The 57671-nt window shown below is 58.0% G+C and carries 49 protein-coding genes, 1 other RNA gene and 1 pseudogene (1 of these 51 running past the window's edge); 27 read left to right on the top strand and 24 right to left on the bottom strand.

The window, feature by feature from the left end; all coding sequences use genetic code 11:
* Positions 1 to 142: 142 nt before the first annotated feature.
* The 4 genes from ssrA to INF37_RS14365 form a co-directional block, all read right to left on the bottom strand.
* Positions 143 to 490, bottom strand: a transfer-messenger RNA (tmRNA) gene (gene ssrA, locus INF37_RS14350).
* Positions 491 to 654: 164 nt separating this feature from the next.
* Positions 655 to 1179, bottom strand: a complete 525-nt coding sequence (locus INF37_RS14355) for a peptidylprolyl isomerase (RefSeq protein WP_193539072.1) — start codon at positions 1177 to 1179, stop codon at positions 655 to 657.
* 45 nt (positions 1180 to 1224) lie between these two features.
* The gene (smpB, locus tag INF37_RS14360; protein WP_101692238.1) at positions 1225 to 1695 is read right to left on the bottom strand and encodes an SsrA-binding protein SmpB; all 471 of its coding nucleotides are present in this window, start codon (positions 1693 to 1695) and stop codon (positions 1225 to 1227) included.
* A 101-nt stretch (positions 1696 to 1796) separates the two neighbouring features.
* On the bottom strand, positions 1797 to 2288 hold the full coding sequence (locus INF37_RS14365; protein ID WP_193539074.1) for an adaptor protein MecA: 492 nt from the start codon (positions 2286 to 2288) through the stop codon (positions 1797 to 1799).
* Between the two features lie 251 nt (positions 2289 to 2539).
* Here INF37_RS14365 and INF37_RS14370 point away from each other — a divergent pair, with 251 nt between their 5' ends.
* The 5 genes from INF37_RS14370 (at position 2540) to INF37_RS14390 (ending at position 8070) form a co-directional block, all read left to right on the top strand.
* Complete coding sequence (locus INF37_RS14370) at positions 2540 to 3076, top strand: NUDIX domain-containing protein (RefSeq protein WP_101692236.1); 537 nt, start codon at positions 2540 to 2542, stop codon at positions 3074 to 3076.
* 42 nt (positions 3077 to 3118) lie between these two features.
* Positions 3119 to 3844: a response regulator gene (locus INF37_RS14375; protein WP_193539076.1), complete on the top strand. Its 726-nt coding sequence runs from the start codon at positions 3119 to 3121 to the stop codon at positions 3842 to 3844.
* 226 nt (positions 3845 to 4070) lie between these two features.
* Entirely contained in the window at positions 4071 to 5882 is a 1812-nt protein-coding gene (locus tag INF37_RS14380; protein ID WP_101692234.1) for an ATP-binding protein, read from the top strand.
* Positions 5869 to 7242 carry a hypothetical protein gene (locus INF37_RS14385; protein ID WP_193539078.1) on the top strand — a complete coding sequence of 458 codons (1374 nt, stop codon included), beginning with the start codon at positions 5869 to 5871 and terminating at the stop codon, positions 7240 to 7242. The genes INF37_RS14380 and INF37_RS14385 overlap by 14 nt, the downstream gene beginning before the upstream one ends.
* A gap of 12 nt (positions 7243 to 7254) precedes the next feature.
* Positions 7255 to 8070, top strand: coding sequence for a hypothetical protein (locus INF37_RS14390; RefSeq protein WP_193539081.1), 816 nt, complete (start codon positions 7255 to 7257; stop codon positions 8068 to 8070).
* 80 nt (positions 8071 to 8150) lie between these two features.
* Here the strand turns inward: INF37_RS14390 and INF37_RS14395 are convergent, their stop codons facing one another.
* From INF37_RS14395 to INF37_RS14410, 4 genes are read right to left on the bottom strand one after another with little or no spacing between them, the layout of a single operon-like run.
* Positions 8151 to 10568, bottom strand: coding sequence for an S-layer homology domain-containing protein (locus INF37_RS14395; protein ID WP_193539083.1), 2418 nt, complete (start codon positions 10566 to 10568; stop codon positions 8151 to 8153).
* A gap of 25 nt (positions 10569 to 10593) precedes the next feature.
* A complete protein-coding gene (locus INF37_RS14400; RefSeq protein WP_193539085.1) occupies positions 10594 to 11838 on the bottom strand; it encodes an ABC transporter permease in 1245 nt (414 codons plus the stop codon).
* On the bottom strand, positions 11835 to 12530 hold the full coding sequence (locus tag INF37_RS14405) for an ABC transporter ATP-binding protein (RefSeq protein ID WP_101692229.1): 696 nt from the start codon (positions 12528 to 12530) through the stop codon (positions 11835 to 11837). The genes INF37_RS14400 and INF37_RS14405 overlap by 4 nt, the downstream gene beginning before the upstream one ends.
* Positions 12531 to 12543: 13 nt before the next feature.
* A complete protein-coding gene (locus tag INF37_RS14410; RefSeq protein ID WP_193539087.1) occupies positions 12544 to 14247 on the bottom strand; it encodes an efflux RND transporter periplasmic adaptor subunit in 1704 nt (567 codons plus the stop codon).
* Positions 14248 to 14484: 237 nt separating this feature from the next.
* Between INF37_RS14410 and INF37_RS14415 the strand changes: the two genes are divergently transcribed.
* On the top strand, positions 14485 to 14751 hold the full coding sequence (locus INF37_RS14415) for a hypothetical protein (protein ID WP_193539089.1): 267 nt from the start codon (positions 14485 to 14487) through the stop codon (positions 14749 to 14751).
* Between the two features lie 23 nt (positions 14752 to 14774).
* On the opposite strand, the gene INF37_RS14420 is transcribed toward INF37_RS14415, so the two are convergent.
* Complete coding sequence (locus INF37_RS14420; protein WP_101692226.1) at positions 14775 to 15488, bottom strand: FadR/GntR family transcriptional regulator; 714 nt, start codon at positions 15486 to 15488, stop codon at positions 14775 to 14777.
* Positions 15489 to 15778: 290 nt separating this feature from the next.
* Here INF37_RS14420 and INF37_RS14425 point away from each other — a divergent pair, with 290 nt between their 5' ends.
* The 14 genes from INF37_RS14425 to INF37_RS14490 all read left to right on the top strand — a co-directional run bounded on the left by INF37_RS14425 (position 15779) and on the right by INF37_RS14490 (position 31648).
* Positions 15779 to 16483, top strand: coding sequence for an RraA family protein (locus INF37_RS14425; RefSeq protein WP_101692225.1), 705 nt, complete (start codon positions 15779 to 15781; stop codon positions 16481 to 16483).
* Between the two features lie 66 nt (positions 16484 to 16549).
* Positions 16550 to 17950, top strand: a complete 1401-nt coding sequence (locus INF37_RS14430) for a GntP family permease (RefSeq protein ID WP_193539091.1) — start codon at positions 16550 to 16552, stop codon at positions 17948 to 17950.
* A 51-nt stretch (positions 17951 to 18001) separates the two neighbouring features.
* Positions 18002 to 19765 (top strand): dihydroxy-acid dehydratase, encoded by a 1764-nt coding sequence (ilvD, locus tag INF37_RS14435; RefSeq protein ID WP_193539093.1) that lies wholly within the window; start codon positions 18002 to 18004, stop codon positions 19763 to 19765.
* Positions 19766 to 20138: 373 nt separating this feature from the next.
* Positions 20139 to 20453 (top strand): TIGR04076 family protein, encoded by a 315-nt coding sequence (locus tag INF37_RS14440; protein ID WP_193539096.1) that lies wholly within the window; start codon positions 20139 to 20141, stop codon positions 20451 to 20453.
* 112 nt (positions 20454 to 20565) lie between these two features.
* Positions 20566 to 21609 carry a BMP family protein gene (locus tag INF37_RS14445; protein WP_193539098.1) on the top strand — a complete coding sequence of 348 codons (1044 nt, stop codon included), beginning with the start codon at positions 20566 to 20568 and terminating at the stop codon, positions 21607 to 21609.
* Positions 21610 to 21768: 159 nt separating this feature from the next.
* Complete coding sequence (locus tag INF37_RS14450; RefSeq protein ID WP_101692221.1) at positions 21769 to 23304, top strand: ABC transporter ATP-binding protein; 1536 nt, start codon at positions 21769 to 21771, stop codon at positions 23302 to 23304.
* Entirely contained in the window at positions 23301 to 24422 is a 1122-nt protein-coding gene (locus INF37_RS14455; RefSeq protein WP_101692220.1) for an ABC transporter permease, read from the top strand. Before INF37_RS14450 ends, INF37_RS14455 begins: the two co-directional genes overlap by 4 nt.
* Entirely contained in the window at positions 24415 to 25335 is a 921-nt protein-coding gene (locus INF37_RS14460) for an ABC transporter permease (RefSeq protein ID WP_180956793.1), read from the top strand. The genes INF37_RS14455 and INF37_RS14460 overlap by 8 nt, the downstream gene beginning before the upstream one ends.
* Entirely contained in the window at positions 25336 to 26241 is a 906-nt protein-coding gene (locus tag INF37_RS14465) for a dihydrofolate reductase family protein (protein WP_193539100.1), read from the top strand.
* A 47-nt stretch (positions 26242 to 26288) separates the two neighbouring features.
* A complete protein-coding gene (locus INF37_RS14470; RefSeq protein ID WP_193539102.1) occupies positions 26289 to 26924 on the top strand; it encodes a flavodoxin family protein in 636 nt (211 codons plus the stop codon).
* Complete coding sequence (locus INF37_RS14475; protein ID WP_193539104.1) at positions 26921 to 28267, top strand: amidohydrolase family protein; 1347 nt, start codon at positions 26921 to 26923, stop codon at positions 28265 to 28267. The genes INF37_RS14470 and INF37_RS14475 overlap by 4 nt, the downstream gene beginning before the upstream one ends.
* A gap of 38 nt (positions 28268 to 28305) precedes the next feature.
* Positions 28306 to 29637, top strand: coding sequence for a UbiD family decarboxylase (locus tag INF37_RS14480; protein ID WP_193539105.1), 1332 nt, complete (start codon positions 28306 to 28308; stop codon positions 29635 to 29637).
* A gap of 43 nt (positions 29638 to 29680) precedes the next feature.
* Positions 29681 to 30292: a UbiX family flavin prenyltransferase gene (locus INF37_RS14485; protein ID WP_193539107.1), complete on the top strand. Its 612-nt coding sequence runs from the start codon at positions 29681 to 29683 to the stop codon at positions 30290 to 30292.
* An 18-nt stretch (positions 30293 to 30310) separates the two neighbouring features.
* Positions 30311 to 31648, top strand: a complete 1338-nt coding sequence (locus tag INF37_RS14490) for a winged helix-turn-helix transcriptional regulator (RefSeq protein ID WP_193539109.1) — start codon at positions 30311 to 30313, stop codon at positions 31646 to 31648.
* Positions 31649 to 31711: 63 nt separating this feature from the next.
* On the opposite strand, the gene INF37_RS14495 is transcribed toward INF37_RS14490, so the two are convergent.
* The 8 genes from INF37_RS14495 to INF37_RS14530 all read right to left on the bottom strand — a co-directional run bounded on the left by INF37_RS14495 (position 31712) and on the right by INF37_RS14530 (position 41415).
* The gene (locus INF37_RS14495) at positions 31712 to 32752 is read right to left on the bottom strand and encodes a M42 family metallopeptidase (protein WP_193539111.1); all 1041 of its coding nucleotides are present in this window, start codon (positions 32750 to 32752) and stop codon (positions 31712 to 31714) included.
* 25 nt (positions 32753 to 32777) lie between these two features.
* On the bottom strand, positions 32778 to 33767 hold the full coding sequence (locus tag INF37_RS14500) for an ABC transporter ATP-binding protein (RefSeq protein ID WP_101692211.1): 990 nt from the start codon (positions 33765 to 33767) through the stop codon (positions 32778 to 32780).
* The gene (locus INF37_RS14505) at positions 33760 to 34767 is read right to left on the bottom strand and encodes an ABC transporter ATP-binding protein (RefSeq protein ID WP_193539113.1); all 1008 of its coding nucleotides are present in this window, start codon (positions 34765 to 34767) and stop codon (positions 33760 to 33762) included. Before INF37_RS14505 ends, INF37_RS14500 begins: the two co-directional genes overlap by 8 nt.
* 16 nt (positions 34768 to 34783) lie before the next feature.
* Positions 34784 to 35689, bottom strand: a complete 906-nt coding sequence (locus tag INF37_RS14510) for an ABC transporter permease subunit (protein WP_193539115.1) — start codon at positions 35687 to 35689, stop codon at positions 34784 to 34786.
* 14 nt (positions 35690 to 35703) lie between these two features.
* The gene (gene nikB, locus INF37_RS14515; RefSeq protein WP_186962981.1) at positions 35704 to 36630 is read right to left on the bottom strand and encodes a nickel ABC transporter permease; all 927 of its coding nucleotides are present in this window, start codon (positions 36628 to 36630) and stop codon (positions 35704 to 35706) included.
* 72 nt (positions 36631 to 36702) lie between these two features.
* Positions 36703 to 38247, bottom strand: a complete 1545-nt coding sequence (locus tag INF37_RS14520) for an ABC transporter substrate-binding protein (protein WP_193539117.1) — start codon at positions 38245 to 38247, stop codon at positions 36703 to 36705.
* Positions 38248 to 38628: 381 nt separating this feature from the next.
* On the bottom strand, positions 38629 to 39969 hold the full coding sequence (locus INF37_RS14525) for a uracil-xanthine permease family protein (RefSeq protein WP_193539119.1): 1341 nt from the start codon (positions 39967 to 39969) through the stop codon (positions 38629 to 38631).
* A 45-nt stretch (positions 39970 to 40014) separates the two neighbouring features.
* Positions 40015 to 41415, bottom strand: coding sequence for an amidohydrolase family protein (locus INF37_RS14530; protein ID WP_193539121.1), 1401 nt, complete (start codon positions 41413 to 41415; stop codon positions 40015 to 40017).
* 224 nt (positions 41416 to 41639) lie between these two features.
* On the opposite strand from INF37_RS14530, the gene INF37_RS14535 reads away from it, so the two are divergent.
* The gene (locus INF37_RS14535; RefSeq protein WP_193539123.1) at positions 41640 to 42239 is read left to right on the top strand and encodes a TetR/AcrR family transcriptional regulator; all 600 of its coding nucleotides are present in this window, start codon (positions 41640 to 41642) and stop codon (positions 42237 to 42239) included.
* Between the two features lie 89 nt (positions 42240 to 42328).
* Here the strand turns inward: INF37_RS14535 and INF37_RS14540 are convergent, their stop codons facing one another.
* A complete protein-coding gene (locus INF37_RS14540; RefSeq protein WP_193539125.1) occupies positions 42329 to 44482 on the bottom strand; it encodes a 5'-nucleotidase C-terminal domain-containing protein in 2154 nt (717 codons plus the stop codon).
* 559 nt (positions 44483 to 45041) lie between these two features.
* On the opposite strand from INF37_RS14540, the gene trpB reads away from it, so the two are divergent.
* Positions 45042 to 46244 carry a tryptophan synthase subunit beta gene (trpB, locus tag INF37_RS14545; RefSeq protein WP_101692650.1) on the top strand — a complete coding sequence of 401 codons (1203 nt, stop codon included), beginning with the start codon at positions 45042 to 45044 and terminating at the stop codon, positions 46242 to 46244.
* Positions 46245 to 46315: 71 nt separating this feature from the next.
* Here trpB and INF37_RS14550 read toward each other — a convergent pair whose 3' ends face one another.
* From INF37_RS14550 to INF37_RS14570, 5 genes are all read right to left on the bottom strand, one after another.
* On the bottom strand, positions 46316 to 47863 hold the full coding sequence (locus tag INF37_RS14550; protein ID WP_193539127.1) for a recombinase family protein: 1548 nt from the start codon (positions 47861 to 47863) through the stop codon (positions 46316 to 46318).
* Between the two features lie 303 nt (positions 47864 to 48166).
* Positions 48167 to 49357 (bottom strand): molybdopterin molybdotransferase MoeA, encoded by a 1191-nt coding sequence (locus tag INF37_RS14555; protein WP_193539129.1) that lies wholly within the window; start codon positions 49355 to 49357, stop codon positions 48167 to 48169.
* 2 nt (positions 49358 to 49359) lie between these two features.
* Positions 49360 to 50283: a class I SAM-dependent methyltransferase gene (locus tag INF37_RS14560; protein ID WP_235964366.1), complete on the bottom strand. Its 924-nt coding sequence runs from the start codon at positions 50281 to 50283 to the stop codon at positions 49360 to 49362.
* Between the two features lie 17 nt (positions 50284 to 50300).
* Positions 50301 to 51098, bottom strand: a complete 798-nt coding sequence (locus INF37_RS14565) for an ABC transporter ATP-binding protein (RefSeq protein ID WP_193539131.1) — start codon at positions 51096 to 51098, stop codon at positions 50301 to 50303.
* 1 nt (position 51099) lies between these two features.
* On the bottom strand, positions 51100 to 52137 hold the full coding sequence (locus INF37_RS14570; protein ID WP_193539133.1) for a FecCD family ABC transporter permease: 1038 nt from the start codon (positions 52135 to 52137) through the stop codon (positions 51100 to 51102).
* Between the two features lie 207 nt (positions 52138 to 52344).
* On the opposite strand from INF37_RS14570, the gene INF37_RS14575 reads away from it, so the two are divergent.
* On the top strand, positions 52345 to 53460 hold the full coding sequence (locus INF37_RS14575; RefSeq protein WP_235964367.1) for an ABC transporter substrate-binding protein: 1116 nt from the start codon (positions 52345 to 52347) through the stop codon (positions 53458 to 53460).
* 141 nt (positions 53461 to 53601) lie between these two features.
* Complete coding sequence (locus INF37_RS14580; RefSeq protein ID WP_186962973.1) at positions 53602 to 54504, top strand: NTP transferase domain-containing protein; 903 nt, start codon at positions 53602 to 53604, stop codon at positions 54502 to 54504.
* A 73-nt stretch (positions 54505 to 54577) separates the two neighbouring features.
* Here INF37_RS14580 and INF37_RS14585 read toward each other — a convergent pair whose 3' ends face one another.
* The gene (locus INF37_RS14585) at positions 54578 to 55045 is read right to left on the bottom strand and encodes an HAD family hydrolase (protein WP_193539137.1); all 468 of its coding nucleotides are present in this window, start codon (positions 55043 to 55045) and stop codon (positions 54578 to 54580) included.
* Between the two features lie 265 nt (positions 55046 to 55310).
* Here INF37_RS14585 and INF37_RS14590 point away from each other — a divergent pair, with 265 nt between their 5' ends.
* The 3 genes and pseudogenes from INF37_RS14590 to rfbA form a co-directional block, all read left to right on the top strand.
* Positions 55311 to 56426 carry an MBL fold metallo-hydrolase gene (locus tag INF37_RS14590; RefSeq protein WP_193539139.1) on the top strand — a complete coding sequence of 372 codons (1116 nt, stop codon included), beginning with the start codon at positions 55311 to 55313 and terminating at the stop codon, positions 56424 to 56426.
* 178 nt (positions 56427 to 56604) lie between these two features.
* Positions 56605 to 56937: pseudogene (locus INF37_RS14595) on the top strand (polysaccharide deacetylase family protein); the annotation flags it as partial.
* 263 nt (positions 56938 to 57200) lie between these two features.
* Positions 57201 to 57671: the 5' portion of a glucose-1-phosphate thymidylyltransferase RfbA gene (rfbA, locus tag INF37_RS14600; protein ID WP_101692188.1), read on the top strand. Its footprint extends 408 nt past the window's final position; only the first 471 of its 879 coding nucleotides appear in the window; it begins with the start codon at positions 57201 to 57203; its stop codon lies off the right edge, out of view.

Consider the following 57671-nt stretch of genomic DNA (forward strand, 5'->3'; position numbering starts at 1 on the left):
GTAATCCGTGTGCAATTTCGACTTGTATTGTGTTAAAAAATATGGTACGTAGTACAATATAATTGTACTGAGTACAAACCTCTAAACCATTGCGGCACAAAGAAATCCCCTGCAACCATTGCGGTTACAGGGGATTTTGTTTTGGTGGAGGCGGGGGGAGTCGAACCCCCGTCCGAAAACGCTTCAGCAGGAACTTCTCCGGGCGCAGACGGTTCTTTCCATTCCCGCACCCTGACGTGAGCCGTCACACTTCAGGGATTGGTAGCTTCATGATTCATGGTGCGCTCAAAGCTTTGCGCACACACGTGCACCACTAAACGACGCCCCATCCCGGCTCGTGGTCCTTCCGGGTGGGACGGCCGCTAATTAAGCAGCGGCGAGAACGACGTTATCGTTGTTCTTTAATTTATAAGTTGCCCATTTTAGAGATGTTAGGCGCATCTGCCCGCTATTCCGGCCTCTACGTCCCCGTCGAAACCAGTACGCCCCCATGTCGTCGCAAAGTCTGCTCCACTCGGGATACCCAGGCACAGACATCCCTTGCTTCGCTCCCTTGCGCCTCCTCTTCCCGCCGAACCCATGTTATTGGGTTTCGGCGGGATGGGAGGTTGCAGTTCCCTGGTGGGAACAACGATCACAGGAAAAACTTGAAACTCAGCACTTTTCCGGCGCGGGGTAGTCCACACCGAAGGTCTCCACGGTCACGCTCTTCATCCGCTGCTCCTCAAAGGGGCGGTCCATAGCGTCGGTCTTGACGCCCACGATGGCGTCGGCCACGTCCATACCCTCGATGACCTTGCCGAAAGCGGCATACTGGCCATCCAGGTGGGGCGCCTTCTCTACCATGATGAAGAACTGGCTGCCAGCGGAGTTGGGGTGCATGGCGCGGGCCATGGAGAGCACGCCGCGGTCATGCTTCAGAGTGTTCTGCTTGAAGCCGTTGCCGGAGAACTCACCCTTGATGGAGTAGCCGGGGCCGCCCATGCCGGTGCCTTGGGGGCAGCCGCCCTGGATCATGAATCCGGGGATAACACGGTGGAAGATCAGGCCATTATAAAAGCCGCTCTTCACCAGGCTGATGAAGTTGTTGACGGAGTTGGGAGCGATCTCGGGATAGAGCTCGGCAACCATCTTGCCGCCGTTTTCCATCTCAAAGGTCACGATGGGATTCTGAGCCATAGGAAACACGTCCTTTCGTATACATCACGCGTAAAAGCGGCCGGATCAGCCGTAATTGCGTCGGGTCTTCATGGTGCGGTCCATCTCCCGCTTGGCGTCCTTGGCGGCCGCGGCGTCCCGCTTGTCATAGAGCTTCTTGCCCTTGGCAAGACCGACCTCCAGCTTGACGCGGGAATCCTTGAAATAGAGGGAGAGAGGGATCAGAGAGTACCCGTCCTGCTTCACCTTCATGAACAGGCGGAGGATCTCCCGCTTGTGCATCAGCAGGGAGCGGGGCCGGAGGGGATCTTTGTTGAAGATGTTCCCCTTCTCGTAGGGGCTGATGTGCATGCCGATGACCTGCATCTGCCCGTCTTTGATGAGACAGAAGGAGTCCTTCAAATTCACATTGCCCTGACGGATGGATTTGACCTCGGTGCCGGAAAGGGCAATGCCGGCCTCATAGCGGTCCTCAATAAAGTAGTCATGAAAGGCCTTGCTGTTTTTCGCGATCAGTTTTGTGCCCTTGCGCTCCACGGTCTCACCTCCGCTCCGGATCTCTGGTGTCTATCGTACCAATATTATAGCATGTCTGTCAAGCAGTTCGACGAAAGGCGTGGGAATCTTCCCGTATTGGCTCAGGGATCATAGAGGAGCAGCTGCTCCAGGGCCTGCCGGTCAAAGACGGGGCGGCCGTATTCGGCCAGTTGTCCCTCCCGGAAGGGGGTGGAGGGCAGAGAGGTGCCGTACTCGCTGAGGATATGGATGGCGCAGCGCTCCGTGCCGGGCAGAGAGAGCCACCAGGCGTCCTTCCACCAGAAGAGCGCGGCCGACGGGGGGAGGGCGGGCAGGCTCCGGGCGGCGGCACACAGCGTTGGAAGGGAATCAAAGATGAACCAGATCTGACGAGGCGGACGGACATAGGCAAAGACCAGAAGCCCGTCGCCCCCGGGGTAGGCGTCCACTTCCAGGGTGCCCTCCAGACAGATGCCGGCCTCCCGGCACAGGGCACGGGTAAGGGTCAGGGCGGCCTCGTCGGAAAAGGTGTCGCCAGTAACTCCCCGTTCCTCCAGATCGGAGGGGGAGAGATAGAGGGCAATGCTGGATGTACCGATGGGGTGAATGGTCATGAAATGCCTCCTCTTTCCATAGTGTTCCCCTGGGTCCGGAAGAGGGAATAGGGGATGGATTGCTTCCATTATACCGGGGCGGCGGGGGCTTTTACAGCGGTAATGTTTCCCCCGGACGGCAGTGGGAAAAATTGGCCGCCGACAGGGGTCCGGACTGGCGGGCGGCCGCCATTTGTGGTACACTAATACAATACGGAACCAAGCCGGAAGAACGCAGACGGGCGAATGCCCGGAGACAAGGAGTGTTACGCGTGGAGTTGTTGGAAAAGACGCTGTCCTCTGAGATCAAATTCAAAGGTCGTATTGTTACCCTGCGCCTGGATGAGGCTGAGCTCCCCAACGGGCGGAAGGCCTCCCGGGAGGTGGTAGAACATCCCGGCGGCGTGGTGATCCTGCCCCTCTATGAGGATGGCACCGTCACACTGGTGCGCCAGTTCCGCTATCCCTTCCAAAAGGTCATTGCTGAGCTGCCCGCCGGTAAGCTGGAGTACGGGGAGGATCACCGCCTGGCGGCTCTGCGCGAGCTGAGCGAAGAGGTGGGCGCGGTGCCCGATGAGCTGACCTATCTGGGCTGTATCTATACCTCTCCGGGCTTTTCCAGCGAAGTGCTGCACATGTATCTGGCCCGGGGGCTCCACCAGGGGGCGTGCCACCCCGATGAGGATGAGTTCCTGGAGCGGGAGCGGATTCCCTTCCAGACGCTGGTGGAGCGGGTCATGTCCGGCGAGATCGCGGACGGAAAGACGGTAGCCGCCGCGCTGAAGGTCAAGGTGCTGCTGGGCCTTTGATTCCTGGAGCATACAGAGCGCGAGACAAGAAGGAGGAGACCCATGAAAAAGCGGGTTCTGATTGTAGAGGATGAAAAGAATATCGTGGATATCCTCAGCTTCAATCTGGTGCGGGAGGGCTATGAGACGTTGGAGGCCTATGACGGAGAGGCTGGACTCCAGCTGGCGCTGGAGCAGAATCCGGACCTCATTCTGCTGGACCTGATGCTGCCCAAGCGCAGCGGGTTTGATGTCTGCAAAGCCTTCCGGGAAAAGAACCGGAGCACGCCGGTGCTCATGCTCACCGCACGGGAAGAGGAGACTGACAAGGTGCTGGGGCTGGAGCTGGGGGCCGACGACTATATCACCAAGCCCTTTTCCATGCGGGAGCTGTTGGCCCGGGTGAAGGCCAATATCCGCCGTACCGAGGTGCTGCTGCACGAGGCGGCCAAGGAGCCCCGCACAGATAGCGGGGCCAATCAGATCGTACAGGGCCGCATCCGCATCGACACAGACGAGATGGTGGGCTATAAGGATAACGCTCCGCTGGACCTCACGCAGCGGGAGTATGAGCTGCTGAAGTTTCTGGCGTCTCAGCCGGGGAAGGTATTTTCCCGGGAGGCGCTGATGGAACATGTCTGGAACTACGAGGGATATGTGGGCGATGTGCGGGCGGTGGACGTGGCCGTCCGGCGCCTGCGCGAGAAGGTGGAGGACGACCCCGCTTCGCCCCAGTTCATCCTGACCCGGCGGGGACTGGGGTATCTGTTCCACGGGGAAGAGCAGTAAGGAAAGAAAGCGGGGGCGTCCTCGGGGCCCCACAAAGTGGGGCGGCGCGTACGCGCCGGAGGGAGGATGGATTCATTTCATCCTCCCGCATATAGGAAGAACGGGGACCCAGTGGGCTTGCCCACTGGGCGGGACCCCGCTTTGCCCCAGTTCATCCTGACCCGTCGGGGATTGGGGTACCTGTTCCACGGGGAAGAGCAGTAAGGAAAGGAGAGGAGGCGCGCGCATGTTTCGCAGCCTGCATATGAAACTGGTGCTCATCATGACGCTGCTCATCGTGTCACTGATGACGGTGGTGGGCGCCTTCCTCATCAATTCCGTGGTGAGCTACTATATTCACGACTTCTACACCAGAATGGAAGAGGTGTTCGGACAGGACGCCGACCTGATGGCGGCCCTGCGTACTCCGGTAGAGGGAGAGGAAAACGGGGCCAAGCAGATCGCCATGATCCTGGAATCCTATAACGGCTCCCTCGGCGTAGATGGACGCAACCGGAACTATTATGTTCTGGACGGACAGACCGGGCGGTGTCTGGAGACCTCGGATACCCAGAGTGATCCCATTCTGGATTTCAGCTCTTTGAATCTGAGTCTCGCCCTCAACGGCAAGGACGGCGGATATGAGAGCGACGTATCCTCCCGCTATATGGATGTGGCCTTTCCCATTGAACGGGGAGAGAGCGACTATATCATCTATATCTATGATAACCGCGCCAGCATCTCAGACCTGAATGGGGCCCTCATCGATCTGATCGTCAAATCGCTCTTTTTCGGACTGATGATCTCGGTGCTTCTCTCCTTCCTGATGTCCAAGACCATGGTCATTCCCATTGAACGCCTGACTGAGGGGGCCGAGCGGGTGGCCGAGGGGGACTTCTCCTACAAGCTGGAGGTGGCCTCCCGGGATGAGATCGGCATTCTGACCGGAACCTTCAACGCCATGGCGCAGCAGCTCCAGGAGACGCTGACCGAGGTGGAGAATGAGCGCAATAAGCTGGATACCCTCTTCCTCTATATGACCGATGGCGTGGTGGCCTTTTCCGCCTCCGGCGCGGTGATCCATGCCAATCCCGCTGCGGAGGAAATGCTGGGGCGGCCCATTCCTGTGAGCAATGAGGAACAGGGAGAAGAGCCGAGCTATAACTATGAGTTCCTCTTTGGGGATATTGCCCCCCTTCACGATGTGCTTGCGGTGGAGGCCAACGGCTGCCTCAACGGTACCCGGGAGGTCAACGGCCGCAGCCTGGAGCTCCTCCTGGCCCCCTTCTACCGGGAGCGCCAGGGCGGCGTGCTGGTGGTCATCCACGATGTCACCCAGCAGCGCAAGACCGAGGAGATGCGGCGGGAGTTTGTAGCCAATGTGTCCCATGAGCTGCGCACGCCCCTGACCAATATCCGCAGCTATGCGGAGACTCTGGTGGACAGCGCAGGGGAGATCCCGCCGGAGATGGAGAAAAATTTCCTGAGTGTGATTCTGGCCGAGAGCGACCGGATGACCCATATTGTGCAGGATCTGCTGACCCTTTCCCGCTTTGATTCGGGACACAGCGAGCTGAAAATGGCTCCCTTCTCGTTTGGGCAGGCGGTAGAGGATGTATACCAGGCCAACCGCATGGAGGCCCAGCGCCACGGCCATGATATGCGTCTGCTGCTGGAGGAAGAGCTTCCGCAGGTGATCGGCGACCGGGAGCGGATCGTTCAGGTCATGATGAATGTGATTTCCAATTCCATCAAATACACTCCGGACAATGGAAAGATCCTCATTCGGGCCGGACGGGATGGGAACTGGGTGTGGATGGAGGTGTCGGATAACGGCATCGGCATCCCCGTAGAGGACCGGCCCAGGATCTTTGAGCGCTTTTACCGGGTAGATAAGGCCCGCTCCCGGGAGTCGGGCGGCACAGGCTTGGGTCTGTCCATTGCAAAAGAGATCATTGACCGGCACGAGGGTGTGCTCCGTCTGGTAGACCGTCCGGGCCCCGGCCTGACCGTGCGTATGGAGCTGAAAATGGAGGGGCCCGGCTATGAAACTGCGTAATACGGTCCGCAAGCCCCGCCTCAGCAAACGGCGCAGGGCAGTGGAACTGGGGAAGGATGTACTCATCCTGCTGCTGATCTGCTCTGCGGTGTCCCTGGTGGGGCGCAGCCAGATCTATACCGTAGCGGGAGATAAGGTGTGGTTTTCCTCTCTGAGCAGCTTCTTTGCAGGGCAGGAATCGGAGGTATCGCCCTCCCTCGATCCAGGCCGTCCGGCATCTCTCCCCCATCCTGTGCGCATCGCGGTGTGCGGACAGGGGGGAGAAAGTGTCAGCCGCTATGGGATCCAGTACGATACCGTGCAGGTGGAACAGGTCTTTGGGGCGCTCAGCGGATTTCTCAGTGAGGGCCTGGCCAGCGCACGGGACGCTCAGACGGTCTCTGCCCTGGACTGGCAGCAGGCGCTGAAGACACCGGGACTCTATTTTGATTTTCTGGGCAGCGTACCCATGGAATTGATGGTACGCTGGGCATCGGAGGGCGGAGACGTGGAGATCCTGCCCGGCTCTGCCCGGCGCTTGGTCCTGACCGCGGAAGAGGGCGCGGAAACGGCGACCCTCTACTATATGGATGATCAGCAGGGCCTGTATTATGCCTGTAATACGTCGGTGGTATGTGAGGGATATCTGAACAATACGCTGCTGGAGTATGGGGATAATGGCGCCCGGTTTGCCTTTGAGCGGGAGGAGGAATCCTACCGCGCACTGGCCCCGGAAGTCCTGCTCCTGCCCGACGCACCGGCAGCACAGCGCTATCAGGTGACGCAGACCTTGGAGCTGAGCGACGAGGCGGTCCGCGCAGAACTGGAACGCACGTTAGGGTTCCGGGGCAGCGATTATTCCATCGGGGGCGCATGGGTCCTCCGGGACGGAGACGGGCTGCGGCTGAGCGAAAACGGAGATATCTTTTACGAAGATGGGGAGGCCCTCTCCACAGCACGGTATCCAGTGGGGCAGGGCAGCGTCTCCCTGTCCGAGGCAGTAGAGGCAGGGCGCAATCTCTTCTACAAAGCATTGGAGGCCTGGTGCGGTACGACAGCCAATGAGGCACAGATCTATCTGAAAGAGACACTGGAGCAGCCGGAAGGCGGATGGGAGATCCGCTTTGGTTATACGCTGGGGGGAGCAGATGTAAGTCTCGAGGACGGAGAGGCCGCCTCGTTTACGGTGCGTGAGGACCGGATCACATCCTATGAGATGCACCTGCGCTGCTATACGACAACCGGAGAAGAGACCCTGGTGCTGCCGGAGACACAGGCGATCGCGGCCCTGTCGGCTCTGAATCTGGAGGCCGGCGCAGATTTGAGCCTGTGCTATCGGGATGACGGAAACAGCGCCCAGGCGTCCTGGATGGCCGGATGAGGAGGTGTGCCGTTGGAATGGTCTAAAATAAAAAATATTATTCTCCTCATTTTGCTTCTGCTCAATGGAATTTTACTGGTCATGGCACTGCAGCAGGAGTTGGAGCAGAGACAGGACGCCAGCGCATCTCTGACACAGGTGCTGCAGGCGCTGGAGAAAAATGGAATTACTGTCTCCCGCAGTATTTTGCCGGAAGAAAAAGAGCTTCCCACTCTGTTGGTGGAACAGGAGAATCTTCAGACCCCTCCCAAGCAGGCGCAGGCCCTCTTGGGGCATTGCAGCTGGGAGGATGAGGGGGGAAGTGTCCGCCTGGTCTATACCGGGGCAGCCGGACGGCTGGAGACCTTCAGTAATGGCCGCTTCTCCGCGGAGTTTAACCCGGGAGAGATGATGCTCAATGGACAGGAACCCCTGGTCCACGGGCTGGCAAAGCTCTCCTGTCTGGAATTCAGCGGAGAACTGACCGACCGCCGCAGCAGCGGAGAGGAGGAGATCCTCACCTTCCGGCAGAATCTGGACGGTGTGCCGGTCTTTAATGCCGTGGCGGAGCTCCACTATCAGAATGGCGGGCTGCACACCATGGAAGGCCAGCGAATTTTTGGGGAAGTGAGCGTTTTAAAAGAGTCTGATATGCTCAACGTCCCCACCATGCTGATGCGCTTTCTGGGACAGCGCAATGAGAGCGGGCGGATGTTCAGCCAGATCTACTCCATTACGGCGGGGTATCACCTCTCCAACAGCCGGCCATATACCCTGACACCGGTCTGGTATGTGGAGACCGACAGCGGCTCCTATATGCTGAACGGAAGCGACGGGAAAATGCTGTAAACAACACCGATAAAAATACCCGGCGGCGGATTCTATGATCCGCCGCCGGGTATTTTTTCATAACTGGGAGAAGAACGGAATTACTCCACCACGACCAGGCGGATCTTGCCGCCCTGCTCGGGGGATTTGTCGTAGTAGACGGTCAGGTCATCGGAGTAGGCCCGGGCCAGCTCAAAGCGCTCGTACCCGGTATCGGCCTCAAACCAGTGGCCGGTAGTCTTGTTGTAGCACCAGACCTTCTGAGAGACAGGATAGAGGGAGTCGCCCACCTTCAGCATATGGCTGTCCGGATCGTAGGCCGCCCGGCGGATGCCGGAGGCGGACTGGAGGGAGATCGATGCGGCCAGTTTCTGCTGTCCACCCTGGGTCTCCAGCGAGGCGGCGATACCCACCGCATCATCCGTGCGGAGATCAGCGGAACCGGTGATCAGTTCGGTGCCGCCCTGAGGCTGAGCGCCGTTTTTCACGGTGATGGACGCGTTGCTGAAATCCCAGGGGTCGTCGGGATTGTGACGGCCGGGCGTATATTTGGCAAAGCCGTAGTCATACTGGTCGCCGGTCACATCGTCAAAGACCAGGATGTTGTACTTTCCGGCATAATCCTTGCCGGCGTAGAGGATCTTGGAGGAGGGGACGCTGGTCCGGGTGAGCTGGTCAAAGGTGATCTCATGAGGCTCACTGTTGCCCACCCGTTCAAACATGCGGACATTCTCCGAGAGGGGAACGTCGTTGAGGGTGCGGGAGGCCACGTTGAGGGTACCGCTGACGCTGCCGCCGCCCAGACGGGTGAGGGAGAGTTTCCCTTGCTTTCCGGAGGAGATCGTGACCAGCTGGCCCACCATCTTGTCGGCAGAGGCCTCGTTGAGACCGGGATCGCCGGTAAAGACCACCTTTTCGCCCTTGGCGTTGAAGAGGTCCAGGAGGGGCTTGACCTCCGCACTGCTGGCGGAGCATTTCTCCACGACGCCCACCGTGGTGGAGCGGGCCAGGGAGGGATCCAGGGCGCCGGCCACCCGGCCGTCAGAGGTAAAGAGGAGCGTCACCTGATCGCCGGGACGGAAGGGGGCCAGATCGGCCACAGCCCCGGGGAGAACGGTAAACTCCTGTCCCAGCATGGTCAGCTTGGAGGGTGCAGTGGGGTTGGGATAGGCGTTTTCATACAGGCCGGTGAGGCGCAGGTCGGTGACCCGGATGATATTGGCGCCGCTGTCATAGGTGGCCACATCGTACTGGCGCAGGTCAGCGACCGTGGCAGGGACACCGTTCTTGTAGAGCTGATAGTCGGTGCGTCCGCCCGCCAGGGAGGAGAAGGGATTGGTGGTGCCGTTCGGCTTGGTCCGTGCCACCATGACGCTGTCACTGGACTGGGAGGCGGAGGAGAGATAGACATAGTCCAGCTTGCCCGAGGGGCCATAGCAGAGGGTCGTGGGGGTGCCGTTGTAGAGATAGGACCATACCTTTTCAAAGGTCGTGGCTTCGCCGTTTTTCCAGACCGGAGTTTCCGGGAGAATGGTGATCTTTTCTCCGCCGGCTGTGATATAGTTGGCGTCCACCGTGCCGGAGACCGTGACGCGCCGGACAGAGTCGTCCTCATTGGGACGCAGAGTGAGGAAATTGCCGTTTTTGTCCTGGGCCATCTCACCCCGGACGCCCAGCAGCGAGGAAGAGAGCTCAGTGCGCTGGGTCTTGGGGGAGCGGGTATCCAGGCCGTTGGCCACGGTAACGGTGGTGGAGCCGCTGCTCTGGTTTTTATCCAGCGAGAGGAGAACGGTGTCCTCCGTGAGGGTGCCGCCCAGCTTTTGGACCAGATAGCACTCCTCCGAGCCCTTCACATCGGTAAAGAGGAGGTTGCGGAAGAGCTCCGCCGCCTCGCCGCGGGTCAGCGTGGAATTGCCCTTCAGGCCCAGGCCCTGGGTGAGCCCGTTTTCTCCGGCCACCGAGAGATATCCGTCATACCAGGTGGAGCCAGTGGCGATATCCGAGGTGGTGTAGCCCAGCACGCGGGTGAGAATGGCCACGGCCTCTCCATAAGTAATGGCGCGGTCAGGCTCAAAGGTGCCGTTGCCCACGCCCAGAATCAGGCGGTCAGCGGCAGGGGCGCTCTCGCCCTTGTCCGAGGAGGTGCTGGAGGTATCCGCCAGCTCGCCGCTGGTGGTCAGGGAGGAGGCGAGATTCACATAGCCCCGGGCCCAGTGCTTGGGACCGACGTCCAGGAAAATGGTACGGTTGCGCTGGGCGGGCTCCAGATCGCCCTTGCCCATCACATCCACCGCCATTTTGCAGAATTCCGCCCGGCTGAGGGTGGCCGAGGGGCGGAAGGAACCGCCGCCGGTGCCGTCCACTACGCCGAGCAGGCGGAGGATCTCCGCCGCTTCGGCAGTGTCGGCATCGCTGATGTCGTGGAACGCGGAGCCGTCGGCCGCGCCCACGGGCAGGACCAGCAGTCCTGCAAGAGTTGCCGCGGCAATGGCCCCGGCCAGAATACGTTTACAATTCATGCACTTCTCTCCTTTGCACTTGGGATCAATCCGCACGCAGTGCTTCCACCGGCTGGAGGCCGCTGGCCTTGATGGCGGGATACATACCAAAGAGGACGCCCAGCACCACAGAAAACAGGAAGGCGCCCAGAGCAATGGGGGTACTGGGCAGCAGCAGCGTCCCGTCCAGCAGGAAGCGGCCTGCGATCAGTGTGCCGATATAGCCCAGACCAATGCCCAGCAGGCCGCCGATTCCGCAGATGACAGCGGCCTCGATCAGAAACTGGGTAATGATGCTCCGCCGTTCGGCGCCGATGGCCTTGCGGATGCCGATCTCCCGGGTGCGTTCGGTCACGGTGACCAACATGATGTTCATAATACCGATACCGCCCACCAACAGGGAGATGGCGGCAATTCCGCCCAGAACCATGGCCTGCATGTTGCTCTGCTGCTGGATGGAATCGGCCGAGGCATTGTCGCTGCGGATGTTGTAGTCTCCCCGCGTAGGCATGCCGGTGGCATCCTTGGGGAACATGGAGCTGAGGAAGGCATCCAGGCGGGTCATGGCCTCCACCGTGGCGGAGGCGCTTCTGGCCTTGACCACGAAGGAGTTGATGGCGCTGTTTTGGTTGAGGGTACGGTTGAAGGTATAGGGCAGAAGGAGCATATTGTCCAGCTCCGGCCAGTTTTCCAGGTCCTTGCGCTCATACCAGCCCACCACCAGGAAGGGCTGACCGTTGATAGTGATGGTCTTGCCCACCGGGTCCACAAAGTTGAAGAGGGTCTCCTTGAGGCGGCCGCCCAGGACACAGACGTTGTTGGTGTTCTGAATGTCCAGATAGGACAGCTCCCGGCCGCTGGCCAGCGTATAGTTGTTGCAGGCACCGTATTGGTCCGAGCCGAGGACCACCTGGATCATATCCTCCCAGTTTTCATAGTTCTGGGTGGACAGGGTCTTGGCGCCGTACTTGATGATCATCTCATTGTAAAGATTGATGGTGGGCGTCACGCCGACCACCAGGTCCTGCATGCCCAGGCAGTAGTCATACAGGTCCTGAAAGACGGTGTTTCCGTTGTCGCCGCCGTAGAAATAGTAGGCGTCCACATTGATCTTGTTGTTGCCCATCTTCTCAAAGTATTCCAGATTTTTCTGGTTTTGTCCCTGAACGACCGAGACCATGATGACCACCGAGGCGACACCGATGATGATGCCCAGCATGGTGAGGAAGGAACGGGTCTTTTTGCAGGCGATGGACTTGAAGGCCATCTTGAAGGCTTGCAGCAGGTTCATGTCCAATCCACCTCCTGGGGGGCGTCGGAGATAATGACGCCGTCGGAAAGGCGCACCACCCGGCGGGCGGTGGCGGCGATGTGGTCGTCGTGGGTGATGAGCAGGATGGTGGTTCCCTCCCGGTAGAGGTCCCGGAGGATCTCCAGCACATGTTTGCCGGTCTTAGAGTCCAGAGCGCCGGTGGGCTCGTCGGCCATGATGATGGGGGGGCGAGTAGCAATGGCGCGGGCAATGGCCACACGCTGCTGTTGTCCGCCGGACATCTCACTGGGGCGGTGATGGGCACGTTCGGCCATGCCCACCTTCTCCAGGGCCTCCATGGCCAGGTCCTCCCGGTCCCAGGCAGGCACGCCCCGGTAGATCAGGGGAAGGGTCACATTTTCCAGGGCATCCAGCTCCTGAATGAGGTTGTAGCCCTGAAAAATGAAGCCGATCTCCCGGTTGCGGATGCGGGCCAGCTGACGGTCGCTCAGAGAGGTGATATCGGTGCCGTCCAGATAGTAGTCCCCGTATGTGGGGATGTCCAGACAGCCCAGTACATTCATCAGCGTGGATTTGCCGGAACCGGACTGTCCAACGATGGCGACGAACTCTCCCCGGTCGATGGACAGGGAGACGCCGTCCAGAGCCCGCACCTCGCTCTCTTTGCCCTCGTTGTAGATCTTATAGAGGTTCTTGATGTCAATGAGCATAAAGACACCCCATTTACCAGCTGGAGCTGGATTCGGTCACGGTATAGTTGACAAAGACCTCCATGCCTTCCTCCACGCCCGATTTGATCTCTACGTTCTGTGTATCCGAGATACCGGTCTCCACCGCGACGGGATAGTAGCCGTCCTCCTCGGTGGGAAGGGTGCGTTTCTGGCCAGGCTCCACCTCGGGCAGATCCAGTTCCAGGGTGTTTTCCGGCTTGCTGTCGGCCTTGATGAACACGACGGTCTGCGGGTTGCCGTCCTTGTCCAGCACGCTCTTGACGGCGCTGCCGGGGATCAGCACACAGTCGTCCGACTGGCTGGTCACGAAGGAGTAGTTGACCCAGGCGCCATCCACCAGGCTGCCGTCCATATTGTCCACCGTGAGGGTCACGGGGTAGTTGGTCATACCGTTGCTGCTCTCCGCCTTGCTCATATCAATAGAGGTGACGGTACCGATGTAAGTAGAGCCGTTCCAGTCCAGATCCACGGTGTTGCCCGGCTTGATAAAGGAGATGTTCCGGTCGTCCACAGTAATGGTGACCAGCATCGTGGTGGAGTTGGAGATGATGATGACGGTATCGCCGCTCTTGACCTCGGAGCCGACGGTCAGGGTACAGGCGGTCACGGTGCCGTCGATGGGGGCCACGGCGTTGAAGTTGGCAAGAGCCTTCTGTGCGTCCTCCAATGCCTTCTGTGCGGTGGCGATCTCATCCTGCTTGGCGGTGATCTGGTCATTCAGGGTGTCGGAGCCCAGGGTGAGCAGTGTCTGTCCGGCCGTCACATTGGCGTAGTTGAGGAGGTTGGAAGAGACCACGGGGCCGCTGGCCTTGGTGGTGATAGTACGGGTCTCATAGTACTCGGTCTTACCGGAGGCGTAGGGGTAGGCGGAAGTGCCGTCGGCCAGAGTGATGGCCACCGAGGCATCCATTCCGGCGGTCAGGGTGCCGGGGTTATCGAAGACCACGACCACTTCAAAGTGGACGGCGCCCTCGGGGGAGATGTAGCTGACCTTGTTGATCTTTTCCACTTTACCGGAAAAGTCCTTCATGACAGCGGGGATATTGACCGACACGCTCTGCCCCACCGCGATGCTGTTTTCATAGGCATAGCTGAAATAGAGGGAGAGCTTGAGCTTCTTATCGTTGACCAGTGTGGTGACCTCTGCTCCGCTGGAGACATCCTGGTCCGGGGTAAAGGTCTGCACATTCATCAGTTTTCCGGCGAAGGGAGCCTTGACCACCAGATCGGAGACCTGCTCCTGCAATTTGGAGAGCTCCCGGTTCAGGTTAGACACCTTTTCCTGGGCGTCCGAGACGGCCTTCTCGGCGGCCTCACTGTAAATGGTGTACAGCGGCTGTCCGGCCGTGACGACATCGCCGGGATTGACAAAAACCTCCCGTACGGTACCGCCCTCGGTCAGTGTGATAGCGGCCGATTCCTTGGCTTTGGCATTGCCGCTGCCCTGTACCACGCTCTGGATGGTGCCGATGGAGGCGGGGACAGCATAGATCTCGCCCTGCTCCACTGGAGGGGGCTGAAGGACAAAGCGCCAGAGCAGATAACCTCCGCCGGCCAGAATGGCCAGCAGAATAACAAGGGTAATGATTCCCTTAAGGTGTTTCTTTTTCCGTTTTTTCTTGGGCGGGGCAGTGGGAGACGGGGCGGATGTAGGGGACGTCTCAGGTGTGAGAACGGGGGTCTGTTGTTCCGTCATATTCATTTCCTCCTATGCCTGGATAATAGTTCACCCTATTGTATCACACCATTTATAAAAAGGTATTTTCAAAAGGATGACAAGTTCTTAATAAAACCTTAAAATTTCCGGCTTTCCTTTTGACGCACAGGGAAGTCAAAAAGTTCCTGAGGAGGGGGACAAAAGAAGGCGAGCACATGGGAGCGTGTTTTACTGCATATGGATAGGACGACAATGGTTATGAGGGAGGGTTTTATAATGAAATGTATTATTTTAAAGCGAAAGATCCTGGCGGCAGCAGGTTGTTTGGCGGTGGCGGTGGCCATGTTCGTAACGGTCAACCATCCGGCGGTCGTAGGCGTGGCGGCCTCAGAGCGGGAGCTGCCCATTTACTGTGTGGAGCGGGACCAGAAGATGCTCTCCATTTCCTTCGACGCAGCCTGGGGTGATGGAAAAGAGCGGCGCCTGGAACACAAGGGAGTTCCAGGCGCCGCTCTTTTTACCCAAAAATCGCGCACCGGCTGAGGGAAGCCCAACGGAAAGGCCCGTCAGCTCACGGTATCATCCATGTGAATAAAGTAATCTCTGGAAGCATTCAAATGAGCCAACATCGCATTTTGCGCGCCGAGAAAATCTTTGCGGCAAATGGCTTCTGTAATCATCTGATGGTAGCGGATTGAGGTTTGGCGAAAATCCATGTCGGAGATGGTAGTGGAAACATACACGGAAGATGAAATGATCGGAATCAGATTGACGAGGACTGCATTTCCGGAACATTTTGCAATTTGTTCGTGGAATTTTGTGTCAGCATCCTGATAATCCTCACCAGCACAGATCAGAGAAGCGTGAAGCGAGCTGAGACGGAGCAGTTCCTGGCACTCCTCTTCTGTGGCGTGAATTGCGGCGGCTGCTGCAATGTGCGGTTCCAGCATAATGCGCACATCGATCAGATCCATAGCCAATTTCTTATTGTGTGCAAGAAACGTCAGGCCCAGCGGGTCGACCGGTATTCCGCGCTTACTGGAAATGTAAGTACCCGATCCCTGCTTCACATCCAAAATATTGCGGCCGACCAATTGCTTGATCGCCTCACGAAGCGTACTGCGGCTTACCTTCAGCATGGAGGAGAGCTCAGCCTCATTTGGAAGCCGATCCCCCTCTTTCATGTTGAGAGACAAAATAAAAGAAATCAGTTTTTCGGCGGTCTCATTGGTGCGAGAGGGCTTGGAATTCATATCGATAGGTGTTTTTTGGGAATCCATATGCACCCAACCTTTATGTTTTTGTTTTATTTTAGACTATAAGTGTTTAAAAAGCAACTGCGTATAAAAGATCGGATCATTTTCCTTGAATACATAATATGAATTAAACGTGGAATAAGTACAATATGCACAAAAATAAAGAATAATAATGTACAAACAGATAAAATATTTTGCAAATATTACAAAAAGATTGTTTTTTCAAAAAATAATGGTATGATGAATTTAAAGAAAGCAAAAGTAAAAATAAATTTAATTTACTCGCCATAAAAGAGAAAAGGAGAGGAATTATCATGGAATTATGGTCAAATGAAGAAGAGATGTTTGAATTGATGAAGGAAAAGCTGTATACGCCCGTTGTCGGCGATATCCTGGACAAGGCGGGATACTGTCATCAATTTTTGCCTGCAAACATCAGACCACTTGAAACGATGGCGCCCAGTTCCTTTATTGATGCAACCGTCCCGGACAAGAGAATGAAGATTGCCGGATATGCCTGCACCGTCCTGGAATGCGATGTCTATGGAGAGCAGAAAAAACCTTTTGGATATATGACGGAAGCACTGGATCAGCTGAAGCCGAATGAAGTCTATATCGCAACCGGGGCACATAACAGTGCCCTCTGGGGGGAGTTACTGACGGCCACAGCGCGGACCCGTGGCGCCGCTGGTGCAGTTTTAGATGGGTACAGCCGAGATACGCCGCAGGTTCTGGAGCAGAATTTCCCTGTTTTTTGCACCGGATGCTGGGCACAGGATTCTTCCATTCGCTCCTACGTGAGAGAGGTGCGCTGCCCCATTGAAATTGGACAGGTTGTCATCCAGAATGGCGACGTGGTATTTGGAGACATTGACGGAGTGCTGATCATTCCGCGCAGCATCGCGCCTGAGATTTTAAAGGAAGCGCTGATCAAGGCCGCCGGAGAGAAGCATGTGAGAAAAGAAATTGAGAATGGAATGTCTGCAACAGAGGCATTTGAGAAATACGGGATCTTATAACGTCAGGAGGTAATACAAGAGGCATCCGAGAGAACAGAACACAAAAGTTAAAAGGGAGGAGTAAATATGGCATCACCAATTGGATTCCTGATTATGCTCATTTTGACCATTATTGTCCTGGTTTTCTTGATCATGAAGATCAATCTGCACCCCACCTTTGCACTCTTTTTGGTCGGTCTGGGATTTTCCTTTGTAGAGAGTCTGACGACATTGACCGGCGGCTTTGGCAGTACCATGACAAGCCTTGGCGTTCCCATCATGCTGGGGGCCATCCTGGCCATGGGCGTTCAGGATACAGGCGCGGCAAAATCAATCGCCAATTTCTTCATTCGTCTCTTCCATGGAAAAAATTTAGAGCTGGCTCCCGCGTTGACGGCCTACATCGTGTCCATTCCTGTATTTGGAGACATTACCACGATCCTTACTTCCAATATTGCGAACGTGCTGAGCAAGAGAAAGCACATTTCCATGAGTAAGATGGCGGCCTTTACGCAGGCGGGCCTGAACCTGACCCATGCGGTGGTGCCCCCTACGCCTGGCATTTTGGCCGTCAGCATTATGCTGGGGGCGGATCTGGGTATGACGATCAGCTGGGGAATTGTCATTTCCTTGGCTGCGCTGATGCTAACGTGGGTGGCCCTGAGAAAGTGGACCGAAAAAGAGTGGATTGAGCTGGTCCCTGAGGTTGTAGCTGAGATTCAGGAGACGGAGTCGGACCGCGTGGAGGACATCTTGATCCGTGGAGAGGATCTGCCTGGAACATTGCCGGCCTTTCTGACCATTCTGATCCCGGTGGTTCTGATTGCAGGAAGCTCTTTTATCAATATGTGCGTGGCGGAAGATGCGGCAATCCGCAACTGGACTGCAATTTTTGGAGATAAAATTGTAGCCTTGGGGCTGGGTGTCATTTATACGATGCTTTTGGGATGCTTCCACCAGAAAGCCGTTCGCAAGAGCGACCGTGATTCTACCCACAAAGAGCAGGAAAAGTTCCATGACATCCTTTTGAACAGCTGGATCGCAAGAGGCTGTGAAGTGGCTCTGCCGGCCCTGCTGATCACCAGCATGGGCGGCGCCTTCTCTGCTGTCATCAAATCTGCCCCCGCGATTGACGGACTGGCATCTATGATTGTGGAGTCCGGTATCCCCGGGCTGCTGGTTCCGTTCCTGATCAGTGCGATCATGATGGCGGCGGTAGGATCGGCTACTACCGCTGGTATTACAGCGGCCGGAGTCGTCTTGCCCATGATGGGGACACTGGGGATCACTCCCGTTGCCACCACGCTGGCGATTGGAGCCGGTTCGATCCTGTTTAACTATATGAACAATTCCGGATTCTGGGTCATCAGCCGTTTCTTCAACTTGAATTTGAAGCAGGGCATCAAGTACATCACGGTGCCCTGTGGAGTGAGCAGTCTGATGTGCTTTATCCTGATTGCCATTTTTACTAGCATTGGAATCATGTAAGGATCACATACTGGATAGCAGAAAGCTGGCTACACTTTGGGAGGTAATCATATGGGTGACTATAAGTGCAATGGGAGCTGTACAACGGCCTGCAATTGCAGTCAAAATGAGCGCTTTTTGTGGCCGCAGTTCGACGCCCTTCAACTGGCGATCGGGTGGACCGAGAGCGACATTCAGAAGAAACAGGTTCTGGTAGAGGACGTCCTGGGAGACAGCCATCCCGGAAGTGCGCATCTGGGCCGTCTCTCAGAACAGGTACAGATCGGCGTCTATGAGAGCGGCGGAAAACCGGGCCGGTTCCATACCACGGATATCTGTGATGGATGTGCCCAAGGGCATGATGGAATGAACTATATTCTGGCCTCCAGAGAGAGCATAGCCGATATGGTGGAGCTTCATGGCCGGTTTGTGCCGTGGGACGGACTGGTCTTGCTCTCCTCCTGTGATAAAAGCATTCCCGGTCATCTCAAAGCGGCGGCACGCCTAAATCTTCCCACGGTTTTTGTGCCGGGCGGAAGTATGCGTCCATCCCGCAACATGACATCTGACATTGATGAGATTGGCGACCTGACGCTGCGCCAGGAGCGGGACCGGGACAATCCGGCCGTAAAGCGAGATGTGCGCAATTATAAGCTGACGGCCTGTCCATCGGTAGGAGCCTGCCAGATGTATGGAACAGCCAGTACCATGCAGAGCTTAGCAGAGGCCATGGGAGTTGCCCTTCCGGGCTCTGCCCTGGCGCCTGCGACCATGCGGGATATTGATACTTACGCAAGAAATGCCGGCAAGGCCGTTATGAATCTAATCCAAAAGGGGATCACCTTTGATCAAATTGTGACAAAAGAGGCACTGATCAATACGATCATCATTCATTGCGCGGTAGGTGGCTCTACCAATGCGATGATCCATATTCCGGATCTGGCCCGTGAACTGGGGATTGATCTGCCGGTGGAGCTGTTTGACGAGATCAATCACAAGATTCCGCATATTGCCAATATTCTTCCCAGCGGAAAATATCCCACCGAGTGTATGTGGTTTGCGGGAGGAATTCCTGCGGTGCAGTGGCGGATGCGGAAGCATCTGAATTTGGATGTGATGACCTGTACGGGCATGACCCTGGGAGAAAATCTGGAATGTCTGGCAAAAGACGATTTCTTTGAACGGAATGTCGGATATCTGGCCAACTACAAACTGAACGTGGATGATGTCCTTCTCCCGGAGGAGAAGATAAAAGAAAATGGATCGGTGGCCGTCCTGAAGGGCAATATTGCCACAGAGGGCGCGGTGGTAAAATATGCAGCCATTGCGGAAAACATGCGGGTACATGAGGAACCTGCCCGTGTCTTTGACAGCGAAGAAGACTGTTATTATGCGGTCATTGATAAAAAAGTAAAGCCTGGAGATGTGCTGATCATCCGGTATGAGGGACCGAGGGGTTCCGGAATGCCTGAAATGCTGATGACAACAGAGGCAATTGTTTCCGACAAGGATTTGAGTGGAACGGTGTCTCTGGTAACCGATGGACGCTTCTCCGGTGCTACAAGAGGACCCGCCATCGGACATGTATCTCCGGAGGCAGCAGCCGGCGGAGAGATCGCGTATATCAAAGATGGGGATATCATCTGCTTTGATATTCCCAAACGTACGCTGAATGTAGTCGGATGTGAGGGTGAGAAAATGAGCCCAGAGCAGGTGGCTGCAGTGTTTGAGCAGCGGAAGAAAGTCATGCAGCTCAAATCGCTTGGTGTACGAAAGGGCGTATTTAAAAAGTATACGGAGCATGCCAGATCTGCAATGCAGGGAGCTGGAATGTAAAAAAGTAGAGAGGCCGGGGACCGTTGTATGAGTACAATGGTCCCCGGCTTTTTGCGGACAAAAAAGCATGGTTCTTGTTGCCCTAACCTGTGGTAAAGGGGTTGCGGAAGTAAAATGGGAAAATAAAGAAAAGTACTTCTTTAATTCTTCCTTATTTCCGTATAGCAAGGGGTAATTGAGGTTAAAAAAAGATGGAAATTGTACATATATACAAAATTATAGATATAATAAAAAGAATAATTGACGTATTAGACAATTGAGTACTATACTTCAGGTATCTAATTCGGAAGTGTATGACACAGATTCCTGCAATAAAAGAAATTTTGGAACAAACGACCCGTGAGCACGATATTCAGAGGGAGGCCGTAATGCGATGGATATGACAAGAAAGCGGTATAACAATCCAAAGAAAGCACGGATTGTGGTAGAGAAATGTCCCATTGATTCGACTGGGAAGCCCTGCCACTGCCACCGGGAAGGACAGGTATTTGAATTTGATTTTGAGCGATGTCCTTCCGATTTCTGTGCGGCGGCGTTCCACAATCTCTGGCCGCAGCTTCGGGTTCTGGAACTGGGGGGAAGACACCCCTGGGATGAAACCCCAAATATGACCCGGGTGGCTTGTCCGGACCCGGACAAGCCCACGATTTTCCGTATCGAGGTCTTTGAAGAGCCCGAACAGAAGTAATGGGGAAACACTCCTTCGATCACAGAAGGCTATGTGATAGCGTAACAGATCGCACAGAGTGGTAAAGGTGCGGTCAGAAAATAATGAATGATGGATCAGGAGGAATTGAATTATGAAATGCAAAAAGATGCTGGCTCTTGCGTGCAGCGGCGTTCTTTCCATCTCTTTGCTGGCCGGATGCGGCGGCGATCCTGCCCCGTCGGGCGATCCTGGTACTGCCAGCGGTGGAGGGGAAGATACCACGAAAGTGGCGATGATTCTGACCGGATACATCAATGATGCCGGGTGGAACCAGTCCGCATACGAAGGCCTCCAGATGGCAGAAGAGGAGTATGGTGTGGAAGGCGCCTATACAGAGGCGGTTCCGCAGCCGGACTATGAGACCGTGATGCGTGACTATGCAGATCAGGGGTATGATTTGATCATCTGCGTTGGAAATGAGCTCTCGGACGCGGCTTTGGCTGTGGCGGGATCTTTCCCGGACGTAACCTTTGCGGTAATGAACGGAAACTATGCGCAGGAACCGAATGTAGGCGCCTATCGTTTTAATACGCCTCAGAGCGGATTCCTGGCAGGCGCGGTTGCAGCCATGTATTCTGAAAACGGTGTGGTCGGCATGATCGGCGGCAGCACAGCTCCTCACATCAAAGACTCGGTGGAGGCCTTTGCTGAAGGTGCCAAGTACATCAATCCCGATGCCGAGGTGTTGACCGGCTATACCGAGTCTATGACCGACATCGCCAAGGGAAAAGAAATGGGTATGGCGTTTATTGAGCAGGGCGCGGATGTCCTGTGTGCCAATGCAAACTCCTGTTCTCTGGGCGTAATCGATGCGGCCAAGGAAAAAGGAATCCGCCATATTGGATACATCAGCGATCAGTATGAGGTGGCGCCGGATACGGTCATGGTTTCCATGATCCAGAGCAACCAGTTTATGATCAAGGCCATCATTGAGTCGGTCATCAATGGGGAATTCACTCCGGAGCTTCACCTGTTTGGTATGCCGGAAGGCGCGCTCTACCTCAGCGACTTCAACGGGCATGACGAGATTTTGACAGAAGGGGAGCAGGCAAAGATCGAAGAGATCATTGCAGGGATCAACGACGGCTCCCTGGCCGAGGCCGGCATTCTGCCCAAGTCTACCTTTGATCAGTAACATTATCAAAGTAAAGGGTTAGACATGATCACCGCCGGGGGAAGGGAACTTCTCCCGGCGGAATTTCCAATCATAGAGTATGTGCTGAGCACAGATGCGGCAGCTGAGCGGAAAAAGAATTGCAGCCGTATGATCTGAATAGAGTGGGGGAAAACGCGAATGGCAGAAAAAATTCTGGAAATGCGCAATGTCACCAAGCGTTTTGGAAAATTGGTAGCAAACCGGAGTGTCAATTTTGATTTGGAGCGGGGCGAAGTACATGCCCTGCTGGGAGAAAACGGCGCAGGTAAAACGACGCTGATGAATTGCCTGTATGGGATCTACAATCCGGAGGAAGGCGAGATCCTGCTCCATGGTAAGCCGTTAAAACTGAGCAACCCCAAAGATGCAATTGCCCACAATATCGGCATGGTGCACCAGCATTTTATGCTGGTACCCCCGCTGACCGTGCTGCAAAACATTGTTTTGGGACAGGAGTGCCGCATTACCCCGATGAACTTGAGTCGGGCTAGAGCACAGGTGGAAGAGCTGTGTGAGAAATATCATTTCCAACTGGAGTTGGATACCAAGGTGGCCGATCTCTCGGTTGGAGCACAGCAGAGAGTGGAATTGGTCAAGGCCCTTTACCGGGGCGCGGATATCCTGATTCTGGATGAGCCCACGGCAGTTTTGACACCGCCGGAGGTAGAGGGACTCTTTGAGATCTTGCAGCAGTTTGTATCGATGGGGAAATCCATTATCATCATTTCCCACAAACTGTGGGAAGTCAAGCGGATCTCCAACCGGGTCACCGTACTTCGCAGCGGAGAGGCGGTTTCCACCGTCATGACCAAGGATGTGGAGGAAGCCGATCTGGCCGCCATGATGGTCGGAAAACGGGTATCTCTGGAGTATGAGAAGACGCCGGTAACCACAGCACAGAATATCCTGGAACTGAAGGATGTCTGCGCCAAGGGCGCCCATCTGGCATCCTCCCTGAAACATGTTTCCATGCATATTCGAGAGGGTGAAGTGCTTGGCATTGCGGGTGTGGACGGAAATGGACAGCTGGAGCTCTCAGAGGTCATTATGGGTCTGTTGCCGACCCAATCGGGAAGCGTCTATTACCGGGGCGAAGAGATTACAAAAATGCCGACCCGAAAACGGATCGAACAGGGATTTGCCCATATTCCGGAGGAGCGAATGACACAGGGACTGGTCATGAATTTCAGTGCCAGTGAAAACATGATCATCAACTGTTATGACCGCCCGCCCTTTACCAAAAACCATCTCTTCAACAGCCGGCAGGTCAAAGAGAACGGAAAAAAGCTGGTAGAGGAATATGACGTGAGACCGCGGGACCCAGATGCGCTGGCACGGTCTTTTTCCGGCGGCAACCAGCAGAAGATCATCATTGCACGGGAGTTTGCACAGGACCCGAGACTGGTTGTGGCGGTCCAGCCCACGCGCGGTCTGGACATTGGCGCAAGTGACTTTGTGCATCAGAAGTTGCTGGAGCAAAAAGAAAAAGGGGCGGGCGTGCTGCTGATCTCGGCGGATCTGGATGAGGTGCTGGCCGTATCCGACCGCGTACTGGTCATCAATGAAGGGGAGATCATGGGAGAGTTTGTTCCCGGAGAAATCGACTATACCGAAATCGGTCTGATGATGGGTGGAACCAAGCGGACAAACAGCAAGGCAGGTGAAACGGCATGATCTGTATGAATTTTGGTGGAACGCAAGTGCGCGTGGAGCGCAAGAAACGGACGGAGAGCCCCCTCTTTCAAAAAGTGCTGGGAATTGGCATCGCACTGCTTCTGGTCATCCTTGTAACGGGGATTATCATTGCACTTTCTGGAAAGTCGCCCATTGCGGCCTTTCAGTGCATGATCAAAGGTGCCTTTGGCACGAAAAACAGTGTGGCCGAGACCTTGATCAAAGCGGTGCCCCTGCTGCTCTCTGGCCTGGGCCTGACAATCTGTTACCGCACTGGCCTGACCTCGGTAGGCTCGGAAGGACAGATTATTATGGGCGGGCTGATGGCCACCATCGTGGGAGTCAACCTGGGCGGCCTTCCCGCTCCGGTGGTCATTCCCATGGCCATGATCGCAGGAATCCTCGGCGGAGGAATCTGGGCCGGTATCGCCGGATTGCTCAAGGCGAAGTTGGGTGTCTCGGAAGTTATCAATACGATCATGCTCAACTATGTGGCGACCTATCTGGTGGCCTATCTGGTGGACGGGCCCATTCAGGAGGCGGCCGGGCACTATCCGCAGTCTGACCTGCTGGGAAAAAACGCGTGGCTTCCAATCATCCTGCCGGGGACGCGGATGCATCTGGGTGTAATTCTGGCTGCGGTGTCGGTGGTCCTGGTATATATGCTCCTCTGGAAATTGCCGCTGGGCTATCAGATGCGGGCCGTGGGAAACAATCCCATCGCGGCAAAGACGAATGGCATCAATGTGGCGCGCAACATGGTGCTGGCCATGTTCCTCTCCGGTGCCTTTGCCGGTCTGGCGGGATCGGTGGAGATCATGGGTATCCACCACCGGCTGATGAATGGTTTCAGCTCCAGCTACGGCTTTGATTCCATGGCAGTTGCGCTGCTGGGCGGCCTGCATCCGGTGGGTGTGACCATTGCGGCCATCTTCTTCGGAGCATTGCGTACCGGTGCCAATACCATGCAGCGTACGCTTCAGGTACCGGTGTCTCTGGTCAATGTCATCCAGGGTCTGGTCATCCTGTTTGTTCTGATGCAGGCACTGCTCAGCCGGTTTACCATTCGGATTATCCAGCGGAATGCAAAGGAAAAGGGGGCAAAACAGCATGCTTGATATCGTAAGCGGCTTTCTTGAGGCAATGGTTCGAATGGCCTGCCCCATTATGCTTGCCAGCCTGGGAGCACTGTTTACTGCGCGCAGCGGCATCATCAATTTCGCCATGGAAGGCATTATGATCATGGGGGCCTTTTTTGGCGTGTATGGCTCCTACCTGTCCGGAAATCCCTGGGTGGGCGCACTGCTTGGAATGCTGGGCGGGTTGGCCGCAGCGGTGGTTCTTGGCATTATGAGCATCACGGTCAAGGTAGATCAGGTCGTGGCGGGTACCGGTATTAATGTGCTCTTTCTTGGACTGACGAGCTACCTATGTACGGTGCTGTATCCCGATGGACAGCCCTCCTCGGTGGAGGCCTTTCAGAGCGTAGAGATTCCGGGCCTCTCCTCTCTTCCGGTAGTGGGCGTATTTTTCCAACAAAATCTGTTGGTCTACCTGGCCTTTTTGCTGGTGCCGCTGATTTGGTATCTGCTCAATCGCACCACTTTTGGACTGTGCCTGCGCTCGGTAGGTGAGCAGCCCCATGCGGCGGACAGCCTGGGCATCAATGTAAACCGGATGCGTTATATCGCCATTCTGCTGGCCGGTATCTTGGGTGGACTGGGCGGCGCGGCCCTCTCGCTCGGACAGGTATCCGTGTTTATGGAAAACATGACATCCGGACGTGGCTATGTGGCCTGGTCTGCGGTGACCGTAGGCAAGTGGAATCCCATCGGCATCATGGGAGCCTCCCTGCTCTTTGGCGGTGCGGAAGCGGTGCAGCTTCGCCTCCAGGCGCTGGGCATTGAAATTCCCCAGCAGTTCTTCCAGATGCTGCCCTACCTGCTGACCATGATAGTGCTGGCCGGTGTAGTAGGCAGAACGGTCGGACCCAAGGCAATGGGCAAGCCGTTTGTCAAGGGAGAGCGGTAAATGGGATTTTCAGCACAGGAGATGCGCTTCACGATGTATTACCCCGAAGGGAGTTCTGCCGGACAGGGGCCTTCGAGGGATGGGGCCACGCCAGAGAAAATTCGGACCGTACTGGGAGAGTTGAGATTCCCCGCTCCGCCGGAAGAGCGCCCCTATCTGTATGGGTGTATGGTGCTCTCCTTTGACGGGAAAATGGGCTTTCCGGACGATCCGGAGGGGACCCTGATCTCGAAGGAGAACCGCTTTGATCCGGTAGGGGCAAAGACCGATTTTTGGATCATGCAGGTCTGCCGGACCTATGCCGACGGCGTGATTCTGGGCGCGGGGACCCTGCGGGCCCGGATGCATAAAATGTGGTGTTCCGAGATCGCCGATCCGGATTTGATCCAGGTGCGGCCTGCGCTGGGGAGAACCGGGGAAGCGCCGCTGGCGCTCATTCCGTCGGTGGACGGAATGGATATTCCGGTAGAGCACGCTATCTTTACAAGAAGTGAGCAACCGGTGATTCTGACTTCCGTCCAGGGGGCGGAGCGGCTGCAAAGCCGGCTAAACCGGCCCAGCCGCGTTCTCAGCGGACCTACCGACCTGAGAAAAGGAATGGAAGAAGTGCAGATCATAGCGGTAGGGGAACAGGAGCCCAACACGGCAGGGCTGCTGCACTTCCTCCGGGCCTGTGGTCTGGAGTATGTATCGGTGGAGGCACCGGGCTATCTCTGGCACCTGATCAGTAAGGGACTTCTGGACGAATACATGCTCAACTACTCCGGCGTCATGGCGGGCGGTATGACCGCGCTGGGTGTAAACGCCGGCTTTACGGTCAAACAACATCCCCATGCAGAGATTCTCAGCGTGGGGTATCACCGGGGATTTCTATATACCCGACAAAAACTCCATTATGGATGGTAAGGTGAAATAGTACCTGAAACAGCAAGAGGAAAGGGTGGAAATGGACCATGGTAAAAATTCTGGGATTGTGCTGCAGCCCGAGAGACGGGGCGACACAATATGCGTTGGAGCAGGGGCTGAAGGCGGCTGCGGAATTTTCTCCGGAAATTGAGACGGAGCTTATTTCAGTGCGTGGGAAAAAAATTGCACCCTGTAACGGATGCGGCTACTGCAAACGGGAAAAGACCTGGTGCTGTATCAAGGATGACATGCAGGAGCTCTTTGAGAAAATCATCCACGCTGACGGTGTGTTGGTGGCCTCTCCGGTCTATGTGATGACCGCTACCCCTCAGCTGCATGCTATCGCCTCGCGGATGCGGCCGGCCATGCACTGCTACCCTGGTATGCTGCGCAACAAATTTGTGGCGGCCATTGCCGTGGGCGGAACCCGGAATGGGGGCCAGGAGACGACGATCGACGACATTTTCCACCTGTTTGGAACTCGGGCTATGAACATGGTGACCAATGAATCGGGCGGTTATACAGGAGCAAAGGTGTGGTCCCAGGATGGAGGTGCACAGGCAGCTGCACAGGATGAGATCGGTCTGAAGACCGTACGGGATTTGGGCCGGAAACTGGCAGAGGTCTGCTATATCTACACATTGGGGAAGCAGGCTTATCAGGATGGGTGTGAAAACAAATGAAAAAGGCCTATCTGCATGTCCATATTGTGACGGTGGATGATCAGGATCGTGTCTGGCCCGACGGTGGCATTCTGTATGAGAATGGGACCATTACCGCGGTGGGAGAGAGCGCCCATGTGGAGCAGATAGCACGTGAGCGGGGGGCAGAGATCCTGGATGGCGGTGGAAAATACCTCTTTCCGGGGCTGGTCAACACCCATACCCACCTGTACCAGGAGCTGACCAAGGGACTGGGCAGCGATCTGAGCTTGGAGGAATGGTTTCCAAAAGCCATGGCACCGGTGGGCGCAGCCCTGCGGGAGGAGCACATGGAGGCCGGCGTCGCGCTGGGTCTGCTGGAGGCCATCCACAGTGGCGTGACCACAGTCGCGGATTATATGCAGCATCAGCCGGTACCCGGGCTGGGCCGCGTAGAGCTGGACGTGGCAAAACAGATGGGTGTACGCATGGTCTATGGACGGGGATATCGGGATATCGGCCGGGCCGAAGTGGTGGAGGACGCCGCGCATATCTTTGCGGATGTGGAAGATTTGAAGGCGCGTTATGTACAGCCGGATGGGATGATTACCGTATGGCTTGCCCCGGCCGCAAGCTGGGGGCTGAGTGACCACCTGATGCGGGAGACCCGCCGCTATGCCGATGCCACGGAGACACCCATCATGATGCACCTTTTCGAGACGGGTTCCGACGAAGCGGGAAGCCAGCAGCGTTTTGGAAAGCCGGCTATCGAATGGTTTGAAGAGGCGGGACTGCTGGGCCCTGATCTGCTGGCTGTACACTCCGTCGCGCTGGGGAGTGCTGAGATGGAAAAATATCAGCAGTACCGCGTCATGGTATCCTATAACCCGGTTTCCAATATGTATCTTGCATCCGGTTCGGCTCCCGTTCGGGAGCTGAAAGAGCGGGGACTCGCCGTGGCGCTGGGAACGGATGGCGCCGGCTCCAACAATAACAATAATATGTTAGAGGCCATGAAGAGCGGAGCCCTGCTGCAAAAGGTGGTACACCGTGATCCGCAGGCTATGACCGCCGGAGAGATGCTGCGCATGGCGACCATCGAGGGGGCGAGAGCGCTGGGGCTTGGGGACCGGATCGGCTCCATTGAAGTGGGCAAGGCGGCGGATTTCTTTCTCTACGACCCCATGCACAGCCCAATCGCCTGTCCGGTCTGCGGGACCCCGGAGGCGGCTCTGGTTTATTCCGGAGATCACAGAGCCATTGATACCGTTGTCATCCAGGGACAGACTGTATTAGAATGTGGTATACTGACAAAAGGAGACGAGGACGCCATTCTTGTACAGGCGCGGCGTATGGCGGATGATTTGCTCTGTCGGATTCGGTAGGAAACATAGAAATGGAGCGAAAAAAGGAGTATGATAATATGAACCAGATTGGGGATCTCAAAACATTTCTCCAGGCCCTGAAGGAGCGGGACCTGCTCTTTACCACCGAGAAGGAAGTGGACTGGAACCACGAGATCGGTTCCCTCATCGCCACGCTGGAACCCAGCGGACGGGCGGGCTATTTCCCCCATGTGAAGGACAAGCAATTCGGTGTGTGCGGCAACCTCCTGGGGTCCATGGACAGCATCGCGGTGGCCCTGGGCTGTGAAAAAGAGGAGATCACGGATTTCCTGGCCAAATGCCTGGACCGTCCCATCAAGCCTCAGATCGTGGAGAGTGCGCCCTGCCAGGCCTACATCCAGACGGGGGACCAGGTGGACGTCACCAAGCTGCCGGTTCCGGTCCATGCACCCAAGGATGGCGGCCCCATCATCACCGGTGGCGTCATCGTATCCAAGGAGCTCCACGGGACCCGTCAGAACCTCTCCTTCCAGCGGATGCATGTGAAGGGCAAGGATAAGATCAGCATCATGATCAACGAGTGGCGGCATCTCAAGGAGTTCTACAATGAGGCTGAGGCGGAGGGCAAGCCCCTTCCCATCGCCATCTCCATCGGCGCCGACCCAGTGGTCTATGTGGGCGCCGGACTGCGCTACGACGGGGACGAGATGGAGATCGCCGGAGCCATCCGGGGCCGGCCCATGCAGGTGGTCAAATGCATCACCAACGACATCTATGTACCCGCCGAGTCCCAGTTCGTCATCGAGGGTGAGATCCTCCCCAACACCAGAGAGCTGGAGGGCCCCCTGGGTGAGTTCACCGGACATTACAGTGCCCCCTGGAACAGCCCGGTCATCCATGTGACCGCCATCACCCACTGCGCCGATCCCATCTATCAGACCATCAACGGCGCTTCTTTTGAGCACATCAACCTGGGCAATGTGCTTCCCCGTGAGCCCCTGCTGAAGAAATTCACCAGCTATGTGAGCAGCGGCGTGCTGGATGTCCACATTCCGCCCTATGGATCTGGATTTTTGGCCCTGGTCCGCCTGCGGAAGAAGAACCCCGGCGAGCCCAAAAATGTGGCGCTGGCGGCCATGATGACCTATGTGAACATCAAGAATGTCATCGTGGTGGATGAGGATGTGGATATCTATAACCCGGCCGACGTGATGTGGGCGGTGTCCAACCGGGTGGTGCCCGAGCGGGACATTTTCTACGTGCCCAATGCCCAGGGACATGAGCTGGACCCCTGCTCCGACGAGCGGGGCGTGCAGACCAAGATGGGCATTGACGCCACGCTGAACGAGGAGAGCCGCTGCCTGGAGCGGGTGCGCTATCCCAAGGTCGATTTGAGTCAGTACGTATAAGCGGCCGGTCCGGACCGGAGCCGCGGGAGAAGGGAGAGTCCGTATGGGCGGAAGGTATATCGTAGGGATCACAGGGGCCAGCGGCTCGCTCTATGCCGAGGCGGTGATCCGGCGGCTGCTGAAGGCCGGGTGTGAGGTCCATCTCTGCCTGACTCGGGCCGGACAGATCGTTGTGCGGGAGGAGCTGTCCTGGCAGTGGCCGGAGGGGGCCGCGCCCGAGGAGATCCAGGCCGCGCTGCGTAGCCGCTTCCAGTGCGGAGAGGAGCTGCGGTACTACGATATCCACGCCATCGGCGCCCGGATCGCCAGCGGCTCCTTCCGGACCGACGGAATGGTGGTGGTGCCCTGTTCCATGGGCACCCTCTCCGCCATTGCCCACGGCTCCTCCCACAATTTGCTGGAGCGGGCTGCCGACGTGGTGCTCAAAGAGCGGGGAAAGCTGGTCCTGGCGGTCCGTGAGACCCCTTTCAGCACCATCCACCTGCAAAATATGCTCACCCTCTCCCAGTGCGGCGCGGTCATCATGCCGGCCTGCCCGTCCTTCTACCATGCTCCCTCCTCCCTGGAGGAGCTGGCCGACTTCTTCGCTGGGCGGCTCCTGGACCAGCTGGGGCGGTCCGACGACAGCATCCGCCGCTGGGAGGGGATCGATTGACCGGAAGAGGGGAAGAGGATGCGCCATAAGATCGCATTTATCACCACGGAATATGTGAAGCCGCATCTGGAGCGGATCCTGCCCCAGCTGGGGATGGACGCAACCTTCTCCATCTATGCCTACCATCCCTTTGAGGAGATCGACGGGTTTTTCCGGCAGATTCCGCGGGAAGTGGATGGCGTGATCACCAGCGGCAACCGATTCGGCAGCGCCTTCCGGCACATGTTTCCCCGGGACCGGCGGGTGGTGGTCCCTATGGGGATCAACGATGCAGAGGTCCACCGGCTCTTCTGGCGGCTCAAGCAGGAGCAGCCCGATCTGGACTTTCAGAGGATCTACGCCGATTTTCTGGATGAGCTTCACCTGAGCATTCCGAGCTTTCTCACAGAGGACCACGGAATCCCACTCTCGGTGAGCATGGACGCCGGACGGGAGCAGACCCCGGAGGAATTCCTGCGGGGGGAATACCGGCAGTTCCAAAAGCTGCTGGAGGTATGGGAGACCGGGCAGTTTGAACGGATCATCACCCGGTACAGCGGCCTGCTCCCGATGCTGCGGCAGCGGGGAGTACAGATTTTTTATCCGTTTCCCAGCATCGACAGCATCCGCTCCGCCTGCGCCCAGGCCCAGCGGGAGATCGAGATGCGCCAGCTCCAGGACTACCAGGCGGCCGAGATCCATGTGAATCTGTGGATGCCCAATCCGGCCTATACGGTGGAAAGCCTCTATGAGCAGCGGCTGCTTCAGCTCCAGCAGAGCCTGATGGACTATTTTGGAAGCAAGGCGGAGGACATGCTCTTCCGCCGCAGCCACTTTGGGGTGGATATCCTCACCGACCGAAAGACGGTGGCCCAGTGCACCCGGGAATATACCGTGTGTGAGCTCAGCGCCTTTTTGAATGCGCGGCTGGACTTCCGGATCTTTGTGGGCTATGGGATCGGGCAGGGAATCTATCAGGCCCGTCTCAATGCCATTACGGCCACCCGGGAATCCGAGGTATCGGGGGGGAGCTATCTGGTCAATGAGCAGGATGTCCTCATTGGTCCTCTGGGCGGAGGGGAAGCCGCTCCACCATCGCCGTCCGTGTTCTCCTATATGTCCAGCCACGCGGGGATCTCACAGGCCACCATCAACCGGGTGCTGGAAGTGCTGGGCGCCATGCCCAACGGCCGCCTGACCTCCCAGGAGTTGGCGGAGCGTTTGGAAATCACCCGGCGCAGCGCCAACTATTTTCTCAAGGCCATGACCCAGACCGGAATTTTACAGGTGGTGGATATGCACCGGGCGGCCGGCCGTGGACGTCCGGAGCAGGTCTACGGCCGCGCAGCGGCAGAGAATACAGACCGAATTCATTGAGACGAAAAAAGGGAGTGTCCCCTCCGTAGTCTACGGAGGGGACACTCCCTTTTATGATTGCTTTTACAGTCCGAGAGCATATCCCACCAGAAGCTTGGTGGTATTCTCCAGGCTCTTCACATGGGTGCGCTCCACGGCATGGCTGCAATAGACCGGCATGCCGAAAGCCGCAACCCGGACATTGTTGCCCGACTTGAGCGCAATGCTGGCGTCCGTGCCGTAGTGGTAGAAGATATCCACCGCGTAGTCACAGCCGATGCGCTCGGCGGTCTCAATGAGGCGGCTGGTCAGGTCGTAGTCATAGGGGGAGAAGGCATCCTTGCAGCAGATAGCCACATTGAACTCATTGCCATCATAGTCCGGACCGATCAGACCGATGTCGATGGCCACAAATTCCTCCACCTCGGGGGGAACATAGGAGCCGCCATGGCCGATCTCCTCGTAGTGGGGGAAGGCCAGCAGGGTGCGGTACTTGGGTTTCAGGTTGTGCTCGGTCAGATACTTGAGCATGGCGAAGATACAGGCCACAGCGCCCTTATCGTCGATGAAGCGGGACTTGAGGTAGCCGTTATCGGTCACCGTGCAGTGGGGCTCAAAGGAGACCATGTCGCCGTGGCGGATGCCCAGATCCAGCACATCCTGGCGCGATTTGATGGGCTGATCCAGCAGGATCATCATATTCTGCTCATTGCGCTCCAGGGTACGGGCGTCGTCAAAGACGTGGACCGAGTGGGACTGGCAGGTGTAGATGCCGGTATATTTGCGTCCGTCGCGGGTGTGAACGGTGACGGTCTCGCTCTCCATGCTGGTGTGGCTGACGCCGCCCAGATTGCGGATGCGGATCATACCGTCGTCATCGATCCGGCGGACAATGAAGCCCAGGGTATCCAGGTGGCCACCGATCATAACGGTTTTGCTGTTGTCCTGGCCATCTACCGTGATGTAGACCGTATTGCGGTTGTCGTAGGTCACCTCATAGCCCAGCTCTTTGGCCATCTGGGCCACGACGGGATTGATCTCCCGGTAATAGCCCACGGGGCTGGGCGTGTTGACCAGCGTGCGGAAGGTGTCCAGAATGTATTGCGTGTCGATCTGAAGTTCCATGTTACAGTTCCTCCTGGAATTCCATTTAGTTTCCCTGAGAAGATTCCGCCAGAGGCAGCCCCTGGTCGGCGCACAGATGGCAGGCTACCTTGTGCCGGGGGCTGACCTGATAGACCTTGGGCTCTACCTCGAAGCACTCGGGACGGGCATAGGCGCAGCGGGGCGCGAAGCGGCAGCCGGGCTTGGGGTCGATGGGAGAGCTGATCTCGCCCTGGAGGAGGATACGCTCCTTCTTATGGTGGATGTCAGGCACCGGGATGGCCGAAAGCAGGGCCTTGGTGTAGGGATGCGTGGGGGAGGCGAAGAGCTCCTCACTGGGGGCGTACTCCACCATCTTGCCCAGATACATGACCATGATGTTGTCGGAGAAATAGTTGACCACCGACAGATCGTGGGTAATGAACATGTAGGTCAGTCCGCGCTCATGCTGGAGTTTTTTCAGCAGGTTCAGGATCTGAGCCTGGATGGAAACGTCCAGAGCGGATACCGGCTCGTCACAGACGATGAAGGAGGGGTCCATGGCCAGCGCGCGGGCAATGCCGATGCGCTGACGGCGGCCGCCGTCCAGCTCATGGGGATAGGTGTTCATCAGACGCTGGCTCAGACCCACGGTCTCCATCAGGCTGATGACCCGGCGCTCCAGCTCCTGCTTGTTTTTGCACAGCTTGTGCAGACGCAGGGGGGCGGCGATGATCTCGCTGACCGACTTGCGGGGGTTCAGAGAGGCAAAGGGGTCCTGGAAGATCATCTGCATCTCCGTGCGGAGATTGCGCATCTCGTGGGTGGAGAATTTGGTGATATCCTTCCCCTGGAAGAGGACCTGACCGCTGGTGGGGTCCTGCAGGCGGAGGATAGCGCGACCGGTGGTGGACTTGCCGCAGCCGGACTCACCCACGACACCCAGGGTCTTGCCCCGCTCCAGGGTGAAGGAAATGTCGTCCACCGCATGGAGCTGTCCCTTCTTGGTGGGGAAATATTTTTTGAGGTTGCGTACCTCCAAAATGACATCAGACATGGTCCGCACCTCCTAATGTGACTCCCGCATCGGGCTCATAGGCCAGACAGCGGACGGTATGGGTGTCCGAGAGCTGGGTGATCTGGGGCATACGGGTCTTACAGATTTCCTGGCAGTGGCTGCAGCGGGGATGGAAGGGGCAGCCGCTGGGGAGATCGGTGGGATCGGGCATCAGGCCGGGAATGGGCTTGAGCTCCTCGTTGCGCCGCTTGATATTGGGCAGAGAATCGAAGAGACCCTTGGTATAGGGATGGGCTGTGTGATCGAAGATGTCCTCCAGCGTGCCGTGCTCCACAATGTAGCCGGCGTACATGATGCTCACCTCGTCGCAGACCTCGGCCACAATGCCAAGGTCGTGGGTGATCATCAGCATGGAGGTGCCGTATTTCTCCCGCAGCTTCTGCATCAGGTCCAGCACCTGCGCCTGGATGGTCACATCCAGAGCGGTGGTGGGCTCGTCGGCGATGAGCAGGTTGGGATTGCAGGCCAGAGCCATGGCGATGACCACACGCTGCTTCATGCCGCCGGAGAACTGGTGGGGATATTCCGAGGCGCGCTCGCCGGGGATGCCGACCAGCTCCAGCATCTCCTGGGCGCGGACCATGGCTTCCTTTTTATTGACCTTCTGGTGGAGCAGGATGACCTCGGCGATCTGCTCTCCCACGGACATGACCGGGTTCAGGGAGGTCATGGGGTCCTGGAAGATCATAGACACATAGTCACCGCGGATATCCTCCATCTCCTGAAGGGAGTACTCAAAGATGTTTTTTCCATCCAGAAGGATGGTGCCTCCGGTGATCTCTCCGGGGGGATTGGGAATCAGGCGGAGGATGCTCAGGGCGGTGGTGGTCTTACCGGCGCCGGTCTCGCCTACCAGGCCCAGAGTCTTGCCCTTTTCAATGTCCAGATCGATGCCGTTGATGGCGTGGACCACGCCGTCGGTGGTGGAAAACTGAACCGACAAATCCCGGATCTGGACGCTATACTCTTTTTCTTGCATGTCTCATTGTCCTCCCTTACTGCTTCAGTCTGGGATCGAGGGCATCCCGCAGACCGTCGCCCAACAAATTCAGGGCCAGGACCGTGATCACGATGGCCAGACCGGGGAACACCGTCAGATGGATGGCGTCGCGCATGAAGGTACGGCCGCCGGAGAGCATGGCGCCCCACTCGGGCACCGGCTGCTGCACGCCGAGACCGATAAAGCTCAGAGATGCCGTGGACAGGATGGCGCTGGCGACACCCAGCGTGGCCTGTACGATGATGGGAGCCAGGCAGTTGGGGATGATCTCCTGGAGAATGATGCGGAGGGTGCCGGTACCAATGGAGCGGCTGGATTCCACGAACTCCTGATCCTTGATGCTCAGCACGGCCGCGCGGACGATACGGGCATAGCCTGGCACACTGGACATACCGATGGCCACCATAACGTTAAACAGATTGGTACCGAACGCGGCCACGATGGTGATGGACAGCAGGATGCTGGGGACAGCCAGAAGAACATCCATCACGCGCATGATGACGTTATCAATGATGCCGCCGTAGTAGCCGGCCAGTGCGCCGCACAGTCCGCCCACCACCAGGGAGATGCTCACCGAGACCAGGCCGACCACCAGAGAGATCCGGGAGCCGTGGATGAGACGGGCCAGGATGTCGCGGCCGTACTCATCGGTGCCCAGCCAGTGCTCTGCACTGGGCCCCTGAAGGCGGATGGACATATCCTGCTTGATGACCAGGGTCTCATAATCGGCCAGCTGATTGGCAAAAATCGCACAAAAGACCAGGACCAGAAGGATGGCCAGACCGATCATGGCCATCTTATTTCGGCACAGACGCATCCATACTTCGGCCGCCATGCTGCGCTTTTTCTTAGCGGGCTGAAGGGAGGCGGAGTCCGCCTGGCTTACATGAGTATGTTTCATTGTCTGCACCTCCCTTACTTATACTTGGACTTGATGCGGGGATCCACGAAGGCATAGAGCAGATCCACCAACAGGTTGACGATACTGAAGGCGATGGAGAACACGATCACGCAGCCCATCACCGAGGGGGTATCCTTGGCCTTGATGCTGTTGACCAGATAGGTACCCACGCCGGGCCAGGAGAAGACGGTCTCGGTCAGCACAGCGCCGCCCAGCAGGTAACCGAACTGAAGGCCGATGACCGTGATGACGGGGATCAGGGCGTTGCGCAGGGCATGACGGGTAATGACCACACGCTGCTTGACGCCCTTGGCCCGGGCAGTGCGGATGTAATCCTGACGGATGACCTCCAGCATGGAGGAACGGGTGGTACGGGTAATGCTGGCCATACATCCGGTACCCAGGGTGATCACGGGCATGATATAGGTTTTCCACCCGTCCATACCACCCGATGGGAACCATTTCAAATTCAGAGAAAAGACGATGATCAGGATGAGGCCCAGCCAGAAGTTAGGTGTGGCCACACCCAGCAAGGCGCCCACCATACTCACTCCGTCTACCAACGAATATTGTTTGGTGGCGGATATGATACCGATGGGAATGGAGAGCGCTACAGCGAAGAGCATACCCCAGAGGGAGAGCTTCAGCGTGGCGGGGAAGCGGCCCATGATCTCATCAAAGACGGGCCGGTTGGACTTGTAGGAGGTCCCCATATCTCCGTGGAGCAGTCCGCCCATATAGTCCACATAGCGCTTGAGAACGGGGTCGTTCAGGCCCAGCTCCTCCCGAAGGGCCTCCACGGCCTCGATCGGGGCTGTCTCACCGAGGATAGTACGGGCGGGATCACCGGGAGACAGGGACATAATAAAAAATACCAGAAACGACACACCAATGATGACGGGAATCAGCATCAGCAGTCGTTTCAACACATATTTATACATAGTTGTCTGACTCCTTTAAGCATGGGCAAAGGCCGAAGCCTTTGCCCATGCAGCGTGCAGTTGGAAGAAAGATTAGTAGTGCAGGCCCTCGAAGCGCTCCATGCCGATGGCGGAGAGACCGATGCCCTGCAGGTTGGCCTGACGGGCCACCATGCCGGTCCACTCGTTGAGGGGCACCCAGATGGCGTCATTGACCAGGATCTCCAGGATCTGCTTGTGGTCGGCGCTGACCGCAGCGGGATCGGGGTTGACCGCGGCGTCATCCACCAGGGCGTCCACCTCGGGGTTGCTGTAGAAGGAGCGGTTGCCGCCGTCACCCACGCTGTAAGAGGTGAACAGAGGACGGTAGGTGTTGTCGGGCTCGGCGTTGGCAATCCAGCCGCTGATGGCAGCCTGATGCTCACCCTTGCCGGTGCGCTCATAGAAGGTGGCGGACTCCATCATCTCGATGTTCATGGTCACGCCGATCTCCTGGAGGTTGGCCTGGATGACGGTGGCGGCGCGGTTGCGGGCATCGCCGGCCAGGTAGCAGGTGAAGGTGAAGCCGTCGCCGTAGCCGGCCTCCGCCAGCAGCTCCTTGGCCTTGGCGGGATCGTAGGTGTAGATGCCGTCTACTTCCTCATAGCCGATGGCGGCAGAGTTGAAGTACTCGTTGGTGGTCTTGCCGGCGCCGTTGACCATGGCGGTGAGAACGTCGTCCTTGTTGATGGCGTAGTTCATGGCCTGACGGACCTTCACATTGTCGAAGGGAGCCTTCGTGACGTTGAAGAGCAGGAACTCGCTGCGGGTAGAACCGAACTCATCCAGAGCCAGGCTCTCGCTCTCGCGGATGCGGTCGGCGTCATTGGCGGGCACATTGAGCATCACGTCGATCTCGCCGTTCTCCAGAGCGATGGTACGGGAGGTCTCCTCGGGGATGATCTTGAAGATCAGGCCGTCGTTCTGCGCGGCACGCTCGGGATCAAAGTAGTTATCATACTTGGTCAGCTCAAAGGAGGCGCCGGGGACCCACTCCTTGAAGGTATACTGACCGGTACCCATGGGGGCGTCGGCCAGAGTCTTGCCGCTGGCCTCCAGCTCCTCGGTGTAGGTCTTGTCCAGAATGGCGGAGCCCATGTGGGCCAGGGAGGAGATCAGCGCGTTGCTGGGAGAGTTGAGGTGGATGACGAAGTTGAGATCGTCCACCACTTCCACAGACTCGATCATGGAGACCAGATGTCCAACCTTGGCGGACTCCTTCTGGCGCTCCAGAGAGAACTTGACATCCTCGGAGGTGAGGGTATCGCCGTTATGGAAGGTGACGCCCTCCTTCAGCTTGAAGTTATAGGTCACATCGTCAACGGCCTCCCAGCTCTCGGCCAGGTCGCCCACGAACTCGTTCGTGGTCTCGTCCAGCAGGACCAGGGTGCTGTAAATATGACGGGTAGCGTAGCCGGAGGCGGTATCGTTCTGCAGATGGGGGTCCAGAGAAGACAGGTCAGCGCTGATGCCGATGGTCATCACAGTCTTGTCGGAGTTGTCTCCGGAACCGGAGGAGCCGCAGCCGGCCAGCAGGGACAGGCTGAGGACGCAGGCCAATGCGAGGCTAACGGTTTTCTTCAGAGTTGGTCTTTTCATAATATCTCCCTTCTTTTCGCGACAATTTCCCTTCACAACATACCGTGAAACTATGTGGGAGCCGGACTGCATTTTAAAACGGACAGGCCTTGCCACAGCACACACTACTGTGAAAAAGAATATGGTAAAACTAATTATATCATATTACACCCAAAAGACAATATTTTTTGCAGGAAGAATCAAAGAGAACATGCGCAATATTTTGCCAGCCATGGAGAACGGGTAACCATACCTTAATACAAGTGGAAATTTTTGCATAAAAAATTTGGATAACATGCAAAGTGAGCGTGAAAAAACAAAAACAACGAGGAGCGGATGTCCAAGCGGATCCGACCTCGTTGTTTTTGTAAAAAGATTGTCGATGGTTGGAGATATGGCTTCTTACTTGCTCTCCACCTGTGTATTCTCCTCAGATACGGCAGGGACAGCCTTGTCCTTGGGAAGGATCAGGTTGAGCAGAATGGCGGAGAAAGCCGTTCCGGGGATGCCGTTGATGAGGGCGGAGACATAGAAGGGATAGTCGGCCAGAGCAGTCGGTGTGGCACTGAAGCCGAGACCAATGGCCAGAGACACAGCGATGAGGAGCATATCCCGCTCTGAGAGCTGCTGCTGTCCCAGCATCTTCAGGCCGTTTGCGGCGATGCTGCCGAAGACCACCAGGGTGGCTCCGCCGATGACCGGGGTGGGGATGAGGGAGAGGAAGGCGGCGAGCTTGGGAATGAAGCCCAGCACCACCATAAATCCGCCGGCCGCGGCCACTACATAGCGGCTCTTGACGCCGGTCACGCCGATGAGGCCGATGTTGCCGCTGTAAGAGATGGTGGGGGTGGAGTTGAAGAGGGCGCCCAGAATGCTGGCGACGCCATCACAGACCACGCCGCGGGAGAGATCTTCTTTGGTGGCCACACGGTTGGCCGCAATAAAGGCCACGGTGGAGGTGTCGCCCAGGAACTCCACCAGATTGACCAGAGTCAGCAGGGCCATGATGATGATGGCGGACAGCTTGAAGGAGATGCCGAAGTGGAGGGGCTGGGGCAGGGAGAACCAGGAGGACTCATTCAGAGAGGAGAAGTCCACCATGCCCAGCGCAGCGGAGAGCAGGAACCCGGCAATCAGGGCGATCAGGACAGAGGCGCCTTTTACAAAGCCCTTTCCCCAGGCATTGAGTACAATGACGATGACCAGCGTGAAGAGGGCCACACCGTAGTTTTGCAGGCTTCCGTAGGTGGGGCTGTCGCTACCGCCAGCACAGTACCCCACAGCGACGCTGACCAGGGTGAGGCCGATCACCATGATGACACAGCCCATGGCCACAGGGGGAAAGACCTTGCGGATAAATTTGACGCTGACCGCACCGAAGAGGGCCACGGCCACACCGCATACCAGGCTGGCGCCGATGAAGGCGGGGAAGCCATAGGCCTGGGAGATGGCGATGGCAGGTGTCACGAAGGTAAAGGTGGCGCCCAGAATGATGGGCAGGCGGTTACCCACCGGACCCACGCCCAGAGACTGGAGGATGGTGCCCACGCCGGCAATAAAGATGCTGCACTGGAGCATGAGGGTGATCTCCGCGCTGGAGAAGCCCAGGCTGGAACCGATGATGAGAGGAATGGCCAGGGTGCTGGCCAGGAAGAGAAGGACGTGCTGAAGACACAGAGGAATCAACTCGGGAACAGGGGGCTTTTCGTTCAGTTCATAAGTACGCGGCGCCTTGTGGTTCATACAGAATTTCCTCCTTTTGCTTTCTCCCTATGGATTTGATAAACCTTATAAATCGTCTCTCAGAGCGGGCTGACGCACGGAGGCGCGCTCCAGCATGCTGCGGGTGGCCTTGCGGATCCAGTGTGCGGTCTCCCGTTCCGGAATGGTCGTGAGAGCGCCGTGCTCCACCACCACCTTGCCGTTGACCAGAACGGTATCCACCATGCGCGGATCACCGCTGAGCACGATACAGGCCGCCGGGTCATTCTGTCCGCCGGCATAGGAGAATTGACTCCAGTCAAAGAGGACCAGATCGGCCGCCATGCCGGGGGCCAGGTAGCCGATGTCGTCCCGGCCCAACACCTGTGCGCCGCCGGCGGTGGCCATCCGGAGCACCTGCTCGGCCGAGGTAGCCCGGCTGCCCCATTTCAGCTGGTTGACCAGATAGCAGTTGCGGATCTCGCCCATCATGTTGGAGGCGTTGTTGCTGGCGGCTCCGTCGACGCCCAGGCCGATGGCCGCGCCTGCCTCCAGAAAATCGGGGACACGGCACACGCCGGAGCTGAGGAACATATTGGAGTTGGGGCAGTGGGCGATGCCCGTCCCGGTGTCGGCAAAGAGGCGGACCTCCTCGTCGGTGAGCTGGACGCAGTGGGCAAAGTAGAACTGCTTGCCGAACCAGCCCATCCGGCGCATATATTCCACCGGGCGGCAGCCGTGCCGCTCCATGGAGATGGCCAGCTCACCCTGGCTCTCGCCCAGGTGGGTGTGACACTGCACGTTCCGCTTCAGGGCCAGGTCCCGCAGCCGCTGCACGATCTCATCGGTCTCAAAGGGGGGCCAGCACAGGGAGAGGCCGATCTGACACATGGAGAAGCGGCTGGTGTCATGGTAGGTATCGATGAGCCGCTCCGCATCCGCGACGATGTCATCGGCGGACTCCACCAGATCGTCGGGCACATGGCCGCAGCCCTGGGAGCGGCCAATGGTGATGCCGCCCCGGGTGGGATGGAACCGGATGCCCAGCTCTGCGGCCGCTTCGATCTCCACATCGGTCAGCCGCTGAGTGCCCTGGGGATGGACATACATATGGTCCGAAGAGGTAGTACAGCCTGTTTTCAGAAGGTCTCCCAGGCCCACGAGGGCCCCGGCGCGGACCAGCTCGGGATTGATCTCACGGAAAATATCATAGACCACCATGAGCCACGGCTCCAGCTTCAGACCATTTGCAATGTGGATATTGCGCACCAGGGACTGGAAGGTGTGGTGGTGGGTATTGACAAAGCCAGGAGTGATGATTTTCCCTGTGGCGTCGATCACCTGGACGGGCCCGGGGCCGGCGTCCAGGTTGGGACCGATCTCTAAAATCTGGTTATCCTCCAGCAGCAGATCCGCATTTCGGTAACGGGTACCCTTGGGATCCATGGTAAGGATCCAGTCGGCATGTTTGATCAGGGTGCGCGGCATGGCATTGCCTCCTCAAAATACTGACTGATTAGTCAGTCAAATTTCTTGCTATCATCATACGCCCCTTGTGCGCTTTGGTCAATTGACTATTTTAGAGAAAAAATAGGATAAAAAATTATACAAAAAGCCGAATGGGAGCCGGGGGAGACGGGAGCCTTGCAAAGTGCCCCGTTTCTTTCTATAATTTTTAAGAGATAGATTTTACCGAGAAAAGGGTGAACGATGTGCCTCGTACTTTGCAGGAACAGCGTATTTTGGATGCGGCCCTCCGGGTGATGGCCAAATATTCCATCAGCGGGACCCGGATGCATCTGATTGCGGAGGAGGCGGGCATGGCCGCGTCCAATCTGCATTACCATTTCAAGACAAAGCATGATCTGCTTCTGGCCCTGCTGGCGGAGATACAGGACCGGTTTGACCAGGAACGCAGCGGGCTTATGCTGCAGGAGACCCATTCCCTGCGGGAGCGGCTGGCGGTCTTTTTTGAGCAGAAGAAGGCGCTCATTCTGGAGCAGCCCCGCTATGACAAGGTCCAGTTTGATTTTTGGCTTTTGGGCCAGTCGGATGAGACGGTCAAGCAGGATTTCCGCCGCTCCTTTGACCACTGGAGAGGGCATCTGGTGGAGAGCATGCTGGAATTTTATCCGCAGATGGAAGCGGAGTATGCCAAGGATCTCTCCTACACGCTGATATCCCTGATGATGGGAGCCTCCATGCAGTATCTGAATGGAGATGGCGTATCCCTGGATCGATATTTTTCGCAGTGCTTGGATATGGTGATCGGAAAAATCGAAGCGGACTATGGTCCGTCCCTCATCAAATAGAAATTGAAAAACGGGCCCCCCGCAGTGAGCAAGCACTGCGGGGGCCCGTCTATTTCAAGAGGTTGGATGATGGGAAGGGCGGGAAAGGATCAGTTCAGAGCGCCGCTGCCCTCCTGGGGATTGAGGATGGTGATGCGGCCATCCAGAGCCGGAGCAATGGAGCCCTGCGCCTTGATGTACTCGCTGACCACATTGCGGTAATAGTCGTTGGTACGGTTGATCAGCTTACAGCCGGGCAGATCCTGGGTTGCCATTTCCCCGTTGTGTCCCTCGCCGTTTTCGGGATTGAGGACGTTGAGCATAGTGTAGCCATCTCCGCCGCCGCACATGAAGTCATTGCAGGCCAGGGTATACCAGGCATTGAGATCCAGCGGAGTTCCGTCCTCCAGCGTCACAGAGACGATGCGCTCGCCCGCGGGCTTGGAGCCGTCAAAGGTGTACTTGATGCCCGAGACCTGGGGGAACTTGCCGTTGGTGGTGGGATATCCGTCCACGCCGTTCTCCAGGGCGTCCCACACGGTCTGACCGGTGACCTCCACCAGCGTGACCTTGTTGTCAAAGGGGAGCATGGCAAACACGTCGCCCACGGTCACATCGCCTGCGGTGAGGCCGGCACGGATACCGCCGCCATTCTGAATGGCGATGTCGGCGTCACAGTAATCGCGCAGGGCGTCGGCGGACAGGTTGCCCAGGGGGCTCTCCTGGGTGCGCACCAGGGGGCTGGACCAGGCGATGTCAGAGGCGCACTGTCCGATGACCACGTCCATCTGGGCATCCAGGTCGGCCTGATAGTCCTCCAGGATGGCCTTGACCTCGGGGTCCTCAGGCACGTCGGAGGAGAGGATGATCTGATTGAAGGTATAGCCCAGAACCTCGCCGTCCTTGATGTTCAGGTTGGTCTGGTTGACGCAGGTGCCTACGCCGCCGGGATTCACCACCACGGTGTCCTCAATGTTCAGAGGACGGCCGAAGATGTCGTTTCCGCCGCCGATCTCCAGATCAATTCCGTCGATCTTGGTGGGGACGGTGTTGTTATGGCTGTGGAGATGGGAGAGAAGGATGACCACATCCGACTCGGCGCTGGCCTTGGTGACGGTCTCCTGGCCCACTTCCCACTGGTCATGGAAGTCGATGTCCTGGGTGTTGGAGTAGTGGGTAGTGGCCTTGCTGCCGTCGTCGGTGAGACCAACGATGGCCACCTTCAGGCCGCCTACTTCCTTGACGATATAGGGATCAAACTGCTCGGGATAGGTGCCGTCCTTCCAGAAGGTATTGGCGGAGAGCATGGCGTATTCCGCACGGTCCGCCAGGGAGAGCAGATTCTCAAAGGAGTAGTCGAAGTCGTGGTTTCCCAGCACCGTGGCGTCGTAGCCCTGGGCATTCATAACGTCCACACTGGACTTACCCAGCGAAATATTGGCCAGATCGGTGTTGTAGGGGGAGTCGCCTCCGTCAATGATCAGGGTGTTGGGGTTGCGGCGCTTTGCCTCGTCAAAGAGCCAGGCAGCCCGGGCCGAACCGCCCACCTGGATCCGGGAGCCGGAAGGCGTGTAGGGGACCATATTGCCGTGGATATCCGAGGTGGACATGGTGGTGAGAATGGTCAGGTCCTGGATGGCGGTATCCAGCAGCAGAGCCGCCTCGCCGCGGGTCATGACGGTATCATCCAGAGTGAGGCCTTCCGGGAGCAGTCCGTCCGCCTGGCCCTGGGCCAGGAAGTCCATCTCCTTGTCCGCACCGTAGACCGCCTTCATCACGGCCAGGGCAAACTCGGTCCGGGTCATGGTCTTGTCCCCCTGGAAGGAGCCGTCGATCTGTTCCATCAGGCGGGCCTCCAGCACCGTATTGGCCACAGTCTCAGCCCAGGTACCCACGGCATCGGGAGCGGCGGGCATAAGAGCGGCATCCAGTGTGGCTACCGTGGTGGAAGTGGAGTAGAAAGCTTTGGTGGTAGGCTCCGGAATGGTGCCGTCCTCACCGGCCTCGGGCGCGGGGGCTTCCATGGAAAAGACCGGGACCAGGCAGAAGGCGTTGTAGAGCATAGAGGCGGCGGCTGAACGGGTCAGGGCCTCCTCCGGGCGGTAGGAACCGGTGCCGTCACCCTGGAGCACACCGCGCTGGACAAGGTTGTCGATGCTCTGGGCGTAGGGACCGGAGACATCGCTCAGAGAGGCTGCAGAGGCGGGGATAGAGACCGCAAGGCTCAGGGCCAGAGACAGGGGGAGAATGCGCATCTTTTTCATAATCATGCTCCTCATCTCAAAATTTTCGTATAAGAACAAATTAAGTATAGCAAGGAATCAAACGCTGTGCAAGAGAGGCGGACGTAATGAATGTGTAAGGAAAGAAAAGAGGGCGAAAAATTGGGACGACGGACGGGAAGGCGGCCAGGAATACTTGACAAAGAACGTGTGGGATGATATAATGCAGAAAATTTAATAAACTAAACCAATGAAGCGGAGATAACGGCAGTCATGCCCTCACAGAGAGCCTGCGGCGCTGGAAAGCAGGCAGGACACAGGCTGTCAAATGGACCGCAGAGGGTGTGGGGAAACGGGAGATTCCGGAGTATCCGCAACGTGTGGCATACGTTAGTTGCCGGGGATATGTTGGTATCCTATGGAGTGTGCGGGGATGACCCGTGAATACAAGGTGGCACCGCGGATGATAGCGCTATGATTCGTCCTTGGCAGAAGAGTTGGTTCTGTCAGGGACGTTTTTGTTTTTTCGGAAAACATCCGGGACAACATGCCGGAACGATATGGAATACGTCAGGAGGAGAAAAACATGAAATTCAATCAGGTGGAATTTGATACTTATTTCAAGCAGTACCCGGATGAAAAAGGGTTTTATGGGAAATATGGCGGCTCCTATATTCCTGCCGAGCTCCAGGCGGCCATGGATGAGATCACCCAGGCCTACTTCACCATCTGCAAGTCCAGTAAGTTTGTCAGTGAGCTGCGGCGCATCCGCCGGGAGTTTCAGGGCAGACCCACGCCGGTCTCCTACCTGGAGCGGCTCTCGGGCACGCTGGGCAATGTGCAGCTGTATGTCAAGCGGGAGGACCTGAACCACACGGGAGCCCACAAGCTCAACCACTGCATGGGCGAGGCGCTGCTGGCCAAGTATATGGGCAAGAAAAAGGTCATCGCCGAGACCGGTGCCGGACAGCACGGAGTGGCCCTGGCCACGGCCGCGGCCTACTTCGGGCTGGAGTGCGACATCTATATGGGCGCGGTGGACATCCAGAAGCAGGCTCCCAATGTGGCGCGCATGAAGATCCTGGGCGCCAATGTGATCGAGGTCACCCACGGGCTTCAGACCCTGAAGGAAGCGGTGGACGCCGCCTTTGACGCCTACTGCCGGGAGTACCGGGACGCCATCTACTGCATCGGCTCCGTGGTGGGCCCCCACCCCTTCCCCATGATGGTGCGGGATTTCCAGGCTGTGGTGGGCATTGAGGCCAGAGAGCAGTTCCTGGAGATGACGGGCGAGCTGCCCGACGCGGTGGTGGCCTGCGTGGGCGGCGGCTCCAACGCCATGGGCATGTTTGCCGGCTTCCTCAACGACCCGGTGGACATCTACGGGGTAGAGCCGCTGGGCCGTGGCTCCGCCCTGGGCGATCACGCGGCCAGCCTCTCCTACGGCAGCGAGGGCATCATGCATGGGTTCAACAGCCTCATGCTCAAGGACGCCAACGGGGAGCCTGCGCCGGTCTACTCGGTGGCCAGCGGACTGGACTATCCCTCCTCCGGACCAGAGCACGCCTTCCTCCACGATCTGGGACGGGTCAAGTACGACGTGGTCAACGATGAGGAGACCATCGACGCCTTCTTCACCCTCTCCCGGCTGGAAGGTATCATCCCCGCCATTGAGAGTGCCCACGCGGTGGCCTATGGCATGAAGCTGGCCAAGACCATGGGGAAGGGCTCGGTCCTCATCAACCTGTCCGGCCGCGGAGACAAGGACATGGACTATATCATTGAAAAGTACGGAATCCGATAAAAGAATGGAACAGGGGCGCGCCAATACCGATTGGCGCGCCCCCATTTTTGTCGGAAGGACAGGATGAAAGCTTACCCGGATAACAGCCCTGCATCGTCGGCAAAGGTGTATGTAATCTCAAGCTGATGATCTGGAAAGACCCGGATTTCCCGGATGGTCTCGGCCACGGTGACCCGGTCCAGCTCGGTGAGTTTCCCCTGCCGGAGCAGGGCGTCCACCCAGGGCCGGCGGAGGGGATCGTCCTTCTGCTCCCGGGCGAGCTGGGCGAGCTGGCGGGTCAGGGCCTGGATCTGTGCCTCATAGTCCGCCTGATAGGCCAGATAGTCCACCCGGCTGAGCAGGCCGTCCCGGTAATCCTCATAGGCGGATTTTTTCAGCCGGCGCAGACGCTGGAGAGCGGATTCCAGCCGCTCTCCCTCCGGAGGACCGCCGGAGGAGTGGGGCAGACCGGCAACCGACCGCTGGGCGAGGATGTTGAGGTCCCCCGCAGAGGAAAGCAGGCGGTTGAGATCCTCCAGAACGATCTGCTCCAGCACGGCGTGAGAGATGCTGTGCCTGGTGCAGACAGTGGGTCCATAGCGCTTATAGGAGCCACAGCTGTAAGAGAGCCCGCCGGGGCGCCGGGTCTTTACCATGGCCCTTCCACAGACGCCGCAGCGGAGAAAACCGGCAAAGGGGCTTTGGTTTTGCTCAAAGCTCAGCTGCCGGGTGCGCTTTTGAAGCAGGCTCTGGACCCGCTCCCACTGCTCCCGGGAGATGATGGGGTCATGGGTGCCGGGGACCACGATCCACTCCGCCCGCTGCCGCTGGCGGGCCTTCCCGTGCATGCCGGGGCGCTCGCTGCGGCCCTGCTCCATGTTGCCCAGGTACATCTGGTTTTGCAGGATGCGGTGGACGGTGGCATAGGTCCAGTAGGTGGTCTGATCCATCCTGCGCCCGTTGTGGTAGCGCTCGCCGGAGAGGCGCTTATACTCGCTGGGGCTGGGGATGTGCTCGGCGTTGAGGGTCTTGGCGATCTTGAGCTGTCCGAGCCCCGCCTCGCAGAGATCAAAGATCCGCTGGACCACACAGGCGGCGGGGGGATCGATCTCCAGATGGTTGTGGTTCCTGGGGTCTTTCCGGTAGCCATAGCTGGGAAAGGCCCCGATAAACTCCCCCCGCCGCTGCTTGGAGCGGATGGTGGAGCGGACCTTGTCCGAGATGTCCTTGGCATACTGGGTGTTGAAGAGGTTTTTGATGGGCAGGAGCATGTCGTAGCGCCCCTGTTCGCTGTCCACCCCGTCGTTGACGGCGATGAAGCGCACCCCACGGGCGGGGAATTCCTTTTCCAGATAGCGGCCCACCTCGATGTAGTCCCGCCCGAACCGGGAGAGGTCCTTGACCAGGATGCAGTCGATGATTCCGGCGGCCATGTCCTCCTCCATGCGGCGGAAAGAGGGACGGTCAAAATTAGTGCCGGTGTAGCCGTCATCCTGGTAGAAATCGATCAGGCGGAGCTCGGGATGCTCCGCCAGGTACTGTTCTAGGAGGCGGCGCTGGTGGGCGATGCTGTCGCTTTCGCTCTTGTCGCCATCCTCCCGGGAGAGGCGCAGATACCCGGCCGTATTCCATGTGCGCACGGCCGTCCCTCCTTTCGCAGGTGGATATGGGGCTATTTCATATGGGCCCGGAGCAGGGCCTGGACCACGGCCTCCGGGGAGCGGTCTCCCGCAAATCGGCGGGAGATGTGCCAAGACTCCGGGAGGCGTGGCGGGGCTGTCTGGGTGGACATATGGCTTCCTCCTTTTCCGTAAATCTCTCTGGTAGCCTATGCGGGAAAAGGGCGGAATAGTATGAGTAAAAGACGGCCTCGGGTTTTGACCCGGGGCCGTCTCCGTGTGTCGCAAACCATTGGTATGCGTCTTAAAATGCAAACGGTTCGCTTAGAAATCTTCCAGGCCGCGCAGCAGCGTGACCTCCAGCGTCTCGCCGGGCTGGTAAGAGCCCCGGCCCAGCTCGGTGATAAAGATGGCGCCCGCCCCCAGGGCATCGGCCACACTGCCGCCCCGCCAGGGCTTCTGCTTGGTCTGGTAGCCGGAGGGGGTGTGCCAGAGCTCCATCATACAGAGGATCTCCATATCGCTGGGGGCCTGGATGGGCTCGGTGAGAGTGGCCGGGACCGTCTGCCGCCGGGGAAGAGGTGTGTGGAGCAGCCGGTGTACGATGGCGCGGATACACCAGTCCATGCCGTAGAGTACCGCCAAGGGAGGCCCGGGCAGATTGATCACCGGTTTATTTCCAATGAGAGCCACGCACATGGGTTTTCCAGGCGCGGCGGCCACCCAGTGGAACAGCGCCGAGCCACGCTCCTCCAGCAGGCGGGCGTTGAAATCCTCTTCCCCTTTGGAAGAGCCGCCGTTGAGGAGTACCACGTCGGCTTCCTCCAGCGCCCGGTCCAGAGCAGCCGCCACATTCTCTGGACGGTCCGGTACGATGGGGTAACACAGCGGTTCGGCCCCCATTTCCCGGAGGAGGTTGTAGGCCAGGATGCTGTTGCTGTCAATGTTGCACCCGCGCTTCACGGCGGCCCCCAGGGGGATCAGTTCGCTGCCGGTGGGGAGAAAGGCGACCTTTGGCTTTGCAAAGACTTCCACCTGGTCTATGCCGCCCATGGCCAGGCTGGCCAGGTCAAAGGGGCGCAGCTGCCGGTGTTTTGGGACCAGAAGCTGCCCTTCCCGTATGGTGCTGCCGCAGGGCCGGACCCGGTCTCCGGGTTGGACCGAGGAGATGTCATGGAGCCGGAGCCCTCCTTCGGGCGGGAATTCCACCTGCTCAATGGGGATGACCGCGTCAAAGCGGTCGTCAAAGTCGTCGCCGGTGTCGGCGCGGCAGAAGTCCTCCCCGACCTTCCAGTGGGACATGTCCGGGATCCCCGCGCAGAAGCGGGAGGAAGCGACGGCCACGCCGTCCATGGCGGCTGCCCGGACCACCGGGATGGATACCTGGGCATACAGGTCCTGAACGGGGACCCGGCCCAGGGCCTGGATCGTGGGGATGGTCTCGCTCCGGGCGATGGGGGCCCAGTGCTGGAACAAGGTCTCCAGAACGTGGGCGCGGGTGGGCAGTGGGGACATGGTCATACCTCCTTCTCAGTGTGTATTTTTTCCGGCGCGGAAGAGACGCGCACATCCCACAGGATGCGGCCGTAGCAGGCCTCAATGGACTCGGTGAGCAGGCCGTCGGCGTCGGTATTGCGCTCCATCCAATCTAGGATGCGGGCCTGATGCTCCGGCGTGCGGGCCTCCCGGGGCAGTGTGTGCTCCATCAGAAGGGAGGCATAGCGCTCGCTGGGCGGGAGGCGCCGCTCCTGAAGGCGGGAATCATAGCTGGTCTCAGGCAGATAGCCCATCAGCAGCAAGGCGTTGAAGAGGGAGTAAAACCAGCGGATCCCCCAGGTAGGGGCCTCCGGAGGCAGGTGAAAGACCTCCTCCCGGAGCCGTCGGCACAGAGAATTGCGGCGGTAGATGTGGGTGATGTTGCAGCAGTAGGCCCGGCTCATGGACACCACCTTCTGGAGGCCCAGCTTCCCGTGGATCGCGGGGGTGAGGGAGCTGAACACCAGATCAAAGGCCTTCTCCAGCCCCTCCTCTTGGACATCCAGGGTCTGGAAGTCGGCCACCCGGAGGGTCAGGTTTTCCACGCCCTGCTTCCGGGCGTATTCGCTGCCATAGTGGACCATCCGGGGAGAGAGATCAAAACCGGTCACCCAGCGGACCCGGGAGGCGAAGGCGGCGGCAAAGCGGGCCGGACCGCAGCCGATATCGGCAATCTCATATTCCGGGCGGAGCAGGCCGCGCTCTTCCAGATAGGCCATGGTGCTCCGGACGCGGGCGTCCCCCTTCTGGGCCTTGGGACCCTCCTGCTCCCAGGCGTCTGCCCGCTGATCCCACTTCTGGGCGGAGTGGTCGGGCCGGTCCACGGGCTGGGATTCCTGCATGGAGAGAAAATAGTCCAGATCCCCCCGCAGATCGGGATAGGGTGTGGAGAGAAGCGGTGTCATAACAGTACCTCCTCAAATCAAAAGGATGCGGCCGGCCGTTGGACCGGCAGGCAAATCGTTCTCCGGGCGCCGTAGCGGTCATGGACCGTGGCGACGTCGATCTCAATGTGATAGACCGCCTGGAGATGCTCCGGCGTGATGACCTGTTCCGGGCTTCCGAAGGCGGAGCGCTCCCCGTTCTGCATCAGCAGCACTTTGCTGCCGATGGAGGCCGGACACTCGGGGCTGTGGGTGGACATGACGATGCAGTATCCCTTCTGGGCCAGATCGGCTACCACCTCCATGAGGAGCTGGTGGTTGGCGTAGTCCAGATTGGCGGCTGGCTCATCCAGAACAAAGATCTTGGCCGACTGGCAGATGGCGCGGGCCAGCAGGACGAGCTGGCGCTGTCCTCCGCTGAGCGCGGTGTATTTTCGGTTGGCAAGGTGGGCGGCGTTGAGCTTTTCCAGAGCTGCAAAGGCGGCCGCGCGGTCGGCCTCCTTGGGGGCACAGAAGGTGGAAAAATGGGCTGAGCGCCCCATTAGGACCACATCCAACACGGTATAGGAGAAAACGGGGGTGTGGTACTGGGGAATGTAGGCAATACGGCTTGCCAGCTCCCCGGGGGAAAAGGAGCGCACATCCTGTCCATCCAGCCGGATGCTCCCTCCGGTGATGGGCAGAAGGCCCAGAAGCAGGCGGAAGAGGGTGGTCTTGCCGCACCCATTGGGTCCCAGCAGGCAGAGCACCTCCCCCGCGTCGGCGGAGCAGCTCACCCCTTTGACCACGTCTTTTCCGCCATATCCGCCGCGGACCTGGTCCACTTCCAGCAGCATATCAATCGCGCTCCTTCCGCTTGATGATGAGATAGACAAAGAACGGTGCGCCCATAATGCTGGTCACCACGCCCAGCGGCAGCTCCATGGAGAGGATCGAGCGGGCCAGATCATCCATCAGCAGCAGATAGAGGGCGCCCAGCATGGCGCTTGCGGGAATGAGACGGCTGTAATCCACCCCCACCAATGCCCGGGCCATGTGGGGGATCATAAGGCCAACCCAGCCGATCATGCCGCCCAGACACACGGCGGCGGCGCTGAGGAGAGTGGAGGCCAGAATCAGGATCAGGCGGAGCCGGCGCACGTTGATGCCCAGCGTGATGGCCTCCTCTTCCTCCAGGGTCAGCAGATTGATCCGCCAGCGCAGCAGCAGGACGATGGCGAGACCCACCGCCATGGGGACCGCGCTCCAGGAGAAGGAGTTCATGCTGGTCTTGGTCAGACTTCCCATGAGCCAGAAGGTGATCTGCTGAAGCACGTCGTTGGGATCGGAGACATACTTGATCATGGTGACGCCGGCATTGCACAGGGCCATGACCATGGAGCCGGTGAGCACCAGGCTGAGGATCTGGGAATGGGCCGATTTCCGGCTGATGAGATAGGAGAATGCCACCGCGGCAATGCCGCCGGTGAACGCCGAGAGCTGAATGAGCCAGTTGGGGGAGCCGCACAGAATGGCAAAAGCGGCCCCAAGGCTGGCCCCGGAGGAGACCCCCAGAATATCCGGCGAGACCAGGGGATTGCGGAACATCCCCTGATAGGTGGCCCCCGCCACCGAGAGGGAGGCCCCGATGAAGAGGGCCGAGAGGATGCGGGGGAGGCGGATGCTCCAGAAGATGGTCACGGCCTGGGGCTTGATCTCCCCGGCGGCCCCAAAGCGGGAGAGGAAGGCCTGAAACACTTCCTGAGGGGTCAGGGGATAGTAGCCGATGGCAAAGGAGAAGAGCCCGGCCGCCGCCAGGGCCAGAAACATCCCGACCAGTACGAGGCGGTAGCGCCTGCGGATCACCGCCTCCTCCTGCTGATATTCCAACTGCATATCCAGGCCTCCTTCGCTTTTCTGCAACGGAATGGTGCTTGACATCCGGACAGGATTGTGATAGTGTCTAAAACATCAAGTCGATGTGTTTTTAAAAAACTATCGACGAGAAGTAGTATGACACATTTCCCGCGCTGTGTCAATTCCGACTTGGGCCCGGGTCGGATTTGGGATAGAAACCAAAGCAAGAAAGAGGAGGTCACATCGTTGAAACGTAACTTACGGCGTACATCGGGATTGGCGGCGCTGCTGCTGGCACTGGCGCTGCTGGCCGGATGTACACAGAGCAGCTCCGTTCCCACGGCTTCCCCGGCGGCAGATCCTTCCGCGCAGCAGACCGAGCAGACCGGACAGCGGGAGATCACCGATATGGCGGGGCGCACCATGACGGTACCGGAAGAGATCCAGTCGGCCTTTTCCACCGGACCGGTCTCGGCCATCTATCTGTACACATTGGTCCCCGACAAACTGCTGGGCTGGAACTATGAGCTCAATGACATTGAGAAGAGCATCATCCTTCCCGAGTATCACGACCTACCCAATTTCGGCATGGGAGATTCGGTCAACTACGAGGCCGTGATCGCGGCCGGTCCCACCATTGCCTTCCATGTCTCCGCCATCAATGAGGGGACAAAGGACGAGGCCGATCAGCTCTCCCAGCAGCTGGGTATTCCGGTGGTGATGGTCAGCTCCGAGCTGGAGGACGCGGCAGAGGTCTACCGCTTCATGGGAGAGCTCTTTGGCGTGGAGGAGCAGGCGGAGATCCTGGCGGAGTATGCTGAGGCCGTCTTTGCGGATATAGCCGCCATCGATGTCTCTGAGGAGGAGAAGGTCCGCGTCTACTATGGAAATGGGGAAAATTCTCTGGAGACCGCTCCGGCCGGTTCCTCCCACGGCGCCATCCTGGACGCGGTGAAAGCGGTCAATGTGGCCGATCTGGAGCTGGGAGACGGCTCCAGAGTCCAGATCTCTCTGGAACAGCTGCTGGCCTGGGACCCCGACGTGATCGTGGTCAATGGTGAGCCCAAGTCCAACATGAGCGGCGGCGCGGCGGCCCAGTCCATTTTGAGCAATCCGGATTTTGCCACCCTTAAAGCCGTACAGGAGGGGAAGGTTTACGGCACGCCCAACGCGCCGTTCAGCTGGGTGGACCGTCCGCCGGGACCCAACCGTCTGGTGGGAATCCGCTGGCTGGCCGGGCTGCTCTATCCCGACCGGGTGCCCTATGACGTGGACGAGGAGGTCAAGGAGTTCTTCCAGCTCTTCTACCATGTGGACCTGAGCGAGGAGCAGCTGGCACAGCTCTACGCCGGTACGATATAAAAAAACAGTATCCAGAACCGATGCCCGGAGAACGCGCTCTCCGGGCATCTCTGCCTTTGGTTGTCTTTTGCAGTATCTGTGGTATAATTTTGGTACATTCTGAGAAGATGAGTCCAGAGCATGGAGAAGGTGGGAGCGCACATGACAGCTGCTTTGATCATTGCCGCGGGCCAGACCGGCGGCGCACGGCGGTTTGAACCGGAAAAAGAGGTAGGGACCCTGAGCGCCCTCAAGCGGAGCGTGCTGACCTTTCAGATGGCCGGGGTGGAGCGCATTGCCGTGGTCTGCGACGGCGAGGAGGACCGGGCCGAAAAGCTGATCCCCCATATGAACGTGGTCTTTCTCCACAGCTCCCACACCGGAGAGATGCTGGAGAGCATCAAAACCGGCCTTTCCTACTTGCAGGACAAGTGCTCTGCGGTGCTCATATCCCACACCGATGTGCCGCTTTTTTCGGTGGAGACGGTGAAGAGACTGCTGGAAGCAGAGGGAGAGATCTGCGTGCCGGTCTGCGGCGGCCGGGGCGGCCATCCCATCCGTCTGAGTGCAGGGCAGATCCCGGGGGTACTGGGGTATGACGGGCCGGACGGACTGGCCGGCGCCATCCGTGCGGCGGGCGTAGAGAAGACGCGGTTGGAGGTGGACGATGAGGGCATCCTGGCCAATGTCCGGGATGGACGAAAGTATGAGCATCTGATCTCCGGCTATGAGAAGCAGGGACTGCGCCCCGGCTTTCGCTTTCAGCTGTTGGGGGACCGCCCCTTCTATGGCCCAGGCGCCCATCAGCTCCTGCACCTGACCGAGGAGACGGGCTCGCTGATGGATGCCTGCCGTCTCATGGGGATCTCGTACAGCAAGGGACGGAAGATCATCTCCAACCTGGAGCGGCATATGGACTGCCCGGTGCTGGAGCGCACCCGGGGTGGAAAATCGGGGGGAGCGTCCACTGTGACAGAGGCCGGCAAAGCGCTGATGGAAACCTACGGCGCCTTTTGTCAGGAGGCGGAGGAGTATCTCACCCAGCTCTTTTCCAAATATTTTTAAAGATGAAAACGACGCTTTCCCGGCCGGTCAGGCCGCGGGAAAGCGTCGTTTTTTTGCGGTGTGGAACGGGTGGCTAGGTGCGCAGAGTGGCCCGGATGCGCTGGGGTTTGAGCAGAAGGTCCAGCGCGTCTGTAATGGAGGTCACGACAATGTCCGCATGGCTGAGGAGAGCGGCGCAGCAGCCCTCCTGCCCCATGACACAGATGGAGAGTGCGGCCTGATCGGCCATCCGGATATCGTTATAGCCGTTGCCGATGCAGACCACGCCCCCGGACAGAGAGCGGGCCTCGGAGGCCTTGATCTCGGCTACATGGTCGGTGGGAAAGACCTTGACGGCGACCGGAAGCCCGGCGCACTCCCGCTGGGCGGTCCCATGGGTATCGGCGGTGATGACTGAGATATCCAGACTGCGGCTGAGAGCCTCCAGTCTGGGTTTTACCGCGGGAATCATCTGACCATCCAGGGCGATGGTCCCGTTGTAGTCCAGAAGCAAATGGGTGAGATGGAGGGGTTCCCGACCGGGGATCGCAATGGTGAGCATATCGGTCTTCTCCTTTGGATGATCTATGGTGAATGAGGAAGAAGGGGGAGGAAACAGGGCGTCCCGCTCTGCTCTCAGGATAGCAGAGCGGGCGCCCGGCGGCAAGCGAAATATGAGGGAAAATGGCGGATGAAGGGGACTTTGAAACCGTCTATATTTGGCGGCGAGAATAGAGAGGAAAACAATTTGAACTCCTCATTCACCAAAGCTATACTGGAAGGCGGAGAAAGGCCGGGTGTGTCGGCCTGGGAAAGGAGAAAATTTTATGAAGCACAAGAGACAGGCAGCTGCGGTACTGGCGTGTACGCTGGCGCTGGGACTGGGGGCAACGGCAGGAGCCCGGTCCATGTATCCCATTTTCATCAATGGGGAGGAGACGGAGCTGGCGGGCAATACCGTCAACGGCGTCACCACCATTGGCCTGCGTGCACTGGCAGAAGGGTTGGGATTTCAGGTGGAATTTGACCAGGAGAGCTCCACGATCCGCATCACCCGGGAGGATGAGGTAAAGATCACCACCCTGGCGGAGAACAACAACGGCAGCAATGAGGCGCTGGAGAAGGAGTTCGGATTTTCCGCCATCATAGAGACCAGCAACGATAAGATCATCTTTGATACCGCCAAGGCGGGCCAGTTCCTGAAAAATGCCCAGGCCATGAAGATCGACCTGGCTGACTGCAATAAGATGGTCCTCAGCCACACCCACTATGACCACTGCGGCGGTGTGATTCCCTATTTTGATACCTACGGCGCCGAGGGGAAGACTCTCTTTGTGAAGAAGGGCTTCTTCGATAAGGCCGACGGCAAATACTATTACGATTCGGTGGGACAGAAGTTTGACTTTACGGATGGCACCAAGGGTTACTTCCCTGTGGGCATCAACTTTGACGAGCAGGACTTGCTGGACCGGGGCGTTGCCATTGAGTACCTGGATACCAGCAGTGTCAAGATCGCCGACGGCGTAACGGTCTACGGCTCGTTCGACAAGGACCCGTCCTTCCAGCTGGCTCCCAACATGCTGGAGAAGGGGGAGGACGGCACCTACGAGGTGGACGATTTTGACGAAGAGGTCGCAGTCGCGGTGGAGACCAGCAAGGGTCTTGTGATCCTCTCCGGCTGCTCGCACAGCGGAATCCTGAACATCGTCAATACCATCCAGGAGCGCTCGGGCGAAAAGGTGTACGCAGTGATCGGCGGCTTCCACCTGCTGGACGCGGACGAGGCGACCATCCAGGAGACCATCGACCGCTTCAAGGAGCTGGGCGTACAGCAGATCGGCCTGTCTCACTGCACCGGACCCAAGGCGACCGCCATGTTCCAGGAGCAGATGCCGGAGCAGACCTTCCTCAATACGACGGGAAGCGTCTATACGGTGGAATAATTAGCATATTCAAAGAGAAGAGAGACCGCCCATCGGGCGGTCTCTTTTTGTCTGCTGCTAAAGTACACGTTTGCGATTTGGGGAGCAAGAGCCTCACAGAGGTTTGCCGTCTGTGAATGGATGAGGGGAAAATACGGGCTGCCGCAAGTTTCCATCACCCTGGGGGAACGAGGACACCCAGCAGCTGATCGATATTCTGGAGCAGTATCAGGTCAAGGCGACGTTCTTTGTCGTGGGGGACTGGGTGGACCGCTATCCGGAATCGGTCAAGGCGCTCCATGACGCCGGACATGAGGTGATGAATCACTCCAATTCACACGCACATATGAATCAGCTCTCCCGGGAGGAGATCGTGGCGGATGTGGAGGCCTGCAATGATAAGATCGAAGCGGTGACGGGAGTCCGGCCCACCCTGATCCGGCCACCCTACGGAGAGTATAACAATACCGTGATTTCGACCATCCGCTCCATCGGTATGGAGCCCATCCAGTGGGATGTGGATGTGTCCTAAACAGGTTCAAGGAGTTGGGGGAGAACGGAGGAAGACCTTTTACCGGCAAAGAGCAACGATGGAACGGCAAGGGGATTTTTATTGCGCCTGAGATAGGCCTATGGTATAATCAATAGTTATAAAAGTGTGCGAAAGATTAAGCATAGATAATGCTATTTGCGTATCTAGTGGGGCAAAATTGTTCTTAGAGAAGAAAGAAGGCTTTCATCTCATATAAGGATGTATGGATCTCCTATCATATTGCTAATGGAGGCAACGTCAGAATGAAAGGTATTGTATTGGCCGGTGGCAGCGGAACGCGTTTGTATCCGCTTACGATGGTAACTTCCAAGCAGCTGCTCCCCATTTATGATAAACCCATGGTCTATTATCCACTCTCTACCCTGATGCTGGCGGGGATTCGGGACATCCTCATCATTTCTACCCCACACGATCTCCCCAACTTTGAGCGGCTGCTGGGAGACGGCAGCAAGTTTGGCATTCATCTTTCCTATAAAGTTCAGCCCTCGCCGGACGGATTGGCGCAGGCGTTTATTTTGGGGGAAGAGTTCATCGGCGGGGACCGATGTGCCATGATCTTGGGGGACAATGTGTTCTATGGCGCGGGCCTGACGGCCCATCTCAAACGTGCCGCAAGTCAGGAAACCGGGGCCACCGTATTTGGCTACTATGTGGAGGATCCCCAGCGATTCGGTGTGGTGGAATTTGACGCTTCCGGCAAGGCGGTGTCGCTG

It is taken from the genome of Pseudoflavonifractor gallinarum, assembly GCF_014982855.1.
Classification (GTDB): Bacteria; Bacillota; Clostridia; order Oscillospirales; family Oscillospiraceae; genus Pseudoflavonifractor_A; species Pseudoflavonifractor_A gallinarum.

Coding starts and splice junctions, on each gene's coding strand:
- INF37_RS14355 (WP_193539072.1), bottom strand. CDS start 1,179: ATGGCTCAGAATCCCATCGTGACCTTTGAGATGGAAAACGGCGGCAAG.
- INF37_RS14365 (WP_193539074.1), bottom strand. CDS start 2,288: ATGACCATTCACCCCATCGGTACATCCAGCATTGCCCTCTATCTCTCC.
- INF37_RS14375 (WP_193539076.1), top strand. CDS start 3,119: ATGAAAAAGCGGGTTCTGATTGTAGAGGATGAAAAGAATATCGTGGAT.
- INF37_RS14380 (WP_101692234.1), top strand. CDS start 4,071: ATGTTTCGCAGCCTGCATATGAAACTGGTGCTCATCATGACGCTGCTC.
- INF37_RS14385 (WP_193539078.1), top strand. CDS start 5,869: ATGAAACTGCGTAATACGGTCCGCAAGCCCCGCCTCAGCAAACGGCGC.
- INF37_RS14395 (WP_193539083.1), bottom strand. CDS start 10,568: ATGAATTGTAAACGTATTCTGGCCGGGGCCATTGCCGCGGCAACTCTT.
- INF37_RS14400 (WP_193539085.1), bottom strand. CDS start 11,838: ATGAACCTGCTGCAAGCCTTCAAGATGGCCTTCAAGTCCATCGCCTGC.
- INF37_RS14405 (WP_101692229.1), bottom strand. CDS start 12,530: ATGCTCATTGACATCAAGAACCTCTATAAGATCTACAACGAGGGCAAA.
- INF37_RS14410 (WP_193539087.1), bottom strand. CDS start 14,247: ATGACGGAACAACAGACCCCCGTTCTCACACCTGAGACGTCCCCTACA.
- INF37_RS14415 (WP_193539089.1), top strand. CDS start 14,485: ATGAAATGTATTATTTTAAAGCGAAAGATCCTGGCGGCAGCAGGTTGT.
- INF37_RS14420 (WP_101692226.1), bottom strand. CDS start 15,488: ATGGATTCCCAAAAAACACCTATCGATATGAATTCCAAGCCCTCTCGC.
- INF37_RS14425 (WP_101692225.1), top strand. CDS start 15,779: ATGGAATTATGGTCAAATGAAGAAGAGATGTTTGAATTGATGAAGGAA.
- INF37_RS14430 (WP_193539091.1), top strand. CDS start 16,550: ATGGCATCACCAATTGGATTCCTGATTATGCTCATTTTGACCATTATT.
- ilvD (WP_193539093.1), top strand. CDS start 18,002: ATGGGTGACTATAAGTGCAATGGGAGCTGTACAACGGCCTGCAATTGC.
- INF37_RS14440 (WP_193539096.1), top strand. CDS start 20,139: ATGGATATGACAAGAAAGCGGTATAACAATCCAAAGAAAGCACGGATT.
- INF37_RS14445 (WP_193539098.1), top strand. CDS start 20,566: ATGAAATGCAAAAAGATGCTGGCTCTTGCGTGCAGCGGCGTTCTTTCC.
- INF37_RS14450 (WP_101692221.1), top strand. CDS start 21,769: ATGGCAGAAAAAATTCTGGAAATGCGCAATGTCACCAAGCGTTTTGGA.
- INF37_RS14455 (WP_101692220.1), top strand. CDS start 23,301: ATGATCTGTATGAATTTTGGTGGAACGCAAGTGCGCGTGGAGCGCAAG.
- INF37_RS14460 (WP_180956793.1), top strand. CDS start 24,415: ATGCTTGATATCGTAAGCGGCTTTCTTGAGGCAATGGTTCGAATGGCC.
- INF37_RS14465 (WP_193539100.1), top strand. CDS start 25,336: ATGGGATTTTCAGCACAGGAGATGCGCTTCACGATGTATTACCCCGAA.
- INF37_RS14470 (WP_193539102.1), top strand. CDS start 26,289: ATGGTAAAAATTCTGGGATTGTGCTGCAGCCCGAGAGACGGGGCGACA.
- INF37_RS14475 (WP_193539104.1), top strand. CDS start 26,921: ATGAAAAAGGCCTATCTGCATGTCCATATTGTGACGGTGGATGATCAG.
- INF37_RS14480 (WP_193539105.1), top strand. CDS start 28,306: ATGAACCAGATTGGGGATCTCAAAACATTTCTCCAGGCCCTGAAGGAG.
- INF37_RS14485 (WP_193539107.1), top strand. CDS start 29,681: ATGGGCGGAAGGTATATCGTAGGGATCACAGGGGCCAGCGGCTCGCTC.
- INF37_RS14490 (WP_193539109.1), top strand. CDS start 30,311: ATGCGCCATAAGATCGCATTTATCACCACGGAATATGTGAAGCCGCAT.
- INF37_RS14495 (WP_193539111.1), bottom strand. CDS start 32,752: ATGGAACTTCAGATCGACACGCAATACATTCTGGACACCTTCCGCACG.
- INF37_RS14500 (WP_101692211.1), bottom strand. CDS start 33,767: ATGTCTGATGTCATTTTGGAGGTACGCAACCTCAAAAAATATTTCCCC.
- INF37_RS14505 (WP_193539113.1), bottom strand. CDS start 34,767: ATGCAAGAAAAAGAGTATAGCGTCCAGATCCGGGATTTGTCGGTTCAG.
- INF37_RS14510 (WP_193539115.1), bottom strand. CDS start 35,689: ATGAAACATACTCATGTAAGCCAGGCGGACTCCGCCTCCCTTCAGCCC.
- nikB (WP_186962981.1), bottom strand. CDS start 36,630: ATGTATAAATATGTGTTGAAACGACTGCTGATGCTGATTCCCGTCATC.
- INF37_RS14520 (WP_193539117.1), bottom strand. CDS start 38,247: ATGAAAAGACCAACTCTGAAGAAAACCGTTAGCCTCGCATTGGCCTGC.
- INF37_RS14525 (WP_193539119.1), bottom strand. CDS start 39,969: ATGAACCACAAGGCGCCGCGTACTTATGAACTGAACGAAAAGCCCCCT.
- INF37_RS14530 (WP_193539121.1), bottom strand. CDS start 41,415: ATGCCGCGCACCCTGATCAAACATGCCGACTGGATCCTTACCATGGAT.
- INF37_RS14540 (WP_193539125.1), bottom strand. CDS start 44,482: ATGAAAAAGATGCGCATTCTCCCCCTGTCTCTGGCCCTGAGCCTTGCG.
- INF37_RS14555 (WP_193539129.1), bottom strand. CDS start 49,357: ATGTCCCCACTGCCCACCCGCGCCCACGTTCTGGAGACCTTGTTCCAG.
- INF37_RS14560 (WP_235964366.1), bottom strand. CDS start 50,283: ATGACACCGCTTCTCTCCACACCCTATCCCGATCTGCGGGGGGATCTG.
- INF37_RS14565 (WP_193539131.1), bottom strand. CDS start 51,098: ATGCTGCTGGAAGTGGACCAGGTCCGCGGCGGATATGGCGGAAAAGAC.
- INF37_RS14570 (WP_193539133.1), bottom strand. CDS start 52,137: ATGCAGTTGGAATATCAGCAGGAGGAGGCGGTGATCCGCAGGCGCTAC.
- INF37_RS14580 (WP_186962973.1), top strand. CDS start 53,602: ATGACAGCTGCTTTGATCATTGCCGCGGGCCAGACCGGCGGCGCACGG.
- INF37_RS14585 (WP_193539137.1), bottom strand. CDS start 55,045: ATGCTCACCATTGCGATCCCCGGTCGGGAACCCCTCCATCTCACCCAT.
- INF37_RS14590 (WP_193539139.1), top strand. CDS start 55,311: ATGAAGCACAAGAGACAGGCAGCTGCGGTACTGGCGTGTACGCTGGCG.